Source organism: Klebsiella sp. GN_Kp190, assembly GCF_040061795.1.
Taxonomy (GTDB): Bacteria; Pseudomonadota; Gammaproteobacteria; order Enterobacterales; family Enterobacteriaceae; genus Klebsiella; species Klebsiella michiganensis.
Genome location: NZ_JBEAFN010000069.1, coordinates 1 through 56,474 on the forward strand (window position 1 = coordinate 1; position 56,474 = coordinate 56,474).

General features: G+C 57.1%; 57 protein-coding genes and 1 pseudogene (1 of these 58 running past the window's edge). 28 read left to right on the top strand and 30 right to left on the bottom strand.

What is annotated here, in order from left to right; translation table 11 throughout:
- The 3 genes and pseudogenes from ABLU67_RS25170 to ABLU67_RS25180 all read right to left on the bottom strand — a co-directional run.
- Positions 1–942: pseudogene (locus tag ABLU67_RS25170) on the bottom strand (cell envelope biogenesis protein TolA); the annotation flags it as partial.
- The gene (locus ABLU67_RS25175) at positions 939–1,343 is read right to left on the bottom strand and encodes a hypothetical protein (RefSeq protein WP_014226465.1); all 405 of its coding nucleotides are present in this window, start codon (positions 1,341–1,343) and stop codon (positions 939–941) included. The gene ABLU67_RS25175 and the pseudogene ABLU67_RS25170, both read right to left, overlap by 4 nt.
- A 296-nt stretch (positions 1,344–1,639) precedes the next feature.
- A complete protein-coding gene (locus tag ABLU67_RS25180; RefSeq protein ID WP_004135102.1) occupies positions 1,640–2,551 on the bottom strand; it encodes a LysR family transcriptional regulator in 912 nt (303 codons plus the stop codon).
- A 116-nt stretch (positions 2,552–2,667) separates the two neighbouring features.
- Here ABLU67_RS25180 and speB point away from each other — a divergent pair, with 116 nt between their 5' ends.
- Genes speB through ABLU67_RS25215 form a run of 7 tightly spaced genes read left to right on the top strand, consistent with a single transcriptional unit; the run spans position 2,668 to position 9,591 of the window.
- Entirely contained in the window at positions 2,668–3,618 is a 951-nt protein-coding gene (gene speB, locus ABLU67_RS25185) for an agmatinase (protein ID WP_014226466.1), read from the top strand.
- 10 nt (positions 3,619–3,628) lie between these two features.
- Positions 3,629–4,477, top strand: a complete 849-nt coding sequence (locus ABLU67_RS25190; RefSeq protein WP_046877658.1) for a TIM barrel protein — start codon at positions 3,629–3,631, stop codon at positions 4,475–4,477.
- A 12-nt stretch (positions 4,478–4,489) separates the two neighbouring features.
- Positions 4,490–5,566 carry a 2-oxoglutarate and iron-dependent oxygenase domain-containing protein gene (locus tag ABLU67_RS25195; protein ID WP_014226468.1) on the top strand — a complete coding sequence of 359 codons (1,077 nt, stop codon included), beginning with the start codon at positions 4,490–4,492 and terminating at the stop codon, positions 5,564–5,566.
- A 9-nt stretch (positions 5,567–5,575) separates the two neighbouring features.
- A complete protein-coding gene (locus ABLU67_RS25200; RefSeq protein ID WP_025107316.1) occupies positions 5,576–6,379 on the top strand; it encodes an ABC transporter substrate-binding protein in 804 nt (267 codons plus the stop codon).
- Between the two features lie 24 nt (positions 6,380–6,403).
- Positions 6,404–7,924: an amino acid ABC transporter permease/ATP-binding protein gene (locus ABLU67_RS25205; protein ID WP_025107315.1), complete on the top strand. Its 1,521-nt coding sequence runs from the start codon at positions 6,404–6,406 to the stop codon at positions 7,922–7,924.
- Positions 7,925–8,653 (top strand): class II aldolase/adducin family protein, encoded by a 729-nt coding sequence (locus tag ABLU67_RS25210; protein ID WP_004123879.1) that lies wholly within the window; start codon positions 7,925–7,927, stop codon positions 8,651–8,653.
- A 5-nt stretch (positions 8,654–8,658) separates the two neighbouring features.
- Entirely contained in the window at positions 8,659–9,591 is a 933-nt protein-coding gene (locus ABLU67_RS25215; RefSeq protein ID WP_025107314.1) for a glyoxylate/hydroxypyruvate reductase A, read from the top strand.
- Here ABLU67_RS25215 and ABLU67_RS25220 read toward each other — a convergent pair.
- The 11 genes from ABLU67_RS25220 to ABLU67_RS25270 all read right to left on the bottom strand — a co-directional run bounded on the left by ABLU67_RS25220 (position 9,588) and on the right by ABLU67_RS25270 (position 19,780).
- A complete protein-coding gene (locus ABLU67_RS25220; RefSeq protein WP_348852580.1) occupies positions 9,588–10,646 on the bottom strand; it encodes a cytochrome c-type biogenesis protein CcmH in 1,059 nt (352 codons plus the stop codon). The two genes, ABLU67_RS25215 and ABLU67_RS25220, sit on opposite strands and share 4 nt — an antisense overlap.
- Entirely contained in the window at positions 10,643–11,200 is a 558-nt protein-coding gene (dsbE, locus tag ABLU67_RS25225; protein WP_014226473.1) for a thiol:disulfide interchange protein DsbE, read from the bottom strand. The genes ABLU67_RS25220 and dsbE overlap by 4 nt, the downstream gene beginning before the upstream one ends.
- A complete protein-coding gene (locus tag ABLU67_RS25230) occupies positions 11,197–13,134 on the bottom strand; it encodes a heme lyase CcmF/NrfE family subunit (RefSeq protein WP_348852581.1) in 1,938 nt (645 codons plus the stop codon). The genes dsbE and ABLU67_RS25230 overlap by 4 nt, the downstream gene beginning before the upstream one ends.
- The gene (gene ccmE, locus ABLU67_RS25235; protein ID WP_014839268.1) at positions 13,131–13,610 is read right to left on the bottom strand and encodes a cytochrome c maturation protein CcmE; all 480 of its coding nucleotides are present in this window, start codon (positions 13,608–13,610) and stop codon (positions 13,131–13,133) included. Before ccmE ends, ABLU67_RS25230 begins: the two co-directional genes overlap by 4 nt.
- Complete coding sequence (gene ccmD / locus ABLU67_RS25240; RefSeq protein ID WP_348852582.1) at positions 13,607–13,810, bottom strand: heme exporter protein CcmD; 204 nt, start codon at positions 13,808–13,810, stop codon at positions 13,607–13,609. The genes ccmE and ccmD overlap by 4 nt, the downstream gene beginning before the upstream one ends.
- Positions 13,807–14,544, bottom strand: a complete 738-nt coding sequence (locus ABLU67_RS25245) for a heme ABC transporter permease (protein ID WP_049083626.1) — start codon at positions 14,542–14,544, stop codon at positions 13,807–13,809. The genes ccmD and ABLU67_RS25245 overlap by 4 nt, the downstream gene beginning before the upstream one ends.
- Positions 14,545–14,641: 97 nt before the next feature.
- Entirely contained in the window at positions 14,642–15,298 is a 657-nt protein-coding gene (gene ccmB, locus ABLU67_RS25250; protein ID WP_103433511.1) for a heme exporter protein CcmB, read from the bottom strand.
- On the bottom strand, positions 15,298–15,939 hold the full coding sequence (gene ccmA / locus ABLU67_RS25255; protein ID WP_032694815.1) for a cytochrome c biogenesis heme-transporting ATPase CcmA: 642 nt from the start codon (positions 15,937–15,939) through the stop codon (positions 15,298–15,300). The genes ccmB and ccmA overlap by 1 nt, the downstream gene beginning before the upstream one ends.
- 7 nt (positions 15,940–15,946) lie before the next feature.
- Positions 15,947–17,341, bottom strand: a complete 1,395-nt coding sequence (locus ABLU67_RS25260) for a cytochrome c peroxidase (RefSeq protein WP_064375311.1) — start codon at positions 17,339–17,341, stop codon at positions 15,947–15,949.
- Between the two features lie 405 nt (positions 17,342–17,746).
- Positions 17,747–18,940 carry an MFS transporter gene (locus ABLU67_RS25265; protein ID WP_219538987.1) on the bottom strand — a complete coding sequence of 398 codons (1,194 nt, stop codon included), beginning with the start codon at positions 18,938–18,940 and terminating at the stop codon, positions 17,747–17,749.
- A gap of 63 nt (positions 18,941–19,003) precedes the next feature.
- Positions 19,004–19,780 (bottom strand): SDR family oxidoreductase, encoded by a 777-nt coding sequence (locus ABLU67_RS25270; RefSeq protein WP_025107304.1) that lies wholly within the window; start codon positions 19,778–19,780, stop codon positions 19,004–19,006.
- A gap of 145 nt (positions 19,781–19,925) precedes the next feature.
- On the opposite strand from ABLU67_RS25270, the gene ABLU67_RS25275 reads away from it, so the two are divergent.
- Complete coding sequence (locus ABLU67_RS25275) at positions 19,926–20,846, top strand: LysR substrate-binding domain-containing protein (protein WP_032750936.1); 921 nt, start codon at positions 19,926–19,928, stop codon at positions 20,844–20,846.
- 39 nt (positions 20,847–20,885) lie between these two features.
- Here ABLU67_RS25275 and ABLU67_RS25280 read toward each other — a convergent pair whose 3' ends face one another.
- The 7 genes from ABLU67_RS25280 to ABLU67_RS25310 form a co-directional block, all read right to left on the bottom strand.
- Positions 20,886–21,659, bottom strand: a complete 774-nt coding sequence (locus ABLU67_RS25280) for a transporter substrate-binding domain-containing protein (RefSeq protein WP_004853415.1) — start codon at positions 21,657–21,659, stop codon at positions 20,886–20,888.
- 35 nt (positions 21,660–21,694) lie between these two features.
- Positions 21,695–22,489 carry a CatB-related O-acetyltransferase gene (locus ABLU67_RS25285; protein WP_014226484.1) on the bottom strand — a complete coding sequence of 265 codons (795 nt, stop codon included), beginning with the start codon at positions 22,487–22,489 and terminating at the stop codon, positions 21,695–21,697.
- A gap of 135 nt (positions 22,490–22,624) precedes the next feature.
- A complete protein-coding gene (locus tag ABLU67_RS25290; RefSeq protein WP_049103470.1) occupies positions 22,625–23,689 on the bottom strand; it encodes a fimbrial protein in 1,065 nt (354 codons plus the stop codon).
- Between the two features lie 48 nt (positions 23,690–23,737).
- Positions 23,738–26,272, bottom strand: coding sequence for a fimbria/pilus outer membrane usher protein (locus ABLU67_RS25295; RefSeq protein ID WP_221687743.1), 2,535 nt, complete (start codon positions 26,270–26,272; stop codon positions 23,738–23,740).
- A gap of 28 nt (positions 26,273–26,300) precedes the next feature.
- Entirely contained in the window at positions 26,301–26,960 is a 660-nt protein-coding gene (locus ABLU67_RS25300; RefSeq protein WP_032694785.1) for a molecular chaperone, read from the bottom strand.
- A 163-nt stretch (positions 26,961–27,123) separates the two neighbouring features.
- The gene (locus ABLU67_RS25305) at positions 27,124–27,720 is read right to left on the bottom strand and encodes a fimbrial protein (RefSeq protein ID WP_014226488.1); all 597 of its coding nucleotides are present in this window, start codon (positions 27,718–27,720) and stop codon (positions 27,124–27,126) included.
- A gap of 665 nt (positions 27,721–28,385) precedes the next feature.
- Positions 28,386–29,906, bottom strand: coding sequence for an aldehyde dehydrogenase family protein (locus tag ABLU67_RS25310; protein ID WP_004853428.1), 1,521 nt, complete (start codon positions 29,904–29,906; stop codon positions 28,386–28,388).
- A 249-nt stretch (positions 29,907–30,155) separates the two neighbouring features.
- Between ABLU67_RS25310 and ABLU67_RS25315 the strand changes: the two genes are divergently transcribed.
- The gene (locus ABLU67_RS25315; protein WP_122117977.1) at positions 30,156–31,943 is read left to right on the top strand and encodes a sigma-54-dependent Fis family transcriptional regulator; all 1,788 of its coding nucleotides are present in this window, start codon (positions 30,156–30,158) and stop codon (positions 31,941–31,943) included.
- A gap of 13 nt (positions 31,944–31,956) precedes the next feature.
- On the opposite strand, the gene ABLU67_RS25320 is transcribed toward ABLU67_RS25315, so the two are convergent.
- Positions 31,957–32,553 carry a phosphatase PAP2 family protein gene (locus ABLU67_RS25320; RefSeq protein ID WP_025107295.1) on the bottom strand — a complete coding sequence of 199 codons (597 nt, stop codon included), beginning with the start codon at positions 32,551–32,553 and terminating at the stop codon, positions 31,957–31,959.
- 182 nt (positions 32,554–32,735) lie between these two features.
- Here ABLU67_RS25320 and ABLU67_RS25325 point away from each other — a divergent pair, with 182 nt between their 5' ends.
- From ABLU67_RS25325 to ABLU67_RS25335, 3 genes are all read left to right on the top strand, one after another.
- Positions 32,736–33,035 carry a metalloregulator ArsR/SmtB family transcription factor gene (locus ABLU67_RS25325; protein WP_014226491.1) on the top strand — a complete coding sequence of 100 codons (300 nt, stop codon included), beginning with the start codon at positions 32,736–32,738 and terminating at the stop codon, positions 33,033–33,035.
- A 9-nt stretch (positions 33,036–33,044) separates the two neighbouring features.
- Positions 33,045–33,566: a rhodanese family protein gene (locus ABLU67_RS25330; RefSeq protein WP_014226492.1), complete on the top strand. Its 522-nt coding sequence runs from the start codon at positions 33,045–33,047 to the stop codon at positions 33,564–33,566.
- Positions 33,567–33,657: 91 nt separating this feature from the next.
- Positions 33,658–33,837 carry a hypothetical protein gene (locus tag ABLU67_RS25335; RefSeq protein ID WP_014226493.1) on the top strand — a complete coding sequence of 60 codons (180 nt, stop codon included), beginning with the start codon at positions 33,658–33,660 and terminating at the stop codon, positions 33,835–33,837.
- A 46-nt stretch (positions 33,838–33,883) separates the two neighbouring features.
- On the opposite strand, the gene stpA is transcribed toward ABLU67_RS25335, so the two are convergent.
- The gene (gene stpA / locus ABLU67_RS25340) at positions 33,884–34,285 is read right to left on the bottom strand and encodes a DNA-binding protein StpA (RefSeq protein ID WP_014839288.1); all 402 of its coding nucleotides are present in this window, start codon (positions 34,283–34,285) and stop codon (positions 33,884–33,886) included.
- Positions 34,286–34,990: 705 nt separating this feature from the next.
- On the opposite strand from stpA, the gene alaE reads away from it, so the two are divergent.
- Entirely contained in the window at positions 34,991–35,440 is a 450-nt protein-coding gene (gene alaE / locus ABLU67_RS25345) for an L-alanine exporter AlaE (RefSeq protein ID WP_004853442.1), read from the top strand.
- A 41-nt stretch (positions 35,441–35,481) separates the two neighbouring features.
- On the opposite strand, the gene ABLU67_RS25350 is transcribed toward alaE, so the two are convergent.
- On the bottom strand, positions 35,482–35,832 hold the full coding sequence (locus ABLU67_RS25350; RefSeq protein ID WP_004123942.1) for a DUF2002 family protein: 351 nt from the start codon (positions 35,830–35,832) through the stop codon (positions 35,482–35,484).
- A 149-nt stretch (positions 35,833–35,981) separates the two neighbouring features.
- Between ABLU67_RS25350 and ABLU67_RS25355 the strand changes: the two genes are divergently transcribed.
- Positions 35,982–36,308, top strand: coding sequence for a DUF883 family protein (locus ABLU67_RS25355; protein ID WP_004123945.1), 327 nt, complete (start codon positions 35,982–35,984; stop codon positions 36,306–36,308).
- A 63-nt stretch (positions 36,309–36,371) separates the two neighbouring features.
- Here the strand turns inward: ABLU67_RS25355 and ABLU67_RS25360 are convergent, their stop codons facing one another.
- Positions 36,372–37,730 carry a PLP-dependent aminotransferase family protein gene (locus ABLU67_RS25360; RefSeq protein WP_161506373.1) on the bottom strand — a complete coding sequence of 453 codons (1,359 nt, stop codon included), beginning with the start codon at positions 37,728–37,730 and terminating at the stop codon, positions 36,372–36,374.
- Positions 37,731–37,817: 87 nt separating this feature from the next.
- Between ABLU67_RS25360 and ABLU67_RS25365 the strand changes: the two genes are divergently transcribed.
- The 14 genes from ABLU67_RS25365 to leuA all read left to right on the top strand — a co-directional run bounded on the left by ABLU67_RS25365 (position 37,818) and on the right by leuA (position 52,490).
- Positions 37,818–38,249, top strand: a complete 432-nt coding sequence (locus tag ABLU67_RS25365) for a carboxymuconolactone decarboxylase family protein (RefSeq protein WP_004853446.1) — start codon at positions 37,818–37,820, stop codon at positions 38,247–38,249.
- A gap of 183 nt (positions 38,250–38,432) precedes the next feature.
- A complete protein-coding gene (gene nrdH, locus ABLU67_RS25370; protein ID WP_004853449.1) occupies positions 38,433–38,678 on the top strand; it encodes a glutaredoxin-like protein NrdH in 246 nt (81 codons plus the stop codon).
- On the top strand, positions 38,675–39,085 hold the full coding sequence (gene nrdI, locus ABLU67_RS25375) for a class Ib ribonucleoside-diphosphate reductase assembly flavoprotein NrdI (protein ID WP_014226496.1): 411 nt from the start codon (positions 38,675–38,677) through the stop codon (positions 39,083–39,085). The genes nrdH and nrdI overlap by 4 nt, the downstream gene beginning before the upstream one ends.
- Entirely contained in the window at positions 39,058–41,202 is a 2,145-nt protein-coding gene (gene nrdE / locus ABLU67_RS25380) for a class 1b ribonucleoside-diphosphate reductase subunit alpha (protein ID WP_348852583.1), read from the top strand. Before nrdI ends, nrdE begins: the two co-directional genes overlap by 28 nt.
- Positions 41,203–41,212: 10 nt before the next feature.
- A complete protein-coding gene (nrdF, locus tag ABLU67_RS25385; RefSeq protein WP_221842500.1) occupies positions 41,213–42,175 on the top strand; it encodes a class 1b ribonucleoside-diphosphate reductase subunit beta in 963 nt (320 codons plus the stop codon).
- A 345-nt stretch (positions 42,176–42,520) separates the two neighbouring features.
- Entirely contained in the window at positions 42,521–43,723 is a 1,203-nt protein-coding gene (gene proV, locus ABLU67_RS25390; protein ID WP_014226499.1) for a glycine betaine/L-proline ABC transporter ATP-binding protein ProV, read from the top strand.
- Positions 43,716–44,780: a glycine betaine/L-proline ABC transporter permease ProW gene (gene proW, locus ABLU67_RS25395; RefSeq protein WP_004853456.1), complete on the top strand. Its 1,065-nt coding sequence runs from the start codon at positions 43,716–43,718 to the stop codon at positions 44,778–44,780. Before proV ends, proW begins: the two co-directional genes overlap by 8 nt.
- A gap of 62 nt (positions 44,781–44,842) precedes the next feature.
- Positions 44,843–45,838, top strand: coding sequence for a glycine betaine/L-proline ABC transporter substrate-binding protein ProX (gene proX, locus ABLU67_RS25400; protein ID WP_004853458.1), 996 nt, complete (start codon positions 44,843–44,845; stop codon positions 45,836–45,838).
- A gap of 278 nt (positions 45,839–46,116) precedes the next feature.
- Positions 46,117–46,863, top strand: coding sequence for an AzlC family ABC transporter permease (locus tag ABLU67_RS25405; RefSeq protein WP_048260163.1), 747 nt, complete (start codon positions 46,117–46,119; stop codon positions 46,861–46,863).
- Positions 46,853–47,188, top strand: a complete 336-nt coding sequence (gene ygaH / locus ABLU67_RS25410; RefSeq protein ID WP_009652550.1) for an L-valine transporter subunit YgaH — start codon at positions 46,853–46,855, stop codon at positions 47,186–47,188. Before ABLU67_RS25405 ends, ygaH begins: the two co-directional genes overlap by 11 nt.
- 91 nt (positions 47,189–47,279) lie before the next feature.
- A complete protein-coding gene (gene mprA, locus ABLU67_RS25415) occupies positions 47,280–47,810 on the top strand; it encodes a transcriptional repressor MprA (protein WP_004104785.1) in 531 nt (176 codons plus the stop codon).
- A gap of 132 nt (positions 47,811–47,942) precedes the next feature.
- Positions 47,943–49,115 (top strand): multidrug efflux MFS transporter periplasmic adaptor subunit EmrA, encoded by a 1,173-nt coding sequence (emrA, locus tag ABLU67_RS25420; RefSeq protein ID WP_004853464.1) that lies wholly within the window; start codon positions 47,943–47,945, stop codon positions 49,113–49,115.
- Between the two features lie 15 nt (positions 49,116–49,130).
- Complete coding sequence (gene emrB, locus ABLU67_RS25425) at positions 49,131–50,669, top strand: multidrug efflux MFS transporter permease subunit EmrB (RefSeq protein ID WP_004123984.1); 1,539 nt, start codon at positions 49,131–49,133, stop codon at positions 50,667–50,669.
- Between the two features lie 144 nt (positions 50,670–50,813).
- Positions 50,814–52,490 (top strand): 2-isopropylmalate synthase, encoded by a 1,677-nt coding sequence (gene leuA / locus ABLU67_RS25430; RefSeq protein WP_049098799.1) that lies wholly within the window; start codon positions 50,814–50,816, stop codon positions 52,488–52,490.
- Here the strand turns inward: leuA and ABLU67_RS25435 are convergent.
- The 5 genes from ABLU67_RS25435 to yqaB all read right to left on the bottom strand — a co-directional run.
- A complete protein-coding gene (locus ABLU67_RS25435) occupies positions 52,469–53,236 on the bottom strand; it encodes a helix-turn-helix transcriptional regulator (protein ID WP_014839297.1) in 768 nt (255 codons plus the stop codon). The genes leuA and ABLU67_RS25435 overlap by 22 nt on opposite strands.
- A gap of 54 nt (positions 53,237–53,290) precedes the next feature.
- The gene (luxS, locus tag ABLU67_RS25440) at positions 53,291–53,806 is read right to left on the bottom strand and encodes an S-ribosylhomocysteine lyase (RefSeq protein ID WP_004104795.1); all 516 of its coding nucleotides are present in this window, start codon (positions 53,804–53,806) and stop codon (positions 53,291–53,293) included.
- 165 nt (positions 53,807–53,971) lie between these two features.
- A complete protein-coding gene (gene gshA / locus ABLU67_RS25445; protein WP_348852584.1) occupies positions 53,972–55,528 on the bottom strand; it encodes a glutamate--cysteine ligase in 1,557 nt (518 codons plus the stop codon).
- 66 nt (positions 55,529–55,594) lie between these two features.
- Positions 55,595–56,023 (bottom strand): YqaA family protein, encoded by a 429-nt coding sequence (locus tag ABLU67_RS25450; protein WP_025107289.1) that lies wholly within the window; start codon positions 56,021–56,023, stop codon positions 55,595–55,597.
- Positions 56,020–56,474, bottom strand: partial view of a fructose-1-phosphate/6-phosphogluconate phosphatase gene (yqaB, locus tag ABLU67_RS25455; protein WP_014226508.1) — the 3' portion only. It continues 112 nt past the right edge of the window; 455 of the gene's 567 nt are visible here — the last part of the coding sequence; its start codon lies off the right edge, out of view; its stop codon occupies positions 56,020–56,022. The genes ABLU67_RS25450 and yqaB overlap by 4 nt, the downstream gene beginning before the upstream one ends.

Consider the following 56,474-nt stretch of genomic DNA (forward strand, 5'->3'; position numbering starts at 1 on the left):
CGCCGCTTCGGCGGCAGCGGCCAGCTCGGCGTTCTTTTTGGTCAGCGCATCAAGCGCGGTTTTCTGCTGCTCTTCACTCTCCGCACGCTGCTTGTTCAGCGCGGCAATCTGCGCCGACAGCGCACGGGAGGTCTCATCCTGCTTTTTCTGTGCAGATTCGGCAGCGGCGCGCAGTTCCAGATTCTTTCCCGTCAGCGTATCGATCGTCGATTTCTGCAGGTTCTCACTCTGCTCCTTCTGCGTTTTCAGCGCGGCAATCTGCACCGACAGCGTGCGGGTGGCCTCATCCAGTTTTTTCTGCGCCGCTTCGACAGCGGCGGCCAGCTCGGCGTTCTTTTTGCTCAGCGCATCAAGCGCGGTGGTCTGCCCGCTTTCGTTCTGTGCACGCTGTGCCGTCAATGCGGCGATCTGCGCCGTCAGCGAGCGGGTGGTCTCATCCAGTTTTTTCTGCGCCGCTTCGGCAGCGGCGGCCAGCTCGGCGTTCTTTTTGCTCAGCGCGCTCACGGCGGTAGTTTCGCCGCTCTCTTTCTGTACACGCTGTTCACTCTGAGCCTTCAGCGCGGCGATCTGCGCCGACAGTTCGCGCGTCGTTTCAGCGTGCTTTTTCTCCGCCGCTTTGGCGGCAGCGCTCAGCTCCGCATTCTGTTTCCGCAGAGCGTTAATCGTACTCTCTGTTTTATTCTGATGACTTTTTTTTCTGACGACGTCCTGCTTCTGAGGCGTTTTTTTATCAGGGCTATCGTTATTTTGCTTAGACGAGACCGACTCCCCGCTGGCGGCGCCTGAGGCCGGCGGATTGTTTATTTCGAGTTTCGATATATTATCAAGGAAGTCTCCCGGCTTAGCACGAGCAGGAAACACAACAATAAGGGTAAAAAGAGCAAATACAATCGCAGGACCTCGTAGATTGCATATATTCAGTTTCCCCTTAGCGTCCATCATCTGGCCAGCCCATCCTTGAGTTCAGCTTTTCTTGCCCGGCTTTCAAACTCTTTAATTAATTTCTGCGAAATGCTATTACACTTATCGTTTATCTTGTATTCAAAAAGCGGTGTAATCGTTGATTTTACGCTGGCGGAGGTTTGGTCTGAAACAGAAGCATAAAACTTAGCGTCATTGATTAAACCATATAGCTCGTTTGAGTCCTGCTGAAACTTTTTATCGAGCTTAACTAAAGCGTCGGCATCCTGGATACACTGCTGTAAAGCAGGAACCTGCGCGGGCTGTTCATTTTGAATGACATCTTTTTTTATGAGTGCGCTCTGCGGTTTTTTACCATTAGTACACCCCTGTAATAAACCTACAGAAATGCACACCAATGCCAATAAGCTATTTCTTATCATCTTCCCATCCATTAGAAAAAAAATACGTCAAAAATATATTTGTCGATTGCAGCAGAAAAAATTTTAACAAACAACGTCAGGCGTTGGATTTAACATTAATTCAGAAAAAACACACAAAAAGGTCATTTTTTAACCAGGTCGGGAATGGGAATTATCCAGGTGCAGGACGATATTTTTATCTAAGCTTTTTCTTAGCCACATATGATTAATGGCACATTACCTTTTATATGCCTGATATTGAGCGGTCTTTTTACAATTCTAATCAGGCATAAGCTGTTACTCATTCAATACGAATCTCATTCGCTCCACTTCGGTCTGGCCACCGTATTCTTCTTGAGTAGATTGCGAAACTCCTTCAGGTAGGGTTCGTTGCTGCGCCCGCGCTTACATATCGCCGAGAAGGGAGATTGAAAGCCAAACTCATTGGGCAGCAGTACGCGCAGGCGATTCTCCTTAATCCACGGCCAGGCGTAGTGCTCGGGAAGGTAGCCGATGTATTTCCCGGAGAGGATGAGCAGCAGCTGCGCATCGACGGTTTCAACGGTCGCGCTGCCCTTGCTGAACCCGCGCCGCCGCAGATCGCTGGTATTCCAGTAGCTGCGCGTCACCAGCGGACACTGGCTGATCAGCTCTTTATCGAGCTGTCGACTGAAGAACATGGGATGCAGGTCGCTGCAGTAGAGCCAGTGCTGCTCGCGATAGAGCGGTTCGCTGATGATGTTATGCACCCGCGAGTTGTAGCTGCCGATGGCGAGATCGATATGGTTATTCAATACGCCGTTAAGCTGTTCCGCCGGGGTACGGATAATCAGCTTGATATGCACATTAGGAAACTTATCGCTAAAGCTGCGCAGCACGACCGGCAGCGACAGCGCGGTCTCCGTCTCGATGGAATCAAGCGTTGAGATACAAATCGTGCCGCTATGCTCGCCTTTCAGCAGCGCCGACTGGCGCTCCAGTTCATTCAGTTCGCTCAGCACGCGGATCGCCTGCTGTAAAAAATGCTGCCCTTTTTCGGTCAACGCAAAGCCGCCGCGCCCGCGCTGACACAGGCTAAAGCCAAGCTGGCCTTCCAGCTGCGACATCGCATTGCTGATCGCGGAAACGGAAATCCCCAGCTCCTGCTGGGCCCGGCCATAGCTCTCAAGACGGGCCACCGCCTCAAAAACCTGGAGCTGTCGAATGTTAAGCGTCGCGTCGTTAAGCATAGCGTCTTAGTTCACTAATAAATGAACTAAGTATTTGCGGCAGACGATTTAAAGTCCAGCACATCTTTCGCACTATCCCTGCTGTTGAGTTTTGTTTGTCAGATTCAGGAGCTGAAATGGATAACGTCTTTCATCAACCGCAGGGTGGCAACGAGATGCCGCGTTTTGGTGGCCGCGCCACGATGATGCGCCTGCCATTTATCGAAGATTTACAGGGACTTGATGCAGCGTTTGTCGGCATCCCGCTGGATATCGGAACCTCACAGCGTTCCGGAACGCGCTACGGACCGCGCTATATTCGTACCGAATCGGTAATGATTCGCCCGTACAACATGGCCACCGGCGCCGCGCCTTTTGATTCACTGTCGGTGGCAGATATCGGTGATGTACCGATCAATACCTACAACCTGCTCAAATCGGTGCAGATTATCGAGGATTACTACACCGGTTTAAATAGTTTTCCGCTTATCCCCCTGACGCTGGGGGGCGATCACACCATTACCCTGCCGATCCTGCGCGCGCTGACCAAAAAGCACGGTCCGGTTGGGCTGATTCACGTCGATGCCCACACCGATACCAACGATGAGATGTTCGGCGAAAAGATTGCCCACGGCACCACCTTCCGCCGCGCCGTCGAAGAGGGGCTGCTGGATCTTAAACGCGTCGTCCAGATTGGCCAGCGCGCGCAGGGTTACGCCGCCGGTGACTTCCAGTGGGGCGTCGATCGCGGTTTTCGTCTGGTTCAGGCCGAGCAGTGCTGGCACAAATCTTTGACCCCGCTGATGGCCGAAGTGCGCCAGCAAATGGGGGCTGGCCCGGTTTATCTCAGCTTCGATATTGATAGCCTCGACCCGATCTGGGCCCCCGGCACCGGAACTCCGGAAGTGGGCGGACTGACGTCGATTCAGGCGCTGGAAATCGTGCGCGGCTGCCGCGGTCTGAACCTGATTGGCTGCGACCTGGTCGAGGTCTCGCCCCCCTATGACGTCAGCGGCAACACGTCCCAGCTGGCCGCCAACCTGCTGTATGAAATGCTCTGCGTTCTCCCGGGCGTGAAATATCCATAGAGGAAAAACCATGCAGCTTAACGTCTTTCGCACGCTGTGGGGCGTCACCACCCCGTGGCAGCAAACGGTCAGCGAACTCCGGAGCGTCGGCTGCTGCGGTATTGAAGCGCGGGTTCCGCTGACGCCAGAAGAGCAGCGGACGCTGGCCCAACGCATCGAAGCGTCCGCGCTTGAGTATATCGCCATTGTGTTCAGCGGCGGCGGCGTTATTCCGGCCCAGGCCGAGACGCCCGCGCAGCATCTGGAGCGCTTAAAAGAACGTTTTGCGGCGGCAAAAGCGCTTAATCCGCGCTTCGTCAATCTGCTGGCCGGTAACGACCGCTGGCCGCTGGCGCAGCAGGTGGATTTTCTCGGCAGAGCGCATGAGCTCGCCGCCGAATATGAACTGTTCTGCAGCTTTGAAACCCATCGCGCCACGTCGCTGTATAGCCCGTGGCTGACGCTGGAGATAATTCAACAGCTGCCGCAGCTGCGCTTTACCGCCGATATCAGCCACTGGATCGTGGTAAGCGAACGCCTGCTGGATGACCCCTGCGATGACTTCAGCGCCTTTATCGAACGGGTCCACCATATTCAGGCCCGCGCCGGGTACGACCAGGGGCCGCAGGTGCCGCACCCCGCCGCGCCGGAATATCGGGCGGCCCTGCGGTTTCAGCAGCGCTTCTGGGAACAGATCTGGCAATCGCAGCGCCGGCGCGGCTACCAGCACACCACGCTTACGCCGGAATTTGGCCCCGATGGCTACCTGCATCACCTGCCGTTTACCAACGTTCCGGTCGCCGACCTGTGGTCGCTGAACGCCTGGATGGCCCAGCGTGAACAGCAGCATTTTGTTGAATTCACCTCGCAAACTGAATAAGGAACGGAATAAATGACCGCTGCAAAAAGTTCGTTTACTGAATTACCGACCATCGATATCAGCGACCTGGCCTGCGACGATCTCGTCCGACGCCAGGCGGTGGCCGACGCCATCGGCCAGGCGGCCCGCGAAGTCGGCTTTTTCTACGTTACCGGCCACGGCATCGCGCCCGAACTGATTGCCGGGATCCGCGCGGCGGCCAAAGAGATTTTCGCCCTGCCGATGGAGCGCAAGATGGCGTACTACATCGGACAGTCGAAAAGCCATAAGGGCTACGTTCCCGAAGGGGAAGAGATTTACGGCTCCGGCAAGCCGGATCACAAAGAGGCGTTTGATATCGGCTTTCAGGCCGCCGACGACCACCCGTTCGTCGTGGCGAAAACGCCGCTGATTGGCGCCAACGAGTGGCCGGACGTCCCGGAATTTCAATCCCGCGTGCTGGCCTACTATGACGCGGTTTTCGCCCTTGGGCATCGCCTGTTTGACGCCTTCGCTCTCGCCCTTGGCCTGCCGGAGGGCTATTTCAGGTCGATGGTTACCTGCCCGCCGTCAAAGCTGCGTCTGATCCACTACCCCTTTGACGCCAGCGCCGAAGATGTTCCCGGTATTGGTGCACACACCGACTATGAATGCTTCACCCTGCTGCTCGCCGACCAGCCGGGTCTTGAAGTGCTGAATGAAGATAGCGACTGGATCGACGCCCCGCCGCTGAAGAACGCGGCCGGAGAAGAGGCTTTCGTGATTAATATCGGCGACATGCTGGAAGTCCTGAGCGCTGGCACATTTGTTGCAACCGCACACCGCGTACGCAAGGTGCCGCAGGAACGCTACTCCTTCCCGCTGTTTTTCGCCTGCGACTACCACACGCTGATTCGCCCGCTGCCGGGCTTCCTTGAGGCAGGCGAAGCCAGCGAATATCAAGAACTGAGCATTGGTGAGCATATGTGGAGCCAGGCGTTACAGACCTATCGCTACCTGCGCGAGAAAGTCACCCGAGGCGAGCTCCAGCTCCCCGAACGCGCCCGCGGCACTAACACCTTTGGCCATCTGAAAAAACAAGCACAGCAAAAAACCGTAAATAACCCGTGAGGATAAATGATGAACAAAACGCTAAAAAAAATCTCGCGCCGTGTGGCTTTATCCATCGCCGTCACCGCTTGTTTTTCCCCGCTGGCTCAGGCCGCTGAGCTGCTGACCGAGGGCGTCTTTAAAGTCGGGATGGAGGTGACCTATCCGCCTTTTGAATCCTATGACAGCAATAACAATATTGTCGGCATCGACCCGGAGTTCGCGGCGCTGATCGCCGAACAGCTGAAGGCCAAACCGCAGCTTATCGACACAAAATTCACCAGCCTGATCTTAGGTATCGGTAAAAAATACGATGCGGTGATCTCCGGGATGTACGTGACGCCCGAGCGCCAGAAGCAGGCGGACGCCATCCCTTACGCCCTCTCCGGCGCGTCCATTATTGCGCTGAAAAGCAGCGCCATTCAGCCAAAAACGGAAGACGAACTGTGCGGCGTGAAGGTAGGTCTGCAGGCGGGTACCGCCTGGGTTTCCAGCCTGAAAACGCACTCCGACGAGTACTGCCTGAAAAACGGCAAACCGGCCATTAGTATCCAGGAATTCCCGACCGCGCCGGAAGCCTCCCAGGCCCTGCTGTCGAAAAATATCAACGCCCAGTTAGAAATCGCCCCGGCGGCGCAAATTATCGTCGAGAAAAGCCGCGGCCGCCTGGCCATTAGCTCGAACCGTCTGGTCTATCCGCTGCCGCTGGGAATTTACGTCGCCAAAGGCAACACCGAGCTGGCCGAGGCCATTAAATCAACGTTAGCCACCCTTAAAGCCAACGGCAAATATGACGCCATCATCAAGAAATACAACTTAGAAAGCATCAATTAATACAATAATTAAACGGGAGTCGGTATGGAGTTCGATTGGGGATACTTTTTTTCATTATTTAGCGTTGGGGCATTCTGGCAGGCGTGTGTCACCGTGGTTGTCGTCAGTTCATTGTCCTGGTTTATTGGCCTGATATTAGGTTTTCTTTTAGCCTGCGCGAAGCTCTCCGGCCCGCGCTGGCTGAAGGTTCCCGTCGAACTCTATATTTGGTTTTTCCGCAGCGTACCGCTGATGGTCCTGCTGGTCTTTGTCTATAACCTGCCGCAGCTGTTTCCGGCCACCCAACCGCTGCTCGGCGTTCCGTTTATTGCCGGGCTGGTCTCGATGACGGTGACCGAAGCGGCCTACATGGCGGAAATCCATCGCGGCGGCCTGCTTTCGGTCGCCAGGGGGCAAAGCGAAGCCGGGCATGCCTTAAGCTTTAGCTTTATCGGGATTCAGCGCTTAATTATTATCCCGCAGGCGTTTCGTATTTCCCTGCCCACGCTGATTAACGAATACATCACCATCATCAAGCTCAGCTCGATTCTGTCGGTTATTTCGCTGCCGGAGCTGCTGCTGACCGGCCAGCGCCTGTACGCGCAGAATTTTCTCGTCATGGAGACGCTGCTGGCGGTCGCCATTTACTACGTTATGGTCGTCACGGTGTTTAGCTGGCTGTTCCGGGCGCTGGAAAACCTGCTGGATATTCAGCGTAAGCGCCCGCAAACGCTCAACGAGCGTGAATGCGAAACCCTGCGCCTGAACCTGAAGCCGCCGGTACAGACGCAAAAAGCGCAGGCCGCCAGCGGCAACCCGCCGGCGCTGGATCTGCACGCCATCGAAAAATCCTGGGGCCAGCACCACGTACTGAAAGGCATCGACCTGAAAGTGGAAAACGGCGAGGTAATCAGTATCATCGGCCCGTCCGGCTCCGGCAAAACCACCCTGATCCGCACCATTAACGCCCTTGAAAGCATCGACGGCGGCGAGATCATTCTTTACGGCGAGGATTACCTGAAGGGCGCCTCCATTGTTGATAAACAGCAAATGCGCGCGGGCGTACGCCGCATCGGCATGGTGTTCCAGGGCTTCAACCTGTTTCCCCACCGCACGGTGCTGGATAACGTGATGCTCGCCCCGCTCTATCACAAGCTGCTCGACCGCGCCGCCGCCAGAGAGCAGGCGCTGTGGCTGCTGGATCGCGTCGGTCTGCTGGCGCACGCCGAAAAGTACCCGTATCAACTCTCCGGCGGCCAGCAGCAGCGCGTGGCCATCGCCCGCGCCCTGGCGCTGAAACCGGACATCATGCTGTTTGATGAACCCACGTCGGCGCTGGACCCTGAACTGGTTGGCGAAGTGCTGAAGGTCATTCAGTCCCTCGCCCGCGAAGGCATGACGATGATTATCGTGACCCACGAGATGGACTTCGCCTTATCAATTTCTGACCGGGTGGTGATGATGGAAAACGGCGTCGTGCAGAGCGATATGCCGCCGCAGCGCATTCGCAGCGATGCCGCCGATCCGTCCCTCACCCGCATTCGTGAATTTATGGGAGTGCAATAAATGGCAACTGAACGGGAACTACGCCAGCAGCTGGCCGCCGCCTATCGTCTGGCGGCGCTCTTCGGCTGGGAAGACACGCTGTATACCCACTTCTCCGTGCGCCTGCCCGGTGACGGCGAGCCGCGGTTTTTGATTAACCCCTTTGGCATGATGTTTGACGAAGTCACCGCCAGCAACTTAATTGTGGTCGATATGCAGGGTAAGGTCGTCGAGGGCAGCGCCCCGGCAAACTCGGCGGGATTTACCATTCATAGCGCGGTCCATATGGCCCGGGAAGACGCCCACTGCGTGATCCACACCCACACGCTGCCGGGGATGGCCGTTGCCGCCTGCGCAGACGGGCTGCTGCAGCTTAACCAAATCAGCACCGAATTTTATCAACGCGTCGGCTACCATCCTTATGAAGGCGTCGCATTCGATCTCGATGAACGCGTGCGGATCCAGCGCTCGCTCGGCGAGAACATCGCTATGATCCTGCAAAGCCACGGGCTGCTGTCGGTCGGGCGCACCGTCGCCGATGCGTTTTACATCATGTACTACCTGAACCGCGCCTGCGAGATCCAGATGGCCGCCGCGCAGCTGGCGCCGCTCGGCCCCATCCATACGATACCTGAACCGCTGAGCCGGCACGCCTGTGAGCAGCTGATGGGGGTTGAACATGAACGCCAGCTGGTGTGGCAGGCGTGGCTGCGGCGCCTGGACCGTCTTGATACTTCTTATAAGAGCTAATGCCTATGACTCAGTTCACCATCGTCGTGGATTGTAACGATCCTCAGTACACCCGGGAGATTTGCGCCGCGTTCGCGCTATTCCCGGAAGTGAAAGCGGTTCTGCCCGAGGACCCCGCCGCCCGCGAGGCGCAATACGCCTGCTGCTGGTTTCCCGACCCGCAGCTGCTGGCGCGCTCGCCTCAGCTGAAGCTGATCCAGGCCGCGTCTGCCGGCGTAGACCATTTGCCCGCCAGCGTTTTCGCCAGCGACGTTCCGCTCTGCCGGGTGGTGGATGAAGATTTTCGTCACGGTATGTTTGAATACGCGCTGTGGGGCGTACTGTGGTTTCAGCGTCGCTTTGACCGGGCGCTGGCCCACCAGCGCGAGCGCGTCTGGAAGATGTATCCGCAGCGAGCGGCGGCCGATTATCACGTTGGCGTCATGGGCCTCGGCGAAATTGGCGGCTATATCGCCTCGCAGCTGGCCGCGCTGGGGTATCGGGTTTCCGGCTGGGCGCGTAGCGAAAAATCCCTTGCCGGCGTGCGCTGCTACCACGGAGAGGCGCAGGCTGGCGAATTCCTTGGCCAGCTGGATGCGCTGATCAACGTCCTGCCGTTAACCGGGCAGACGCGAGGTATCCTCGCCCATCCTTTACTGCAGCAGCTGCCCGACGGCGCGTCGCTGATTAACTGCGGCCGCGGCGAGCATATGGTGAATCAGGACGTGCTCGAGGCGCTGGATAGCGGCAAGCTGTCCGGCGCGGTGCTGGACGTCTTCCCCGTCGAGCCCCTGCCCCAGGAGGACCCGCTGTGGCAACACCCGCAGGTGGCGATCACGCCGCATATGGCCTCCATCGCGCAGACGGAGGTGATTGCCCGCCAGCTGCTGGACAACATCCGGCGGCAGCAGCAGGCGCTGCCGCTGAAAAACCTGGTGAACAAACGGAGTGGTTATTAACCTTGCGCGTCAACGGCGGGATGTCCGTGGGTTAACCGTTGCTCCGTCTGGTTGATATGATGCTCAATGACCGCCCGGTGCGTATCGTCCGGCGGTAATCGTTTTAGCAGCAACCGCCACGCCGTCAGCGCCTCGCTGAAATGCGCCTGCTCTGATGCACTGAGCGCATACAGATTAAGCAGGCGGTCGTTAACGCGCTGGCCCTCCATCAGTTGGCGCACCAGCGCACCGCCCCGCGGGTCAGATACCCGCAGCAGCGCCTCCGCATAGCCAAATGCCGCACTATCGTTATCCGGAGCCAGCGCGTAAGCGCGAGCATAGGCTTGAGTCGCCATAGCGGCGTTGTCCAGGACCCTGCCGAGACGCCCGAGCATAAGCCAATCCTCAATAGAAGCGTCCGGATTTTGCCACAGCGTCGTGCGTAGCCCAAGGGCCAGACGCCGCAGTTCGTCTTCATCAAGCGGCTGCGCCTTTGGATCCTGCACCCGCGCCAACAGAGCCGGCGTCTGAGCCACCGCCTGCTGCCAGCGTTGCACCTGCTGATAGTGGCCGGTCTGGCCATAGCTGACCGCGCCTACCGCCAGCGCAAGCGCCGCGCCAGGTATAAAAATCCACGGCCCGGCGGATTTATCCTCCGGCGCCCGGCCGTCAGAAAACGTCTCCTGCCCTGGCCTGACGCGGCGGCGGGAGCGGGCCACTATAGCCCAACCGCCCATGGCGATCGCTGCGGCCGGCACGACCCACAGCAGCATCGTCAGCGGGGTTAATGGCGGATCGTAGGTAACGAAGTTGCCGTAGCGCGCCACCATGTAGTCCACAATATCGCTGTCGCTTTTTCCTTCCTGCATAAGCGTAAAAACTTTCTGCCGCAGGTCGGCCGCGATCGCGGAACTGGAATCCGCAATGCTATTGTTCTGGCATTTCGGGCACCGAAGCTGCTCCGTGAGCAGGCGAAACCGCTGTTCCTGCTCCTCGTCCTTAAACGGCATGACATCAATAGCGGCCAGCGCGTTTGCGCAAAGCAGCAGCATCAGCGCGCTCAGTAATAATCTCATGGCGCAGCCTCCCGGCTAAACTTCTCCCACAGCGGCCTGAATTCGCGCTCCCACACCCGATCGTTAAGATCCCCCGCGTGGCGGTAGCGAATGATCCCCTGTCCATCGATCAAAAACGTCTCCGGCGCGCCGTAGACTCCGAGATCCAGCCCGAGCATCCCGTCGCCGTCAAACAGGCTCAGCGCGTAGGGATTGCCCAGCGTGTTCAGCCAGCCAATTGCTTTCTGCCGATCGTCTTTGTAGTTCAGACCCACCACGCGGATCCCCCGCGCGGAAAGCTGATTCAAATACTGATGCTCTGCGCGACAGGTCGGGCACCAGGTCGCCCAGACGTTAAGCAGCAGCGGTTTGCCCTGCGCCAGCGCATCCGACTGAAAATACTGCCCGGGATCTTCCAGCGCCTCAAGACGGAAAATCGGTACCGGTTTTCCGATCAGCGCCGACTCCAGGCTATTGGGATCGTCCCCTTCCACATTACGCGCCAGCTGCCACAGCAGCAGCATCGCGATAGCCATAAAAATGACCAGCGGCATCAACAACGTACAGCGCTTCATCTGGCCTCCGCGCCAGGATATCCGCGGCGCGGGCGATAGCGCGGATCGCACAGGCACAACAGCCCGCCCAGCGCCATCAGCACTCCCCCGGCCCAAATCCAGCGTACGAACGGTTTATAATAAAGGCGTACGGCCCAGGCGCCGTTGCCCAGCTCTTCGCCCAGCGCGGCATAGAGATCGCGGGTAAATCCGCCGTCAACCGCCGCTTCGGTCATCATGGCGCTGCTGCTGTGGTAAAAGCGCTTTTCCGCATTCAGTATCGCCTGCGGTTCGCCGCGTCGCATGACGCCAATCACCGCGACGGCGGAGCGATAGTTTGGGCCGATCGCCTCTTTGACCTCACGGAAAGAAAAACGATATTCATGGACATCGACGCTGTCGCCCACCCGCATGCGCACGTCGCGCTCCACGCTGTAATTTTGACTAAAGGCGATACCCACGATGGTGACCGCCAGCCCGAGGTGGCCTGCGACCATTCCCCAGTAGCTGAGGGTCATCCTGGCGCCGCGTGAAACCCGCAAAGCGATCTCTACTCCCGCCAGCACAAAGACCCAACAGGCCATCGCCAGCCCGACCACCGTCATGGCGACAATCTTATCGCCCAACCACCACGGCAACAGAAGCGACAGCGCCAGCGTGCTTACGCAGGCGATAACCAGCAGCCCCCTGAGCTTACGCGGGCGATCGCGCCCCCAGCGCACCAGCGGGCCGATGCCCATCAGGAGCGCAAACGGCGCCATCAGCCAGCTAAACATCGTATTAAAGAACGGCTCGCCAATCGAAATACTGCCGAGGCCCAGCTGTTTATGCACCAGCGGCAGCAGCGTACCCAGCAGCACCGTGAGCATAGCGGCCATCAGCAGAACGTTGTTGCCGAGCAGCAGCGACTCGCGCGACCAGAGCGCATTATTTACCCGAGAGCGGACTTTATAGCCACGCATGGCGAACAGCAGTAAAGAGCCGCCAATGACCAGCACCATAAAGGCAAGAATAAACGTGCCGCGCGCCGGGTCGGAGGTAAAAGCGTGAACCGAGACCAGCACGCCGGAACGCACCAGAAAGGTCCCCAGCAGACAGAGCGAAAATGCGCAGATAGCGAGCAGAAGCGTCCACGCCTTGAAGCTGGCGCGCTGTTCAGTGACCGCCAGCGAATGCAGCAGCGCGGTGCCGGCCAGCCATGGCATCAGCGACGCGTTTTCCACCGGATCCCAGAACCACCAGCCTCCCCATCCGAGCTCGTAGTAAGCCCACGCGGAGCCCAGCACAATACCGAGCGTCAGGAAGGCCCACGCCGCCAGCGTCCACGGGCGAGAGAAGCGCGCAAAGGTGCTATCCAGCCGCCCGCTCAACAGCGCGGCTATCGCCAGGGCAAAACTCACCGAGAAGCCCACATAGCCCATATACAGCAGCGGCGGATGGAAAATGAGCCCGGGGTCCTGCAACAGCGGGTTCAGGTCGCGCCCTTCAATGGCAAATTCCGGCAGCGTACGGGCAAACGGGTTGGAGGTGAACAGAATAAACAGCAGAAAGCCAACGCTGATCGTTCCCATCACCGCCAGCACCCGGGCGACAATATCAAGCGGCATTCGCCTGCTGCGCAGCGCTACCGCCACTGTCCAGCCGCTCATCAGCAGCACCCATAGCAGCAGCGAACCTTCATGTGCGCCCCAGGCTGCGGCCACGCGGTACCGGACCGGCAGCTGAGTATTGGCGTTACTGGCCACGTAGCTCAACGTAAAATCGTTGGTAATGAAGGCGTTAATCAGCACCATAAAGGCGCCCATAATGAGGATGAACAGCAGAACGGCAAATACCCGGGAAGAGGCCATCATTCGCCTGTCCCCCCGCGCCGCGCCCCACAGCGGATAGACGGAAAGCAGTAGCGCGACGCCAAGCGCCAGGCACAGCAGCCCGTTGCCGACTTCAGGCATCATAAGGATGTGTCCCTGTAGGCGCTATCCGGGCGACGATGGTTGCTCTCCATCGCTTTTTCCACGTCTGGCGGAGTGTAGTTCTCATCGTGTTTGGCGAGCACTTCTTTCGCCTGTATCCGGTTGTGCGCATCAAGCTCGCCCTGAACCACCACGCCCTGCCCTTCGCGGAACAGGTCCGGCAGAATGCCTTCGTAGCTGACGTCCACCGAACCTTCGGCGTCATAGATGCTAAAACTCACCTGCAGCGAATTCGCATCCCGCTTCACGCTGCCGGGCGCGACCATCCCGCCGACGCGCAGACGCTGACCCCGCTCGGGCCGCTGCTGCGTTTCGCGCTTGCCGTAGAGGATTTCGCCAGGCGTATAGAACAGGTCGATACTGGAACGCAGCGCATAGAGCACCAGCGCGGTGGTCAGCGTTAGCCCAGCGAGCACCGCGAGGGCGACCCACAGCCGGTTTTTGCGGCGAATATTCATGTCGCCTCCCGCGCCGCGCGCCTGCGGGCTTCACGGGCGCGCTGCCGGGCGATATCGCTCAGAATGACACGATGCAGGATCGCGCTGTGCGCGACCAGCGCCGCCAGCGGAAGAACGGTCAACGCCACCGCCAGCCAGACGTAAAAGGCATAGCCGCCCATGGCCAGGAAATCACTCCAGCTTGTAAATGCGCTGCTCATCGACGACCTCTTTTTAAAATCAGTTCACTGACCCACGGGCGACGTTTTTCCATGAGCAAAATCAGATTCCGCATGCGCATTAGCGCCAGCGTGATAAACAGCAGCAGGTAGCCGATAATCGCCAGCCGCAGCGGCGCGCGCATCGCCGGGGCGATGCTTTGCTGCATATTCGTTGAGCCCTGATGCAGGGTGTTCCACCACTCAACCGAGTAGTGAACGATAGGTAAATTCACCACGCCAATCAGCACCAGAATAGCCGCCGCGCGCCCGGCCAGACGGCGATCGTCAAAAGCGTGCCACAGCGCTATCGCGCCGACGTAGAGAAACAGCAGCACCAGCTCAGAGGTCAATCTGGCATCCCAAACCCACCAGGTTCCCCACATTGGCTTACCCCACGCGGAACCGGTCACCAGCGCCACAAAAGTAAACACCGCCCCCACGGGCGCCATCGCCGCCAGCGCCAGATTGGCCATTTTCATCTGCCAGACCACGCCGATGAACGCCGCGGCCGCCATCAGGGCATAAATGCCCATAGACCACATTGCCGCCGGAACATGCAGATAGATAATGCGATAGCTCTCGCCCTGCTGATAGTCCGCGGGCGCAAAGCCAAATCCCCAGACCCAGCCTGCGATCAGTACCAGCGCGCTGGCGCCGCCCAGCCACGGAGCGACCCTGCCGCAGAGCTGATAAAACCGCGGCGGATTCGTCAGTTGAATCCCTGTTTTCCTCATATTTCAGTCACCAGAAATAAAGATAAATCCATTGATAAGCCCGGGCCTGGATCCCCGGCGCCGCAAACCTGATAAGCGTCATCCATCAAAAACCGCGCTAGTGCAGACTGACGCGTAGCGCCGCCGCCGTCGCAAAGGGGCTTAACGTTGCGCTGCCCGCCAGCAGCGCGCCCAGTATCGCCATATACCCCGCCACGGGCAGATGCATGGAGGCCGCATCCATCGCGGCGGTAGCAAAAATAAGTAAGGGAATAGTCAGCGGCAGAACCAGAATGCTTAACAGCGCGCCGCCGCGCTTAAGTCCGACGGTGAGCCCCACGCCCGGCGCGCCGAGGAACCCCAGCGTCGGCGTCCCTAATAGCAGGGTCAGCGCCATAATTTTCCAGCCATAGACGTCCATGCCCAGCAGCAGAGCCACCAGCGGCGACAGGATCAGCAGGGGCACACCGGTGACCACCCAGTGAGCCATCACTTTAGCCACGACCACCGCCGGCAGCGGTAAAGGCAGCAGCATCAGCTGTTCAAGGCTGCCGTCCTGTAAGTCGTCGCGAAACAAGCGCTCGAGCGCCAGCAGCGAGGAGAGCAGCGCAGCGACCCAAATAATGCCGGGCGTCAGCCGCGCCAGCAGCTGCGGCTCCGGACCAACGGCAAGCGGAAACAGCGTAATGACAATCAGAAAAAACCACAGCGGATTGGCGATTTCCGCGCGATGGCGAAACGCGACCCGCACTTCAAGGCAAAAAATCCGCCACATCACGGTTCCGCCCTCTCGCCGCGCAGCGCAATGCGTCGAATCCTGTCGGATGCCGCGCTAATTGATTGATGGGCAGTGAAAATGACGATGCCGCCTTGCTCCGTGTGCTGCGCCATGCGCTGAATCAGGCGTTCGACGCCCTCCGTATCGACGGCGGTAAAAGGTTCGTCGAGGATCCACAGGCGGGCGCGGGTCAGCCAGAGGCGCGACAGCGCCACGCGCTGCTGCTGACCGGCGGAGAGCTGGTTAACAGGAATATCGTCGAAGCCGGCAAGCCCGGCCTGCTTAAGGGCCTCCCGGCACTGGGCGATATCATCGTGTTGATGGAGAAAGCGCAGGTTTTCCATGGCGGTCAGCCTGGCTTTGATTCCCGGCTTATGGCCAATCCACAGCAGGTTTTGCTGGTAGCTATCGCGCACGCGATGCAGAGGGCGCCCTTGCCAGTAGATTTCTCCGGCATCAGCGCGGGCCAGCCCGGTAAGCAGGCGCAGGAGAGTGGTTTTCCCCGCACCGTTGCCTCCGGCTATCTGCACCCAATCGCCCGCCGAAACGCTGAATGAAAAATCTTTCATCAGCGTCCGACCATCGCGTTCGCAGTGCAGTTTAATGGCCCTGAGCCAGCTCCGGGAACTTTCGCTCATCATCCCGTTATTGCCCCGGCTGATACGGCGTATAAACACCGGTCAGGCTATGCAGAAAAGCGACAATATCATCGATATCTTTTTGCGCTAAATCCGTACCGACCTGATAGCGCAGCATCAGTTTTACTGCACCATCAAGCGTCGGAACATCACCGCGATGAAAATAGGGCGCGGTGAGCGCCACGTTGCGCAGACCCGGCACTTTTTGGCGTAATTTATCCCGTACCTCTTTCGTCACATTCATTCGGCCAATATCAGCAGCCGTGATTTCACCAAAATTAAAATCACGCTTCAGCCCCAGCGGTTCAAAAGAGCGGCCGCCGAGAATAATACCGCCGTGACAGGTAGCACATTTATTATCTTTAAATAGCTGATAGCCATGTTTTTGTTGCGCGGTCAGCGCGTCTTCATCACCGCGCAGCCAATTATCAAATGGCGCGTCGGGGGTAATTAATGTTTTTTCAAATTCAGCGATAGCGTCAGTGATGCGCTCACCGCTAAAACCTTGCGGATAAACGGCTAAAAAATCCTTTTTCAATACGGGATCTTTATCCAGTTTATTAATAATGTCTCCCCAGGATTTTGATGCCATCTCAATGGGGTTTAACGGCGGGCCACCGGCCTGTTCTTGCAGCGTTGATGCCCGTCCGTCCCAGAATTGCTCAATATTAAAGACGGAGTTAAATACCGTTGGCGCGTTAATTGGCCCAACAGCGCCCCCCACGCCGATAGACGTTTTTCTGCCATCGACCCCGCCCGCGTTTAACGCATGGCAGTGTGCGCAAGAAATGGTGCTATCCCCGGACATTCGCGCGTCGTGATAAAGACGAAAACCCAGCGCAGCTTTCCGCTCATCAACGGGCAGCTTTTTAGGGATCGGCTGGAGAGGTTCATTGCGATGCTGCGCGGCGGTATCAGCGCTGGCATAGTAGCGCTCGCGCTGGTGCTTAATCCAGTTGAGTATCTCAATACGTTCGCTGTCGCTAACGCCGCCGGCCCAGTGCAGCGCGACGTATCGCGTAGGCGGCATCGTTTGATGCTGCATAACCCACTCAATCTTGTTTAATCCACTTTGTGAAACGGGTTTATCGTCAATCAGTGACGTACGCACGGATTGAAGGTTAAAGGATTTGTATCCCAGCTGTACGTCATAATCCATCAGCTGTTTGGCAACGGGAAAAGCGGCGTAAAAGGGCAACTCCGCCGAGGGCGTGTGGCAATAGTCGCAACCTTTTTCATTAAAAAAAGAGAGGACTTTATTATTCTCGGCAACCGCCGAGAGCCGGACGTCGTTTTTTTTAATACGCTGACTGTCGTAATACCAGATATAGCCTGACAACCCTAAATAACATAACACGCCTGCGGTAATGACCGAGGCTGTAATGGTCGCAATTTTCTTCATAAGATCATTCCTTTGAGGCATTGCAGCTGAGATAATGACGTTTTATATTTATAGTTTCACGTAACATCATAGCGGTGACGGCGCCGTGGATATTGATTAGCGTCAAAGCCGATGACAGGCAGGGCCTATAGATATAATAACCACACCCTATCATCACTATATTATTCTGCGCTGCGCGCGGCGGCTAAAAACCTCACTCCCTTGCTCAATCCTCCATGTATTCATTCTTATTATATAAACGGGTAAAACATTAATAAGAGGATTCACATTAGCGTGTTTCCATTAAGCAGTAAAAAAGAGAGATGAATTTTATCTCACCCTACCAATTCATATTTTAAATTTGCTCTCGCGGCAGAAATAAAAAGCGGAAAAATAATTCCGCCTGCGTTTGAAAAGCTAAGAGGATTAACCCCTTAGCGTTGGGCGTCGGCCTGCCAACAATGCGATCAGCGCAACCGCAACCGGCACCAGCGAACCCCACAGCACGGCATTCCAGCCGAAGAGGTTCATCAACGCGCCCGAGGAAAATGAGCCAATCATCATGACGCCGAAGACAATAAAATCATTCAGCGATTGCACCTGAGTTTTCTCTTCCGGCCGGTGGAAATCCATGATCTGCGCCGACGCGCCGGTAAAGCCGAAGTTCCAGCCGATACCCAGCAGGATCAGCGACAGCCAGTAGTGCATCACGTCGATACCGGCGAGGCCAACCATCACCGACAGCAGCAGCAGAACTAAACCGGCCGCGTTAATACGCCGGGCGCCGAAGCGATTAATCAGCTTGCCGGTAAAAAATCCGGGACCGTACATGGCGATCACGTGCCACTGAATGCCCAGATTCGACGCCTGCTGGGAGATCCCGTGCATATGCATGGAAAGCGGCGCCGCGGTCATCAGGAAGTTCATCACCATATAGGATATAGCGCCGCTAAAAACCGTCCGGGAAAACCCCGGCTGGCGCACGATTTCGCCCAGCGGGCGCCCGCCCGATTTGGCCTGCGCCGCCGGCTCGGGGGTTTTTACCCCCAGCAAGACCAGCGCGGATACCGCCGCCACCAGCCCCTGAGCGATAAAGGTCATCGCAAAGGTGTGCGGCGGCCACAAATTCATGGTCGCGGTCACCAGCATCGGGCCGATGATCCCCGCCGCCACGCCGCCGCCCATGACCAGCGAGAGCGCCCGCGCGCGCCGCTCGCCGCTGACGCCGTCGGTAGCGGCAAAGCGGAAGGACACCGCCACCGCCGCATAGGCGCCGCCGAAAAAGGCCGCGAGACAGAACAGCCCGAACGAAGCGATCGCGACCGCCAGCGCCGCCAGCGCTCCCGTCAACAAGCCGGCGCCGGTACCGACCATAAAGACCGTTTTGCGCCCGCGTCTTCTGGCCAGCGCGCCAAACGGCAAAATACAGGCCGCCATCCCCAGCACAAAAATGGTGATGGGCAGCGTGGCCAGCGTCGGCGAGGGCGCGATGGCGTTGCCCACAATCGCCCCGGTGGCGTAAAACACCACCGAGTTTGCCCCTGCGAGCGCCTGCGCCGTCGCCAGGCGAACAATATTTTGGTTTTGCTGTCCGACGGGCAGCGTTATCTCAGCGCTCATGACTCTCTTTATCCTGAATTCGTTTGCGTTATGCCAATACCCTGACTGACATAATGAACGTAATCAGGCATGACGACCAGCCATCACGCCGCCATCAATATCCCAAACCGCGCCGGTCACCCAGCGGGTGCTATCGCTGAGCAGAAACGCCACGGTTTGCGCGATATCATCAGGCGTGCCGACGCGGCCAATGGGATGGAAGCCGTCAAAGCTGTTCATCACATCCTTCACATCCTCTTTAGGGATAAACCCTTCATATATCGGCGTATGCACCACCGCCGGCGATACCGCATTGACCCGAATCCCGCTGCCGCCCAGCTCAATCGCCAGATTTTTGGTCAGCGCATGCAGACCCGCTTTCGCCATGGAGTAGGCTGACGACGGCGTTGCGCCGATGGCCTGCTGCGCCCACATCGAGCCGATATTCACAATCGAACCTTTGATGCCATTAGCCAGCATATTGCGCACCACCTCGCGGGTGATAAAAAACGTCGCGCGGTTGAGATGCATATACCGATCGTAGTCAGCCATTTCATGTTCGATAAACGGCTTCGGGAAGAAAACGCCGGCGGCGTTGACCAGCAGGCTGATATCCTGATGTTCCGCGTTAATAGCGGCCATAACCTGCTGCATACCGCTTTCGCTCGTCAGGTCAGCGACGATAACATCCACCTTCCCCGCTGCCGCCAGCGCCTGACGCGCCTGTTCGGCTTTCTGCCGACGATTGCCCACCAGCACCACGCTGCCGCCATTCTCCACCACCCGTTTGGCCGTCGCCAGCCCCATACCGCTGGTCCCGCCAACCACTAACAGTTTTTTCCCCATAAACGCCGTATTCATCATTCACCTCTTCACGCTTGATTTGTGTGGCCTAAGCATGCCTTTCCTGCAGCGCGCTGACGAATGAGAAGAAATAGCCCAACGACAAAGAAAATCTATCTTGATGGCCTATACTGAGACGCAAATTCACTGAGGGATATTCACCATGCGATCGCTTAACCGACTGAAATGGCTTCACGCATTTGAAGCCACCGCCCGCCACGGCAGCTTTACCGGCGCGGCGCGCGAGCTGGGCGTGACGCCCGCCGCCGTCGGGCAGCTGGTCAGGGCGTTGGAGGATTGGGTCGGCCATCCGCTGCTGCACCGTACCCGTAGCGGTAAAGAGCGTCTCACCCTGGTGAGCGAGGCGCAGGCGGCGCTGCAGGATATTACTCAGGGGCTGGATAAGCTGGAGAGCGGACTGAATAAGCTTCGCGGCCGCCGGGCGCGTTCCGTGGTGGTGATTACCGCCTCGCAGGTGCTGATGATGAACTGGCTGATGGAGCGCTTAAACCGCTTCTCTGAAGTCCATGATAATATCGACCTGCGTCTCAACGTTACGGAAAAGCTGATGGACGTGGCCCACGGCGAAGCGGATTTGGCGGTACGCTGCGGTCGCGGCGACTGGCCCGGGGTCAATAAAACCTGGCTGATGGATGAAGAAGCGGTGCTGGTGTGCAGCCCGCTAATCGTCCCGGCAGACAAAACCGCCTGCGGCGAGTGGCTGGCGGCGCAAAAGCTGATTCATGATGATACGCCCTATCCCGGCGCCAGCTTTCCATCATGGGCGGAAGTGCTGGAGGCCGCTCAGGCGCCAACGGCGCGCGATAGCGGGTTGCACATTAACTCAACGTCGGCGGTCATCCTGGCCGCGCTCAGCGGGCGCGGCGTCGCTATTGTTCGCCGGGCGCTGGTACAACAGCTCCTCGCCACCGGCCAGCTCGTTCAGCTACACCCGGCCCGCCGCTGGCCGCTCACCTGGTCCTACTATATTGTGACGCCCCAGCATGCGGTCATGCGCCCGGAAGTGAAGGTGTTTTATGACTGGCTGCTTCACGATGTGCTGGCGGAAAACCCGATACGCTGAATATCTTCCGCCACACCTGCATAGAAAACCTTTATTGCTTTATGGTTTTAGCTGGTCATGAATGCGCCACTTCTGTTTCAGCACGTTTTTGTCCTGGCTGGCCAGCCACTGGTTAACCTTGTCCAGCAGCTGCGGGTTATCTTTATTCATCATATAGACTTTGAAGCTGGCGGTGCCCGGGAACGGCTGCTCATTGGCCACGCAAAACACGCCCGGTTCATTGCTCTGGTAATAGACGCCCTCAATCAGGTCGGTCACCATCATATCCGCCGTTTTCTGCCGCAGCGCTTCAAGGTTATCGATATTGTTTTTCACCCGAATAATCTGCGCCTGCTTGATATGTTCATCGACAAAGCTTTGGTTGGTGCCGCCCGGATTCACCACCACCTTCACGTTTGGCTGGTCGATTTTTTCCAGGCTACCGAGCGCCGGCGCCGCCGCGCAGTTAGCCAGCGCAATCTTGCCGTTCGGCACCACCGGCTGGCTTAACGCGAAATCTTTCGCCCGCGCTGCGGTTTCCGTCACCCCGCCCATGGCGATATCAAACTTATCGGCCTTCAGGTCGGCGGAGAGCGTGGGCCAGCTGGTCGTCACAAAGCTCACCTTTAGCCCAAGCCGCTTGCCGAGATCTTTCGCCATATCAACATCGTAGCCCACCAGCTCCCCGGCTTTATTATGAAACGCCAGCGGCGCGTAATCCCCCGGGACGCCGACTTTCAGTTCGCCGCTTTGTTGAATGCTGTTCATGTCGCGCGCCTGGGCGCCAAAGGCGACGGCAGCGATGACGAAAACAAGACCTGACTTCAACTTCATCGTTATATCCTTGTTCAAATGTGAACCGTTTATGATTACACCGCGCTGCGCAGCGGATGCTGTTTATTGTTTATAAAATCTTTAATCATGGAGACCGTCAATACCGGCGGCGAGAAAGGCGGCATCGTTCCTTCGGCCACCCGCCCGGCGAGCTGCTCGCAAAAGCGCTCAACCTGATTAACCGGATACCCGGCAATATCCTGGGCGGAGTAACGCCACCATCGTAGCGCCATCAGCTGCTCAATAATCGCCTCGCTGAAGCGCATGCGGATGATCTTCGCGGGATTACCGCCGACGATGGCGTACGGTGCGACGTCTTTGACCACCAGCGCGTTGGCGGCAATGACAGCCCCATCGCCAATAGTAATCCCCTGCGCCAGGGTGACATTCTGGCCAATCCACACATCGTTGCCGATGGTTATCGGCCGGGGGGTTTTTGCAAAAGGATAAAACTGGTTGGTCCTGCCGCTATCGGCAGCCAGCGTCGCCATCACGCCGGAATGATGGGCATAAAACACCGGGCTGGCGCTGGCCCACTCCAGGGGATGTCGGTCGCCGAGCACCTGTAACCGATCGGCAATCGACGTGTAGCGCCCCACGTTAATCAGCGCCGGCAGCAGGGTTCGCGTATAGCTAAAGGCGCCCAGCGAGGCCAGCCGTTCGCCGCAGCGCCCCCAGTAGGTGGTATAGGCCTCGGTGGCTAAGTTTTCCGGTATCTCAATCGACAGGTCGTCACGGTAAAAGGCGTGGCTACAGGCCAGCGTCTGCCCGCCGACAAAAATCCGCTGCGCCTGCAATAGTGGCTTAAGCTCCCCAAAGGCGATTTTCATTATCGATTTTCCCGCACAAAAGTATTCCCGGACAGCCGCTTAATCTCTCGATCATTGATAGCGTACCGATCCGCTCGCCGTGCGAAAAATCGTTATGACTTCTCTTTTTTGTGAGCGACAGCGCGAAAGCGACGGTCAGTTATACTCCAGCGCAAACGTCACCATGCTATTGGCGGTACCGGCGGTTACCGCGTCATCCGTCTGTACGTACTGGGCGTTAAAGTTGATATTTTCCGCCGCCCCCGCGCTGCTGGCGGTAATCCGCTTGAGTACAGGTAAGTTACTGGCCTCATTGATTTTGACGCCGGTTCCGGCGGCGGGCGCTGGGGCACTGTTATTGCCGTAGGTGAGCCTGACGCCCACACCGCTCGCGGAGGCGTTTGCTTTACTTAGCGCCAGAGTATCCGTTCCCCCGGATGGCGAGGTGACGCCAAAAAAGCCGATACGGATATCGGTTGGCGTGGAGCAGAAGACCGGTATGGAGAAGCGCTTCGCGACGCCGCCGGTGGTGTTTTTGCCCTTAAACTCCGCTTTATTTACCGTGCCGAGGCTAACGTGAATATTCGCGGTTGAAACCTGACAGCTGCCGCTGCTGCCGATATCGACATTCAGCGCCGCCATATCGAGCGTGACCGGCGAGCTGGCGACAAAACCGCTGCGGCTGTCGGCCTGCTGCTGGATAGTGAGTTCGCCAATCTGCGGCTGCGCCGGAACGTTTGCGTGGTTGCCGCTGACCAGGGCGACATTACCGGTCTTATAAAACGTCACAAAGACTTTCACCACAATCTGCTGCTGGTTCAGCAGATTAGCCATCTCATTGCTGTCGCAAACCGTCACGGATTCCCCATTACCGGCCGCATGGCTGCCATCAATAAAGCGAACGGCGCCGCCGCTGCACTGGAAGCCCAGCGAGTATCCTATGCCGTCCAGCGCTGAGGGGAACACGTGCTGACCGCCGATTGACAGCGGCGTTGAGGCCGTTTTTAGCTGCCGATAAACCAGACGCTTTGCCGCCGCTTTCGGCACCTGAAGATCGCAGGAGAAATGAATCCCGCTGCCGTTATCCGCCATCATGCCGGTCATCTGGGTATTCAACGGCAGCGTGGGCAGGTACTTGATATTCTGGACGTTCACGGTCATCTGGCCGATATCTCCTCTGCAGGTTTCCGCCCAGCCGCTGTGGCTATAAATCCCCGCCATCAGCAGGAATAAAAACGATACTATGCGCAAAATCACCTCTGTGCAGACCTACTGGCAGAGGCCAGAGACGGTTTTAACCGGACTCTGCCCCTGCTGTACGGTATCGGTAAGATGGAAATGCAGCGCGCATCTCCGTGAGAGATTGTCGGCGTTCCAGGCGGTATCGAGCGTCCCTTCTTGCGGAATACCGCTCAGATAGACCTGCCCGCCATCCGCCACCATGCCGCCCGGCGCCGCGCCCCGATCGTCTTCTGCTTTACGCAAGCGAACGCTGGCGCCGAACGGCAGCGGACCGTGGCTATCGCGAAGGGTAAACAGCACGCGGCTGCCGATGTGGGTCTGATAGTTTGCCTGCACCACCGCCCCGCCGCCGGGGATCACCGTCTGTCCTTCAAGTTCAACATCGGCATCGTCGGCCAGCGATTCGGTATCGAGCGTAATGGTGTTTTTGCGATACGCCGTCAGCGAGGGCACCACCGCATAGCCCCGCCAGTCGGTATGCACGTTGCTGCCGTTCTGAATCGCCACGTCGGCGGCACCCGGCGCGCGTACGATGGCAAAGCTTTCGCCGACGGTCTGACCCAGCGTCACGCCATGAGGATGGGCGACGATGGACCCCGATGCGCCCCAGGTCAGCTGATGGCTTGCGCTATCGCGGCGATAGCCGAGCTGCGCGGTTCCATAGCCGCCGTGGTAATCGAGCGATGCGCTGCTGTTGCTGCCCTGGCCGCCGTTAACGTAGCCCTGCTGAAGGGAGTAGTAGAGATTGGGATTGCGCGGAAGCGAACCGTACAGCGACGCCTGCTGCGAGGTGCGTCCGTTATTGTCGGAGGTGGTGCTGTAGCTAACCGCGCTCTCGGACAGCGGGCCGCCAAGCGGAATGCTCAGGTTCAAGGACCACGAGCGATCGTCTTTTTGGCGATCGGATGACTGGGTGTAGTAATAACCCACGCCCCACGAAACGCCTCGCCAGGCGCTGTAAAAACCGAGATGGATCGTTTCATCGCGGCTCTGGCGGTGCCAGTACTCCTGCGACCAGGCGGAAATCGCCAGGCTGCTCATACCGCCAAACGCCTGAGAAAGGGAGACCTCTTCGCGGCTGCGCTTGTTATCCAGCAGGCCATTGCGGCTCTCAAGCGCGCTGGCTTCGCTGAAGTCGTAATAACCACCTGAGGAGTAGCGATAGCTGGCGAGGCTAAATGAGGTGCCGGTGCCGGCAAAATCCTTCTGGTACTGCACCCGTACCGAATGGCCGGCCGAGCGCTTTCCCGACGGCGTCGTGGTGTTCGCCCATGTCGCATCGCCTCCAAGCGATCCGAGCTCGCCAAAACCGCGCCCGACGCCGAGCGCCCACGACTGGTAATCCTGCGCCAGCTGGCTACCGCCGTAGAGCGTGAATTCAGCCGGTAGCCCATAAAAGAGCGTACCCTGCAAAAACGTCGGCGAGCGCGCCTGGCTCTGCTCCGAATGGTAGCGTCCGGCGCTCAGGCTGAATTTCACGCGTCCTTCCCGCAGCATAAACGGGACGGCTGAAAAGGGCTGGGTAAAGGTCCGCACCGAACCATCGCTCTCTTTTACCTGCACCTCGAGATCGCCGCTTTGCGCCGTTGGATAGAGGTCGTTTATCGCAAACGCTCCCGGCGAGACGAACGTTTCATAGATAACGTAGCCATGCTGGGAGATGGTGACTTTGGCGTTGCTGTGCGCCATTCCGCGGATCGTCGGGGCGAAGCCGCGCTGGCTATCCGGCAGCATTTCATCATCGGACATCAGCTGAACGCCGCGAAACTGCACGCTGTCGAAAACGTCGCCGGTCGTAAAGGTATCGCCCATCCGCAGCAGGCTTTTGAGTGACTTCAGGTCGCGCTGTAGCCAGGTACTCTGAGAATTCCAGCGCCGGGTCCGGTCATACTCCATCGACGAGACGTTACGCAGGCGCCAGGCGCCAAGGTTAACCCCGCTGCGTAGATTCAGGTAGCTGGAGCGGCTGCTGTCATCCGTCTGCCGGGTTTGCGACCCGGTCAGGTTATAGTTAACAAACGCCGCCGGGATACCGTCATCCCAGCGTGCCGGATCCACGTATCCGCGGCTTTGGGCGTTCATGGCCGCCTGGGGAATACTTAAGTTCAGACGCTGAGTGGCGAAATCAAAACGGCTGCTGGCATCGGGGATGTAGCGCTCGATGCGAGTAAACGTTTCTCCCTCATGCAGGGTATTAAACGCCGGGAAAGCGCTGACGTTGACGCCATATTCCGCCAGCTGCGCCGGGGTTAACTGCGGCCGCAGTTCGCCGTTGCTGTCGACAAATGTCACCTCACCTTGGGCTATCTCCTGGTTATTCACCCAAATGCTGACCGGGTATGTCCCGGGCTGCTGGCCGCCAGCTTTAGCAAAATAGTGTAAATCAGCGGTCTTTTGCTGCGGATTAGTAAATTCTAATGCCGCCGGATCAAAGTAGTCCTCCGCCCGCGCGATACCGCTTTGGTACAGCAGAAAAAGCGCCGTCGGCAATAATAAAATCCCGCCGGTTGGCGCCGCGATCGCCGAATAAACGGAAGTCATATCCGAAGTGTTATTTTTCACAATATCCTGACCAGGCGAAGCAAATTAATTACTGTTGCGCGTAATCCGTAATACCACCGAAGTCATTAATGGCGCGCCATTTAACTACCCCGGAATGAGTAATCGGCCACGCTTTATGATCAAAGGGGCCAATCATGCCGGGTTGCGGAATATCTGTACCGCCAACCGAAATAACAAAAAAGGAGACAAAATAGGGCGTCGGGTTTTGGGCAACCAGCCTGGAACCTTCAATGTTAAACGTCAGCTTGCGCCATGCATCGTCAGGCTCGCCCGCCAGACCATTCGGGCGATAGAAGATCTTAAACTTTGATTTAATATTGACCTGAAGCTTGTTCACTTCATCTTGTTTCGTTGGTGCAATACTTTTCACATTGAGCCAAAAAACGGATTCGCGATCGGTGGGCAGCGTTCCACCAATATAGTTAATACGCAATACGTTCTGCTGTTCAGGATCGAGACGGAAAAGCGGCGGCGTCACAATAAAGGGCACCCGGCTTTTATTGTTTTCCGCATAGTTTTCTACCCACGATTGCACCAGATAAGGTGAATGAGTATCAGCGTTGGTGACCGATATTGCGGCTTCACGTTTCCCTTCCTGATAAACAACACGGGTTCCTCCCATGACAATACCGGCCTGTGCCGCAGTTGATAGCAATAAAAAGGCTATCGCGGCGATCGTTCGTTTCATAATGACTACCGTCCGGGAATAATAAAAGCGGGTATCACTGCCTGAAGCTGATAAATAATCTGCATTAATTATGCCGACCCTATTTCAGCCGGGCGGCGGCGGCTGGCGGCTTACCCGGCGTGGGAAGCCATGAATAACCGCAGCTTTACCCGCTTCCAGGGTATTAGTTGTAAACCATATTGAAGTTGGCCGTACCGTTGGCAGAACCGGCGGAAACCGCGCTGGTTGAGACATAGTCAGCAAAGAATTCCAGATCGGCGGTACCCGTTGCCGCGCCGCTCGCGCCAGCGGTAACGCTGTGGCCGCGTGAGACGGCGCCGAGATCAACCGGCGTCGACTTATCATCTTCATACAGCTTTATCGCTACCCCACTTGCGGTACCGTTAATCGCCAGCAGATCGCTATTGTTGGTATCGCGGGTACCGTCAAACAGCACCGAGACGGTGGTAACGGTAGAAGGACAATCTTTCACTTTGATATGGAAGGCGGTTTTGGTCGTTTCAGAACCTGCGCCGGTAAAATAGCTGCTCGCCCATTTCCCCAGATCGACGCTCTGATTTGCGCTGGTGCTATCAACATTACAGGAGGAATCGGTAATCGATCCGGTAAATTCTACCTGCCCACCCGTCCCCTGCGTGCCCGCATTAGAACCGGGATTAACGGTCATTGCCGATCTGGCGGGTTGTGAAGGCGAGGATAATGCGCTAGCGGACACCAGAGCACCGACAAACATTGCCATAATACGAAATTGCGTTTTCATTATTCATCTCATCTCTAACTTATATTTTCGACAGATTGCGCGCGAGGGCTTAAGCCCCGGGCAAATCTGCGTGCAGATCCTCCATGTTAATAATATTCGCGTTCCGTCCGCAGGACATCAGGCAGCAAAAATAAGCTGCTTAATTGGCTATTTTGATAAAAAGAAGTTCTTCGGCGAAATTCCACAAACCCTTTATTAAGGTAACAAATAAATACTATCCCTACCGATTACAAATCGCAATATTTTGTTATGTTAATGAAATGCTGTTTTATTTTACATATAAAGATAATATTAAAAACATTATGCGCATTGTTAATTAATGCAACCAAAAATCACGATGCAATAACATCAAAAAGCAACATCAGGCGGCGTAATTTAACAACCCCCCCTAATTTTACCGCGGTTTTTCGGCAATAATTCTGTGAGCGGACTGGGTTTTTATAGAATATTAGGATAAATCTTAGATTGGCTTTTATCTTATTTTCGTTATCGAATAAACAATAATCACGCGAGTCATTATAAGCAGGAGATATTGATGACAAGTGTATTTCATCTGAAAGCCGGGGAGGAAAGATGAATAACAATACTTTCTTTGTGGAATAATAAACCCGCAATCGATGCTGAAGATTGCGGGTTATCCTAAAATAAATAGCTGACAGAGACGATCAGAACAGGCCCAGCGGCGCGGTACCGTAGCTCACCAGCAGGTTCTTCGTCTGCTGATAGGCATTGAGCGCCATCTTATGGGTTTCGCGCCCTACGCCGGACTGTTTGTAGCCGCCGAACGCGGCGTGCGCAGGGTAGATGTGATAGCAGTTGGTCCACACCCGACCGGCCTTAATGCCGCGCCCCATGCGATAAGCCAGGTTGGTATCCCGCGTCCACACCCCGGCCCCAAGGCCAAACTGGGTTTGGTTTGCAATAGCCAGCGCCTCGGCTTCATCTTTAAAGGTGGTGACGCCGATAACCGGGCCAAAGATCTCCTCCTGGAAGCTGCGCATATCGTTGCGGCCCTGAATCAGCGTCGGCTGAATATAGAAACCGTTATCCAGTTCTGCAGAGATGCTGGCGCGTTCGCCACCGGTCAGGATCTTTCCGCCTTCATCGCGAGCGATCTTAATATAGGAAAGGATCTTATCGAACTGCTGACGCGACGCCTGTGCGCCGATCATCGTATCGGTATCAAAGGGGTCGCCGCGGCGAATTTGCGCCACCTTCTCCATGACCCGCGCCATAAAGGGCTCGTAAATAGACTCCTGAATCAGCGCGCGGGACGGGCAGGTGCAGACCTCACCCTGATTAAAGAAGCCCAGAACCAGGCCTTCAACCGCCTTCTCGATATACTCTTCTTCGCCTTCCATCACGTCGGCAAAGTAGATGTTCGGCGATTTACCGCCCAGCTCAACGGTACAGGGGATAATGTTTTCCGCCGCGCAGGCCATGATATGGCGGCCTACCGGCGTTGAGCCGGTAAAGGCGATTTTGGCGATGCGTTTACTGGTTGCCAGCGCTTCGCCCGCCTCTTTGCCAAATCCCTGAACCACGTTAAGGACGCCCGCCGGGAACAGATCGCCAATAATCTCCAGCAGCAATGTAATGCTGAGCGGCGTCTGCTCTGCCGGTTTCAGCACCACGCAGTTGCCCGCAGCCAGCGCCGGAGCGAGCTTCCAGGCGGCCATCAGCAGCGGGAAGTTCCACGGAATAATTTGTCCGACCACGCCGAGAGGCTCATGGAAGTGATAAGCCACCGTCGTTTCATCAATCTCCGCCGTGCTTCCCTCCTGCGCGCGCAGGCAGCCGGCGAAATAGCGGAAGTGATCGACCGCCAGCGGCAGGTCGGCGTTGAGGGTTTCGCGGATCGGCTTACCGTTATCCCAGCTCTCCGCTACCGCCAGATATTCCAGGTTGGCCTCAATACGGTCGGCAACCTGCAGCAGCAGATTAGCGCGGTGCTGAGCCGACGTTTTGCCCCAGGCGTCGGCGGCCCGGTGCGCCGCATCAAGGGCGAAGTCGATATCTTTGGCATCAGAACGCGGAAACTGCCCGATGTTGCTACCGTCGACCGGGGAGGTATTCATAAAGAATTCTCCACCGATGGGTTCAACAAATTTACCGTCAATAAAGTTACCGTAGGCTGACTTCAGTGAAACCAAAGCGCCCGGTGTGCCAGGATGAGCATAACGCATCGCGAATCTCCTTCATGTAGGGTTGAGGGCAGCGGCATATTAGTTTTGTACGGCGGCTCGCTGCGTCTCTCGTCTATTGCAGGGGTTATGCCATTTTTTATATTTTAAAAAAGAAATTAATTTTCAATGAATTAGATAGGTTACGTCACTTTCTGTCGCACAGAATCTCTCTTATGTGTCGCAAATCGCAACACCACGAAAACCATATAGCTACAATATTGCAACACAAATTAAACGACGAGGTGTCCCGTGCCAGGAAATCCGTTTGCCCTGACGCCAGAGATCGAAGCGAACCCGCTGCTCAGCGACTCCTGGTGCCGTAGCCAGCGCTATGGCCTCGACCCCGCCACGGATGACTTCCCTCGCCTGCACGCCAGCGAACTGGCCGACAGGCTCGCCAGACACAGCCGCCTGCAAACGCTGGCCCAGCCGGTCGTTAATGAGCTATCCCGCAAAGTCAACGCTCTGCAATCCGTCGTGGTTCTCTCTGACGCCAGCGGTCTGGTTTTGCAAACCTTTGGCGATACGCACGCCATGCAGAAAGCGCAGCGCTTCGCTTTAGCGCCGGGCAACCTGTGGAGCGAAAGCGGACGCGGAACCAACGCCATTGGCACCGCGCTGGCGATTGACGACAGCTGCGAAATCGATGGCCGCCAGCATTTTCTGACCAGTAACCAGGGTCTTTATTGCGCCGCCGTGCCGCTGCAAAGTCCCGATGGCAAAATAGCCGGGGTGCTGGATATCTCCGGCCCGGCCCGGTACCCGCACGCCCGCACGCTGGCGTGGGTAAAAGGCGCCGCGAAGCAGATAGAATATCTGTGGGTTAAACAGAGTCTGCATCCGCAACAGTGGCTGATGAGCCTGCATCCTCAGCTGGAAAAGCTCGACGGCGTCGACGAATGTCTGCTGGTCTTTACCGACAATGTGCTGATGGCGGCTAACCGGCTGGCGATGCGCGAGTTCTCACTTAACGCAGATCGGTTCGGCCACCTCACGTTCCAGCAGCTTTTTCCGCAGCTGCGGCAAACCGCCGTCAGCGTACCGCTGCCGCTCGTCGCCGGAGATCGAAACTACTATTACCGTCTACGCGCTCCCGTGACCGCTGGCGTGGCGGTGACCGCACGCCCCACCCTCGAGCTGCCTTTCTCCAGCCAGCGCGAAGGCGAAAAGCTGCTGCGCCTGCTTAACGCCGGGATTGGGTTGTGTATCGAAGGCGAAACCGGCTGCGGCAAAGAGTACGTCAGCCGTACCCTGCACCGGCACAGCCGCTGGAGCGGCGGCAAATTCGTCGCCATCAACTGCGCCGCGCTGCCGGAATCACTGATTGAATCCGAGCTGTTTGGCTACCAGCCCGGGGCGTTTACCGGCGCAAACAAAAACGGCTACATCGGCAAAATTCGCGAAGCCGACGGCGGCGTACTGTTTCTTGATGAGATTGGCGATATGCCGTTAACGCTTCAGACCCGGCTGCTGAGGATCTTACAGGAGAAAGAGGTCACGCCGCTTGGCGCCAGCCAGAGCTCGCCGGTTAATTTCGCGGTGATTTGCGCCACCCACCGCAATCTGGCGCAGCGCGTCGCGGAAGGGACCTTCCGCGAAGACCTGCTCTACCGCCTGCGTGAGTTTGCTTTAACGCTGCCGCCCCTGCGCGAATGGCCTGAACTGTCCGGGTTTATCCAACGATTGTGGCGCGAGCTGGGCGGAGAAAAGCGTCGCATCGCGCTGGCCCCGGAAGTTGTGCAACATCTGACGTCTCATCCCTGGCCGGGCAACGTCCGCCAGCTGCAAAGTGTGTTGAGGGTACTGCTGGCCCTCGCCGAAGAGGGTGAAACGCTGGGGATAGATGATTTGCCCCTGGAGTATCGAAGCCCGCCCGTCGCCCGCCCGCTGCGCGGGCTTCAGCAGCACGATGCGCAGCTGATTGCCGACACGCTGGCAAGCTATAACGGCAACATCAGTAAGGCCGCGCAGGCGTTAGGCGTCGCCCGCAGTACGCTGTATCGCCGTGCGGCCCGTCGCGGAAGCCATAGCGCATAGCCTTCTGATTCGCTCAGGGCGTGAAGCGCGGCGGTAGCCAGGCGAACAGGCGTCTGCTTATCGCTTCACACAGGGAGGTTAAGCGGTGCCCAATGCCCGACCAGATAAGCTTCGCGACGCAGACGCCGCAGGCTGAAACCAACGCCGCCCCCACCATGTCCAGCGGAAAGTGAACCCCAAGAAAGATCCGCGACCAGGCCACAGGCAGCGCCGCCAGCAGCAGAAAGAGCCCCGCGGCGCGTGAACGCAGCGAGAGCAGTGCAAACGCGGCGCTAAACATCACCGTGCCGTGGTCGCTCGGGAAAGAGTTATCCGCCGGATGATTTATCCAGGTATGGCCGAGCGGGATCATAAACGGCCGCGGATGAAACAGCAGCATTCCGCAGATCGATCCCAATCCCAGCGCGATCAGAATACTCAAGGTACAAAACAGCGCCTGCCGATGACCCTGCCGCCCGCCGGAAAACCACAGCCAGAGCAGAATGGCCGGAACCACAAAGATGATCCCGCTAGCTGAAAAACGCGCCAATGCCAGGATCGCCTCCGGCGTGCCGGGCGATGCGTTCAGCGCTAAAAAGGCGCTTTGATTAAGGGTTTCCAGTGCGTTCATGGCGGTAGCTCGCGACAGTCATATTTCCGTCATTATCGCCACCCTGGCTTAAGTTACGCTTAACCCGGCGCTCAAGAATCGTCCTGGTTTTGGCCACGCTGCTTAGCCACAGCGGCAGCCATTGCTGGCGTAATACGCTTTTTTATTTTAGACTTTACTAAATTTAGAAAAGACTAAAATAAATGAATACACCCGAACAGCTACAGGCCAGCGCCGGCGAAGCCGCCGCGCTGCTGAAAGCCATGAGCCATCCCAGCAGGCTATTGATTCTGTGCATGCTATGCGATGCGCCGGGCACCAGCGCCGGCGAACTGGCGCGGATAACCGGGCTGAGCCCCTCCGCAACTTCCCAGCATCTGGCGCGGATGCGTGATGAAGGCCTGATCGGCTGCGAACGTCAGGCGCAGCGCATTCACTACTTCATTACCCGGCCAGCGGTTCAGCAAATCGTCGCCGCGCTGAAGTCAATCTATTGTCCTTAAGGAGCCTTTATGCCTATTGCTACTCTTTCGCCTGCCGAAGCCCAGGCGCTCGTCGCCCGGGGCGGCCGGCTGATCGATATCCGCGATGCCGATGAATACGCCCGCGAGCATATTCCCGGAGCGGAGCTCGTGCCGCTGGCGACGCTGACGAATGGCGCAGCGCTGCACGCCAGTCCCGAAGAGACGATTATTTTTCACTGTCAGGCGGGATCGCGCACCCAAAATAACGCGGCCCGTCTGGCGCAGGCCGCCGCACCGGCGCAGGTAAAGCTGCTGGCTGGCGGAATTCAGGCGTGGAAAGCGGCCGGTCTGCCGGTGAAAGAGGATAAATCACAGCCGCTGCCGCTTATGCGTCAGGTACAGATCGTCGCCGGCGCCCTGATTTTGCTTGGCGTCGCTTTAGGTTATGCTTTCAGCAGCGGCTTTTTTCTGCTTAGCGCCTTCGTCGGCGCCGGCTTAACCTTTGCCGGTATTACCGGGTTTTGCGGTATGGCGCGTCTTTTGGCTTTGATGCCCTGGAACCGTCGCTAGCCTCTACCTCTTTTGAGAGACTGTTGGTAACGCTTTTGCTGAGCTATGGTTATGTCAGCGAAAAGATTCATCAGCACACAGGAGAAGCAGTATGTTTTCAGTCGGTGACCTGGTACAACCGCGCGCGGGTGGGCCAAAACTTAAAGTCGTTGAAGTCCAGGACGATCGCATTATTGCCGTTCAGGCAAGCAACGAGCAGGGTGAGAAATATACGCTGAAGGCCGCCGATGTGACGGCTTATAAAGAAGACGGCGATTTTGGCGTGTGCTGATTAAGCCGGCTAACGATAACGGTGGGTCTCCCCACCGTTTTCAATATTAGATCAGGAAGCTATCGAGGGATTTTCCCTCAGCCACCGCTTTAGCCAGCGGCTTCGGCATACGTCCCTGACCGGTCCAGGTTTTCTCGGCGCCGGTATGGTCGGTAAAACGATATTTAGCCGGACGCGGCTGGCGCTTTTTGCTCCCTTTCGGGGAAGCGCTGTTGTAGCCCGCTAATTGTTCAGGGGTAATGCCGTCAGCCATCATTAATTCCAGCCAGGTATTTATTTTTTCCTGATGTTCTGCGCGCAGCGCCTGAGCCGCCTGCTCCTCAGCGCGTTTTTCTTCAGTGACGGTCCTTAGCTTTGCCAGCATATCTTCAAGCACGTCAATGGAGAATTCACGGGACATGGCGCGAAGTGAACGGATATTATTCAATTTCTCTAATAGTAATGACATATAATTCAAAAAATTCCCAAATAGCAAATGAAACAAAGATTACGGCGCTAGTTTAATTGATATGATAATGTATTTCCAGCCTTTCACTAATTCCTGATATAGCACCAGAAATGTTTAGCAATTAATAAGGCAAACAAATCGATAAAAGCGAAATTATCAACACTGAATAAATTCTTTTGCAAATAATACTATTCACCAGGCAACGTCTTTATCTTATTACCTGTTTGCTCAGCAGGTTATCCGTATATTTACGGTTGCGCCTCGCAGGGCGCTACGGGCGCTTATAGAATAGTCATGCAAAAAATCCGAATGCCCACCCAGCAGACAAATCAGCATATAATGCTACCATTCCTCTTTTATACGTGTAAAAAACGCCAAAAGTGACACAACTCACACCGCTACGCGATTCTGTCGCGAAATCCCCCCTCACAACCCGGATTGGCTCTCATCCATATGACGTATTTATTTTACAACCAATTGAAAAACAATAAAAAAATCAACAAAGAGAACAAAAGTAGCGTAACGAACAAAAAATAGCCTGACGCAGAGTATTTTATCGACCAAAAGCCTTTAAATAAAAATTTATAGCTAGTTGCCTCTTTTAATGCAGAGATATAATCTACGCACATCAAAACAGGCACCCAAAAACGCTGAATAACCGCGAATCTTTTGGCATTATCGACTTCATTTTCGAGGAGCATACCAATGTTCTCTGCGCAGTCCCGCTTGCGTCATGCGGTAGCAGACACCTTCGCGATGGTGGTGTACTGCACCGTTGTGAACATGATGATCGAAATTTTTCTCTCCGGAATGACCTTCCAGCAGTCGTTATCTTCGAGACTGGTGGCGATTCCGGTGAACATTATTATTGCCGTGCCTTACGGTTTTTATCGCGATTTCGCGATGCGCCAGGCGCGCCGCATTAGCGCGTCCGGCTGGATGAAGAATATTGCGGATGTGGTGGCCTATGTGACGTTCCAGTCGCCGGTATACGTCGCGATTTTGCTGGTTGTCGGCGCCGACTGGCATCAGATCGCCGCGGCGGTAAGTTCCAACATCGTGGTATCGATGATGATGGGCGCAGCTTACGGCTATTTCCTCGACTACTGCCGCCGCCTGTTTCGCGTCAGCCCCTATCAGCAGGCCAAAGCCTGAGTTGATACAAAAAAGCGACTGGTTCAGCCAGCCGCTTTTTGTCAGCTATACTGCGTTTCGCCAAACAGGCCACTCAGAAAACGCTCAAGCGCCATGCGCGAACTGAACCCGTGTGGAATACCATAATGCTGCTGAGCATCGCCCGCTAAATAGAGCGGGAACTGCTCGTAGTGATCGCAGGTTTTGATATCCGACGCGGGCTCCGCAAGCGTTGTGCTGCGCTCTTTTAAAGCCGGATGAATAATTAACGCGGTACGCCCCATACGAGCTTCACGGTTCACATAAACATAATTATCGCCACGGCGATAGCCGTACGCTTTTTGCGTCACAACATCCATGGTGAAGCCGGCTTTTTCAAGAACACGCGCCACCTCATCGGGTCTTAAATACATACTCATTCCTCATTATCTTTTACCGCACGTTAACCTTACCTTATTCATTAAAGGCAACGCTTTCGGAATATTCCATAAAGGGCTATTTACAGCATAATTCAAAATCTTGTCCTACACTTATAGACTCAATGGAATAAAGGGAGAAACCAATGGCCAACCGAGCAAACCGCAACAACGTAGAAGAGAGCGCTGAAGATATCCATAATGATGTCAGCCAATTAGCGGATACGCTGGAAGAGGTGCTGAAATCATGGGGCAGCGACGCCAAGGACGAAGCGGAGGCCGCGCGTAAAAAAGCGCAGGCGCTGCTGAAAGAGACCCGCGCGCGGCTTAACGGCAATAACCGCGTTCAGCAGGCGGCGTGCGATGCCATGGGCTGCGCTGACAGCTACGTGCGCGATAAACCGTGGCAAAGCGTTGGCGCCGCAGCTGCCGTTGGGGTATTTATTGGCGTATTGCTGAATTTACGTCGATAATAAAACAGCCAGACCCATGAAGATAACAAATACGCGTCTACCCCTGCACTGCAGGGGTTTTTGTTATCTCTGCGGGTAAAGCGCGACATAAAGCTTACGCACAGCCTGATTCGCCATTTCTGCCGACGTCAGGTTGGTGAAGCTCATTATCAGCCCCCCTTCTCCCCGAGTCTCCATCCGCCAGTCGCTCAGCGCCTGTACGGCCAGACCAGCCCGTCTGGCGCGCTGCGCCAGAGGCCGATCGTCTCCGGCGACCCTGACCACCATCTGGATCCCGCCCGCCTGAGGCACGACGGTGAATCCCTGCGCCCGCAGCGCCGACTCAAGCCACAGTCGGCGCTGGGCATAGCTGGCGCGCATTTTCTTCAGATGCCGCCAGAAGTGGCCTTCGCGAATAAAATCCGCCAGCGTCTGCTGCCACAGCGTCGGCACGCTACAGCACATCAGCGCGGCCTGTTCACGAAACGGCGCCACCAGCGGCTCAGGCACCACCAGCCAGGCCGCGCGTAATGCCGGGAACAAAGACTTGCTGAACGCCCCGGCATAGATGACCCGCTGCGGGGCGTCGAGGCTTTTCAGCGGCGGCAGCGGCTTACCGTGATAGCGGAATTCGCTATCGTAATCATCTTCGATAATCCACGCGTTATTCTGCGCCGCCCATAGCAGGAGCTGTCTGCGCCTGGCCAGCGATAGCGCCACGCCGAGCGGGCTTTGATGAGCCGGGGTCAGCAGCGCGAAATGGGCACTCGGGTAATGCCGCTGCGCCCAGGGAATATCCATCCCGTCGTCGTCGACCGGAACGGGATTGATCGCCACCCCCTCGTCGTTCACTACCGGCCGGATCAGCGGAAACCCCGGATCTTCCATCCACATTTGCTGGCCAGGCCGCGCCAGCGTGCGCAAAATAAGGCGCATCGAGGCCGCGTAGCAACCGGTGATCAAGACCTGCTCAGGCCGACACTCAATGCTGCGCGACAGACGCAAATAATCGACGATCGCCCGGCGAAGCGTCGGTTCACCGCTGGGATCGCCTGGCGCGAGGTCAAAACGCGTTTGTGTACGCAGACGCCGACCCATCACGCGCGCCCAAAGGCCGCGTGGAAACAGATCCAGCGCGGGCAGCCCCAGCTGAAACGGCAGCGGCGCCGCGGGTTCATCGCCCTCGACGGGCTGAACGGGCGCGTTTTGCTGCGGCAGCAGCCGATCGCTGACAAAGGTCCCCGCCTGTCCGCGCCGCTCCAGCCATCCCTGCGCCACCAGATCTCCCCAGGCGTTCTCAATCGTCGCCCGCGACACGCCAAGCTCCTGAGCATAGACCCGACTTGCAGGCAGCCTGCTGCCCGGAGCCAGCTCGCCGCGCTCAATCGCCTGCTTAAGCTGTCGGGCAATGCGCTGGTAGTGCGGAATTTTTTTACCGTCCATCATGGTCTGCTTTTTTCATCGCAATATGGCTATCTTATGCAGTCCATTATAGTGCTATTTTCCTCGCGTCTTAATGAGGAGAGTAAAATGAACACACTACGTCAGCCGTACAATGAACTGAGCCCGGAAGTCTATAACGCCCTGGTTCAGGCCAAAATTGCGCTGGAAAAAAGCGAGCTGGATGGCGCGCTGATCGAGCTGGTGTATTTGCGGGTATCGCAAATCAACGGCTGCGCCTTCTGCCTGGAGATGCACAGCAAAGCCCTGCGTAAATCCGGCGTCGCGCAAAACAAGCTGGACGCGCTGGCAGGCTGGCGGGTGAGCGCCCATTTCAGCGATGCGGAACGCGCGGCGCTGGCGTGGGCGGAATCGGTGACCCATATCGCCGAAAGTCATGCGGAAGACGCCGTTTATCAGCCGCTGCTGGACCATTTCAGCGCCCGCCAGATCAGCGATCTGACCTTCGCCATCAGCCTGATGAACGCCTTTAATCGTCTGGCGGTGAGTATGCGCCTGTAATTTCACGGCAAGAAATCCCGCCCCCCGCCGGATCCTCCCGCGGGGGCTAACCTTTACAAAAACCATATATATTGAGTTGTTGAACTTTTAAATAACTACATCTAGTATTTCCTTCAACGATAACCCATAGCACGCGACGTCAATTTTTACGTCGTACTGTTATCTTAAATGGAAATACGAATCATGCGCATTACTATTTACACTAAAAACGACTGCGTGCAATGCCATGCCACTAAACGGGCCATGGAAACCCGCGGGTTTGAATTCGACATGATCAACATCGACCATCACCCTGAAGCCGTCGATATGCTGCGCGAGCAGGGTTTCCGTCAGCTGCCGGTGGTGATTGCCGGAGAGACCCGCTGGTCCGGCTTCCGTCCCGATATGATCAATCGCCTGCGCCCGACAGCGTCAGCGGCCAGCGTATGAGCCTGATCGTCTACTTCTCCAGCAGTTCCGAAAATACGCACCGGTTCGTCCAGCGTCTGGAGCTGCCCGCCGTGCGTATACCGCTTAACGAACGCGAGCGCATCCAGGTAGACGAACCCTACATTCTTATCGTCCCCAGCTATGGCGGCGGCGGCACGGCGGGCGCGGTCCCCCGGCAGGCGATCCGTTTCCTCAACGATCCGCATAACCGCCAGCTCATTCGCGGCGTCATCGCCGCGGGCAATCGTAATTTTGGCGAGGCCTACGGCCGGGCAGGCGACGTCATCAAGCAGAAATGCGGCGTACCGTATCTCTATCGCTTTGAGCTGATGGGCACCCCGCAAGATGTCGACAACGTGCGTAAAGGAGTAAGCGAATTTTGGCAACGACAACCGCAGAACGTATAACCACCGAGGCGCCGGATTTCCACGCCCTCAACGCGATGCTGAATCTCTACGACAGCAACGGCCGCATCCCGTTTGACAAAGACCATCAGGCGGTAGCGGCGTTTATGGCCAACCACGTTGAGCCGAATACCGTGCCCTTTACCAGCCAGGACGACAGGCTGACGTGGCTGGTCGCAGAAGGCTATTACGACGCCAGGGTGCTGGCCCGCTACGATCGCTCGTTTATTCATGCGCTGTTCGCGTACGCTCAGGACTACGGTTTTCGCTTCCAGACGTTTCTCGGCGCATGGAAGTTCTATACCAGCTACGCGCTGAAAACCTTCGATGGTAAGCGCTACCTTGAAGGCTTTGGCGACCGCACCTGCATGGTAGCCCTGGCCCTGGCGCAGGGTAACGAGGCGCTGGCCCGGCAGCTAACCGATGAGATCCTCTCCGGACGCTTTCAGCCCGCCACGCCGACGTTCCTCAACGCGGGTAAACAGCAGCGCGGCGAGCTGGTCTCCTGCTTTCTGCTGCGCATCGAAGACAATATGGAATCCATTGGCCGGGCGGTGAACTCGGCGCTGCAGCTATCCAAGCGCGGCGGCGGCGTGGCGTTTCTGCTCTCCAATCTTCGCGAAGCCGGGGCGCCCATCAAGCGCATCGAGAATCAGTCCTCCGGCGTGGTGCCGGTGATGAAAATGCTGGAAGACGCCTTCTCTTACGCCAACCAGCTCGGCGCGCGCCAGGGGGCCGGCGCGGTCTATCTGCACGCCCATCATCCCGATATCCTGCGTTTCCTTGATACCAAACGCGAGAACGCCGATGAAAAAATCCGCATTAAAACGCTCTCGCTCGGGGTGGTGATTCCGGATATCACCTTTCAGCTAGCGAAAGAAGATGCGCAGATGGCGCTATTCTCGCCCTACGACGTCGAGCGCCTGTACGGTAAACCGTTCGGCGATATCGCGGTAAGCGAAATGTATGCACAACTGGTGGCCGACGCGCGGGTCAGCAAGCGCTGGATCCGCGCCCGCGATCTGTTCCAGCGGCTGGCGGAAATTCAGTTTGAATCCGGCTATCCGTACATCATGTTTGAAGACACGGTTAATCGCGCGAACCCGATTGCCGGGCGCATCAATATGAGCAACCTGTGCTCGGAGATCCTGCAGGTTAACGCGCCTTCTACCTTTGACGAAAACCTGGATTACGCCAGCATCGGCCAGGATATCTCCTGCAACCTCGGCTCGCTGAATATCGCCCATACTATGGACTCTCCTGATTTCGCCCGCACGGTTGAGGTCGCGGTGCGCGGTCTGACCGCGGTGTCCGAAATGAGCGATATCCGTTCGGTACCGTCGGTCGCGGCGGGCAATGCCGCCTCGCACGCCATCGGCCTTGGGCAGATGAATCTGCACGGCTATCTGGCGCGCGAAGGTATTGCCTACGGCAGCGAAGCGGGGCTGGATTTCACCAATTTCTATTTCTATACCATCACCTGGCACGCGCTGCGTACCTCGATGCTGATAGCGCGGGAAAAAGGCACGCGTTTTGCCGGATTCGAGCAGTCGCGGTACGCCAGCGGTGATTATTTCCGCCCCTACCTGGAAGGCGACTGGCAGCCGAAAACGGCGAAAGTCCGCGCGCTGTTTGCCCGTGCCGGTATTGTCCTGCCCGACCGCGATATGTGGCGGCAGCTGCGCGATGACGTGATGCGCTACGGCATTTATAACCGCAACCTGCAGGCGGTGCCGCCGACGGGCTCTATTTCGTACATCAACCACGCGACCTCCAGCATCCATCCGATCGTGTCGAAGATAGAGATCCGCAAGGAGGGGAAAACCGGACGCGTTTACTATCCGGCGCCGTTTATGACCAACGACAACCTGGCGCTGTATCAGGACGCTTACGAAATCGGCCCGCAGAAGATCATCGACACCTACGCCGAGGCGACGCGCCATGTCGATCAGGGGCTGTCGCTGACCCTATTCTTCCCCGATACCGCCACCACGCGCGATATCAATAAAGCGCAAATCTACGCGTGGAAGAAAGGCATCAAAACGCTCTATTACATCCGTCTGCGCCAGCTGGCGCTGGAAGGTACCGAAATCGAAGGCTGCGTGTCCTGCGCGCTGTAAGGAGAACAGGATGACCCATTTATCGCGCATCAGCGCCATCAACTGGAACAAAATTGAAGATGATAAGGATCTGGAGGTCTGGAATCGGCTGACCAGCAACTTCTGGCTGCCGGAGAAGGTGCCGCTGTCTAACGATATCCCCGCCTGGCAAACGCTCACCCCGGCGGAACAGCAGCTAACGATTCGCGTCTTCACCGGCCTGACGCTGCTCGATACCATCCAGAATACCGTTGGCGCCCCGGCGCTGATGGCCAACGCCCTCACCCCGCATGAGGAAGCGGTGCTGTCGAACGTCAGCTTTATGGAGGCGGTGCACGCCCGCTCCTACAGCTCCATTTTCTCGACGCTCTGCCAGACCAAAGACGTCGATGCCGCCTATGCCTGGAGCGAACAAAACGCGCCGCTGCAGCGCAAAGCGCAGCTGATGCTGGAGTACTATCAGGCAGATGAACCGCTGAAGAAAAAAATCGCCAGCGTCTTTCTCGAATCGTTCCTCTTCTACTCCGGCTTCTGGCTGCCGATGTACTTCTCCAGCCGGGGGAAGATGACCAACACCGCCGATCTGATTCGCCTGATCATCCGCGATGAAGCGGTACACGGTTATTACATTGGCTACAAATTCCAGAAAGGGCTGGAAATAGTCAGCGCCGAGAAGCGCGAGGAGATGAAAAACTTCGCCCTCGACCTGTTGATGGATCTGTATGATAACGAACTGGCCTACACCCGCGAACTGTACGCCGATAGCGGCTGGATTGAGGAGGTCAACGCCTTTCTCTGCTACAACGCCAATAAGGCGCTGATGAACCTCGGCTACGAGGCGCTGTTCCCGGCGGAAATGGCCGCCGTCAATCCGGCGATCCTCGCCGCGCTTTCGCCGAATGCCGACGAAAACCACGACTTCTTTTCCGGTTCAGGTTCATCGTATGTGATGGGAAAAGCGGAAGAAACCGTCGACGGCGATTGGGACTTTTAGCCTTACTTTCACCAGGAATATATCAGCATATTTCCTGGTGATTTATTTCACATTATTTGTTTTCGCCTCACTCAATATCTTTCGGTCATCACCGTGTCATATTCAACAGCATGCCCTCGATTTTCGCCTGAATTAACGCAACATAACTAAAAAATATCGACCATAAGTCATTCGCGCTCAGCCCTTATATCACGGGGGATGCACCGGAATTCTCCCTTGCGCATTTCCCTGGCAACGCCACATAAAGGGTTGTCACAGATTCTCAGTATGTTAGGGTGTAAAAAAGCAATTATCATCACCGGGTACCGTATCGATATTAATAAATAACAGGAAACACTCTATTGCATGGCAATTAAATTAGAAATCAAGAATCTCTATAAGATATTTGGCGAGCACCCGCAGCGGGCTTTCAAATATATCGATAAAGGACTATCGAAAGAACAAATACTGGAAAAGACGGGGTTATCGCTTGGCGTAAAGAACGCCAGTCTGACCATTGAAGAAGGCGAGATATTCGTCATCATGGGGCTCTCCGGATCGGGGAAATCTACCATGGTTCGCCTTCTCAATCGCCTGATTGAACCCACCCGTGGCCAGGTCCTGATCGACGGCGTCGATATCGCTAAAATCTCTGACGCCGAGCTCCGCGAGGTGCGCAGAAAAAAAATTGCGATGGTTTTTCAATCCTTTGCGCTTATGCCGCATATGACCGTGCTCGACAACGCCGCTTTCGGCATGGAGCTGGCCGGCGTGCCGACTCAGGAACGCCAGGAGAAAGCGCTGGAGGCGCTGCGCCAGGTCGGCCTGGAAAACTACGCTCATGCCTACCCGGACGAACTCTCCGGCGGCATGCGCCAGCGCGTTGGTCTCGCCCGCGCGCTGGCGATTAATCCCGATATTCTGTTAATGGATGAAGCCTTCTCCGCGCTCGACCCGTTAATTCGTACCGAGATGCAGGATGAGCTCACTAAATTACAGGCCAGACATCAGCGTACCGTGGTCTTTATTTCCCACGATCTTGATGAAGCCATGCGTATTGGCGATCGGATTGCCATTATGCAAAATGGTGAAGTGGTTCAGGTCGGCACGCCGGATGAAATACTCAATAATCCGGCCAATGATTATGTCCGAACCTTCTTCCGCGGCGTCGATATTAGCCAGGTGTTCAGCGCCAAAGATATTGCCCGCCGTAGCCCGGTGGGGCTGATTCGCAAAACGCCCGGCTTTGGCCCGCGTTCCGCGCTGAAATTGCTGCAGGATGAAGACCGCGAATATGGCTACGTCATTGAACGCGGGAATAAGTTTGTTGGCATTGTCTCCATTGATTCCCTGAAAGCCGCGCTAAGCGAAGGTCAGGGAATTGATGCGGCGTTAATCGACTCACCGCAGGCGGTGGATGCGCAAACGCCGCTCAGCGAGCTGCTCTCTCACGTCGGCCATGCACCGTGCGCGGTGCCGGTTGTCGACGAGGGGCACCAGTACATCGGCATCATTTCCAAACGGATGCTGCTGCAGGCTTTAGATCGCGAGGGGGCAAACAATGGCTGATCAATCTAACCCGTGGGACACCGCACCGGCGGCGGATAGCGCAGCGCAATCCGCCGATGCCTGGGGCACCTCTACGCCGGCGCCGACCGATGGCGGAGGTGCCGACTGGCTGAGCAGCGCGCCCGCGCCGCAGCCGGAACACTTCAATATTATGGACCCGTTCCATAAAACGCTGATCCCACTCGACAGCTGGGTCACGCACGGTATCGACTGGGTCGTGATGCATTTTCGTCCGGTATTCCAGGGAATACGCGTACCGGTGGATTACATCCTGAGCGCCTTCCAGCAGCTGCTGCTGGGTATGCCGGCGCCGGTGGCGATTATTATTTTCTCGCTGATTGCCTGGCAGATTTCCAGCGTCGGCATGGGCGCGGCGACGCTGATTTCGCTGATCGCTATCGGCGCTATCGGCGCCTGGTCGCAGGCGATGGTGACCCTGGCGCTGGTGCTGACCGCGCTGCTGTTTTGTATGCTGATCGGCCTGCCGCTTGGGATATGGCTGGCGCGGAGCCCGCGGGCGGCGAAAATTATCCGTCCGCTGCTCGACGCGATGCAGACCACGCCGGCGTTTGTCTATCTGGTGCCCATTGTGATGCTGTTCGGTATCGGCAACGTTCCGGGCGTAGTGGTCACCATTATCTTCGCCCTGCCGCCGATTGTTCGTCTGACCATTCTGGGGATTAACCAGGTGCCGGCGGATCTGATTGAAGCGTCGCGCTCCTTCGGCGCCAGCCCGCGTCAGCTGTTGTTTAAGGTTCAGCTACCGCTGGCCATGCCGACGATTATGGCCGGGGTCAACCAGACGCTGATGCTGGCCCTGTCGATGGTGGTCATCGCCTCAATGATTGCCGTTGGCGGTCTCGGCCAGATGGTACTGCGCGGCATCGGTCGCCTTGATATGGGCCTGGCCACCGTTGGCGGCGTCGGGATTGTTATCCTCGCCATTATTCTTGACCGTCTGACTCAGGCCGTAGGACGGGACTCACGCAGCCGCGGCAACCGCCGCTGGTATGCAACCGGCCCACTGGGGCTGATAACTCGCCCTTTCTGTAAATAAGAGCCCATCCCCCCGACAGCCGGGGGGATAGACTTCCCTTCTGATAAGTAAAAGGAACAACGATGCGACATACAGCGATCCTTGCCACAGCGTTAACCGCCCTCATTTCCACCACCGCCTTCGCGGCGGATCTGCCTGGCAAAGGCATTACCGTTAAGCCGATTCAGAGCACCATTTCGGAAGAGACCTTCCAGACCCTGCTGGTCAGCCGCGCGCTGGAGAAACTCGGTTATACCGTCGATAAGCCGAGCGAAGTGGATTACAACGTTGGCTATACTTCGCTCGCCTCCGGCGACGCCACTTTTACCGCCGTCAACTGGCAGCCCCTGCACGACGATATGTACGCTGCCGCCGGCGGGGATAAAAAGTTCTACCGCGAAGGCGTGTTTGTGAACGGCGCGGCGCAGGGCTATCTGATTGATAAGAAAACGGCCGAGCAGTACCACATTAAATCTATCGATCAGTTAAAAGACCCGAAAATCGCCAAACTGTTTGACACCAACGGCGACGGTAAAGCCGACCTGACCGGCTGCACCCCGGGCTGGGGCTGTGAAGCGGTGATCAACCATCAGCTTGATGCCTATGGCCTGAATAATACCGTCACCCACAATCAGGGTAACTATGCCGCCATGATGGCCGACACCATTGCCCGTTATAAAGAGGGCAAGCCGGTCATCTACTACACCTGGACACCTTACTGGGTCAGCGATGTGCTGAAGCCGGGTAAAGACGTCGTCTGGCTGCAGGTGCCATTCTCCTCCCTGCCGGGTGTGCAAAAAAACATCGACACGAAGCTCTCTAATGGCGCCAACTACGGCTTCCCGGTCAGCACCATGCATATCGTCGCCAATAAGGCCTGGGCCGAGAAAAACCCGGCGGCGGCGAAGCTGTTTAGCATCATGAAGCTGCCGATTGCCGACATCAACGCCGAGAATGCCATGATGCACGAGGGACATGGTTCAGAAGCAGATATCCAGAGCCACGTCGACGGCTGGATCAAAGCCCACCAGCAGCAGTTTGACGGCTGGGTGAACGAAGCGCTGGCCGCGCAGAAATAGTCTCCCACTTTATAGCCAATTCCCGGAGGCGATGCTACGCATCTGCCCGGGCTACAAAAGCCGTAGCCCGGGCAAGGCGCTTTGCGCCGCCCCCGGGGAAGACTGCATCCTGCACAACACGACATCTCCTGTTTTAAATGATGGATTGATATGCAAATAAACTGCATAACTTTAGCCATCAACGTTTTCGTTACTGTTAAGCCGCACCGCTCTCTGCTAAGGTAAATCCACCTGTTTAATCATGTGATTTTCACGTGAGTTATTAATAAGCAATTCCTATGGAAAATCCTGACGCATTGACGCACTCTCCTCCCGCTGACGCGGCCACGCTGGCTGAAGGCCTGAAAGACAGCCTGCCGATCGTCATCAGCTATATTCCCGTGGCCTTCGCCTTCGGCCTCAACGCCACTAAGCTCGGCTTCACTCCGCTGGAAAGCCTGTTTTTCTCCTGCATTATTTACGCGGGCGCCAGCCAGTTCGTGATCACCGCGATGCTGGCGGCGGGAAGCTCGCTGTGGGTCGCCGCGCTCACCGTCATGGCGATGGACGTTCGCCACGTTCTCTACGGCCCTTCCCTGCGCAGCCGCATCCAGCGCGCGATGAGCAAGAAAAAAACCGCGGTATGGGCATTCGGCCTGACCGATGAGGTCTTTGCCGCCGCCACCGCTAAACTGGTACGCGACAATCGACGCTGGAGCGAAAACTGGATGATCGGTATCGCTTTGATGTCCTGGGCGTCATGGGTCTTCGGTACGCTGATCGGCGCTTATTCGGGCAGCGGCCTGCTGACCGACTTTCCGGCGGTGGAAGCGGCGCTGGGCTTTATGCTTCCCGCGCTGTTTATGAGCTTTTTGCTGGCTTCTTTCCAGCGCAAGCAGTCGCTTAGCGTAACCGCCGCGCTGGCAGGGGCGCTGGGGGGGATCATCCTGTTTTCCATTCCCGCCGCCATCCTTGCCGGGATCGTCTGCGGCTGTCTGACCGCGCTGGTGCAGGCCAGCATTGAGGGGATGCCCGATGAACAGTGATGTTTTAATTATCGGCGTCGTGGTCGGCTGCGTAAATTATCTGTTCCGCTATCTGCCGCTGCGCCTGCGCGCCGGGAACGCGCGTCCGACGCGTCGCGGGCCGGTCAGCGTGCTGCTGGACACCATCGGCATCGCCTCTATTTGCGCGCTGCTGGTGGTCTCCAGCGTACCGGAAATTCTCCACGATGCCCGCCGCCTGCTGCCCACGCTGGCTGGCTTCGCCGTGCTGGGCCTGGCTTTCTGGAAAACGCGCAGCATTATTTTGCCTACACTATTAAGCGCCCTAACCTACGGTGTTGTCTGGAAAATCGGCACATGGCTATAAGCTTAAAGTATCAATTTCTGTCAATAATTCATTTGATTTATTTGTCACAATAGTTATTATATCGACTGTAATTAATGAGGTCATAACCAAAATGGATAGTTCGTTTACTCCCATTGAGCAAATGCTCAAGTTCCGCGCCAGCCGTCACGAAGACTTTCCTTTTCAGGAGATTCTGCTCACCCGTCTTTGCATGCATATGCAGGGAAAATTGCTGGAAAACCGCAACAAGATGCTGAAAGCGCAAGGGATTAACGAGACATTGTTTATGGCGCTGATCACGCTCGAGTCTCAGGAAAACCACAGCATTCAGCCTTCCGAGCTGAGCTGCGCGCTGGGCTCTTCGCGTACCAACGCCACGCGCATTGCCGACGAGCTGGAAAAACGCGGCTGGATTGAGCGCCGCGAAAGCGATAACGATCGTCGCTGCCTGCATTTACAGCTTACCGAAAAGGGGCATCAGTTCCTGCGCGAAGTGTTACCCCCGCAGCACAACTGCCTGCATCAACTCTGGTCTTCTTTAAGCACCAGCGAAAAAGATCAGCTCGAGCACATCACCCGTAAGCTGCTTGGTCGCCTTGACCAAATGGAAGAGGATGGCGTGCTTGCGGAGTCTCTGCGCTAAGCGCGGAACCAACCGCTCAACAATTTTTCTGGATTGACAAGGAAAACGGACAGGCCAGCAGATCTTCTGCTGGCCTTTCTGATAAACAGGTCGGCTCAGCCGATGTGAAATAATAAGATCGTGGAGAATAACATGAGCGCAAATGCGGAGAGCCAAACCCCGCAGCAACCGGGCAGCAAAAAAGGGAAACGTAAAGGCGCCCTCTTGCTGCTGACCTTGCTCTTTATTATTGTTGCCGTGGCATACGGGATTTATTGGTTTTTGGTACTGCGTCACTTCGAAGAGACCGACGACGCGTACGTGGCAGGGAATCAGGTACAAATTATGGCGCAGGTGTCCGGCAGCGTGACGAAAGTCTGGGCCGACAACACCGACTACGTGCAAAAAGGCGATCCGCTGGTCACCCTCGACCAGACCGATGCCCAGCAGGCGTTTGAAAAAGCGCAAACCCAGCTGGCCGCCAGCGTACGTCAAACGCGCCAGCAGATGATCAACAGCAAGCAGCTGCAGGCCAGCATCGACGTGAAAAAAACCGCGCTTTCCCAGGCGCAGACCGACCTTAACCGTCGTATTCCGCTGGGGGCCGCCAACCTGATTGGCCGCGAAGAGCTGCAGCACGCGCGCGACACGGTTGCCAGCGCGCAGGCCGAACTGGACGTGGCGATTCAGCAATATAACGCCAATCAGGCGATCGTTCTGGGCACGAAGCTGGAACAGCAGCCTGCGGTACTGCAAGCGGCCACCGAAGTGCGTAACGCCTGGCTGGCCCTGCAGCGGACGAAAATCGTCAGCCCGATTAGCGGCTACGTTTCTCGTCGCTCCGTACAGCCCGGCGCGCAAATCAGCAGCACCACCCCGCTGATGGCCGTCGTACCGGCGACCAACCTGTGGATTGACGCCAACTTTAAAGAAACCCAGCTGGCGCACATGCGTATCGGTCAACCGGCCACCGTGATCAGCGATATTTACGGTGACGATGTGAAATACACCGGTAAAGTGGTCGGCCTCGATATGGGCACCGGTAGCGCCTTCTCGCTGCTGCCCGCGCAGAACGCCACCGGCAACTGGATCAAAGTGGTTCAGCGCCTGCCGGTACGTATCGAGCTGGATGAAAAACAGCTGGCAGAGCACCCGCTGCGCATCGGCCTTTCGACCCTGGTTGAGGTGAACACCACCGACCGCGGCGGCGAGATGCTGGCAAGCCAGGTGCGCAGCTCTCCGGTTTACGAAAGTAATGCCCGCGAAATCGGCCTTGAGCCGGTCAATAAGCTGATAAACGACATCATCCAGGCCAACGCCGGATAATTCGGGGTGAGCGTAATGCAACAGCAAAAACCGCTGGAAGGCGCGCAGCTGGTCATTATGACCATTGCGCTGTCGCTCGCGACCTTTATGCAGGTGCTGGACTCCACCATCGCCAACGTGGCCATCCCCACCATCGCCGGTAACCTTGGCTCATCGTTGAGCCAGGGGACCTGGGTTATCACCTCGTTTGGGGTGGCGAACGCTATCTCCATTCCGATTACCGGCTGGCTGGCAAAACGCGTAGGTGAAGTGAAGCTGTTCCTCTGGTCGACGGTGGCGTTCGCCATCGCCTCCTGGGCCTGCGGCATGTCAAACAGCCTGACGATGCTGATTTTCTTCCGCGTGATTCAGGGGATCGTCGCCGGTCCGCTGATCCCGCTGTCGCAAAGTCTGCTGCTCAGCAACTATCCGCCCGCCAAGCGCTCTATCGCCCTGGCGCTGTGGTCAATGACGGTGATCGTCGCGCCGATTTGCGGCCCCATCCTCGGCGGCTATATCAGCGACAACTACCACTGGGGCTGGATCTTCTTTATCAACGTGCCGATTGGCATCGCCGTGGTGGTCATGACGCTACAGACCCTGCGCAACCGCGAAACCCGCACCGAGCAGCGGCGGATTGACGGCGTTGGCCTGGCGCTGCTTATTATTGGTATCGGTAGCCTGCAGGTGATGCTCGACCGGGGTAAAGAGCTGGACTGGTTCGCCTCAAACGAGATCATCATCCTGACCATTGTCGCGGTGGTGGCGATAAGCTTCCTGATCGTCTGGGAGCTAACCGACGACAACCCGATAGTCGACCTGTCGCTCTTTAAGTCGCGAAACTTCACCATCGGCTGCCTGTGTATCAGCCTCGCCTATATGCTCTACTTCGGCGCTATCGTGCTGTTGCCGCAGCTACTGCAGGAGGTATACGGCTATACCGCCACCTGGGCCGGTCTGGCCTCGGCGCCGGTCGGGGTGATCCCGGTTATCCTGTCGCCGATTATCGGCCGCTTCGCGCATAAGCTGGATATGCGTCGGCTGGTCACCTTCAGCTTTATTATGTACGCGGTCTGTTTCTACTGGCGCGCGTGGACCTTCGAACCGGGTATGGACTTCGGCGCCTCGGCGTGGCCGCAGTTTATCCAGGGCTTCGCGGTGGCCTGCTTCTTTATGCCGCTGACAACCATTACGCTGTCCGGCCTGCCGCCGGAACGGCTGGCGGCGGCATCGAGCCTGTCGAACTTCACGCGTACCCTGGCGGGCTCCATCGGCACCTCGATTACCACCACCATGTGGACGAACCGCGAGGCGCTGCACCATGCTCAGCTTACCGAATCGGTGACGCCGTATAATCCCAACGCCCAGCAGATGTACGATCAGCTGCAGGGATTAGGGATGACGCAACAGCAGGCGTCCGGCTGGATAGCGCAGCAGATAACCAACCAGGGGCTGATTATCTCCGCCAACGAAATTTTCTGGTTCTCGGCGGCGATATTTATCCTACTGCTCGGGTTGGTGTGGTTTGCCAGGCCGCCGTTTAGCGCCGGGGGCGGCGGCGGCGGCGCGCACTAAGGTTTGACCTGAAGGGATCTGCGGATCCCTTTTTTATTGCCCAACACGCAGGTTGTCCGGTTTACGCTAGTTGATGTCCAGTTCGCTGGAGATGCCTTTTCGCCTTGTCATGCACGATGAAGATCCGCTAAGAAGGAGAAAATCATGCTGACTCAACCCGGTGAAAAATACCGTTCCTATCCGCCGATTGCCCTGCCCGACCGCCGCTGGCCGGAGCAAAAAATAGCCCGCGCCCCCCGCTGGCTCTCCACTGACCTGCGCGACGGCAACCAGGCGCTGGCCGAGCCGATGGACAGCGCGCGCAAGCTGCAGTTCTGGGACTTGCTGCTGGAGTGCGGATTTAAAGAGATCGAGGTGGCATTTCCCTCGGCTTCGCAAACCGATTTCAACTTTGTGCGTCAACTGATTGAAGAACGGCGTATCCCGCAGGATGTGACGATTCAGGTGCTGACCCAGGCGCGGGAAGATTTAATCCTCAGGACCTTCGAATCGCTGCGCGATGCCCACCGCGCCACCGTTCACCTCTATAACGCCACCGCTCCGCTGTTCCGCGAGCTGGTTTTTGGAATGAACAAAGCGCAGGTGGTCGAGCTGGCGACCCGCGCCACCCGGCTTATCCGCCAGCAGTGCGAACAGCAGCCGCAGACCCGCTGGCAATACGAGTATTCCCCGGAAACCTTCTGCTTCACCGAGCCGGAATTCGCGCTGGAGATTTGCGAAGCGGTGGCGGAAATCTGGCAGCCCTGCGCCGAACGGCCGATGATTATCAATCTGCCCGCGACGGTAGAAGTGAGCACGCCTAACGTTTATGCCGATCAAATTGAGTATTTTTGTCGTCACTTCTCGCGCCGCGCCGATGTGTGCATCAGCGTCCATCCGCATAACGACCGGGGAACCGGCGTCGCCAGCGCGGAGCTGGCGGTGATGGCCGGCGCCGACCGCGTCGAAGGCTGCCTGTTCGGCAACGGCGAACGCACCGGTAACGTCTGTCTGGTGACGCTGGCGATGAATCTCTACAGCCAGGGCGTCGATCCCCGGCTCAGCTTCTCCGAGATGAACCGGGTGGTCGAAATTGTCGAAAGCTGCAACCAGATCCCGGTTCATCCGCGCCACCCGTGGGCGGGAAGCCTCGCCTATACCGCCTTTTCCGGCTCGCATCAGGATGCGATCAAAAAAGGGTTCGATGCCCGCCGGCCCGGCGATCGCTGGGAAATGCCCTATCTGCCCATCGACCCGCAGGATATCGGCTGTAGCTACGAGGCGGTGATCCGCGTCAACAGCCAGTCCGGTAAAAGCGGCAGCGCGTGGCTGATTGAGCAGAATCATGGCCTGAAGCTGCCGCGCGCGCTGCAGCAGGATTTTAGCCTGCACGTTCAGCACGAAACCGATACGCATGGTAAAGAGATGACCCAGAACGCGCTGTGGCAGCTGTTTCGCGCCCGCTACGGACTTCTGCCCCAGCCGCCGCTTGCGCTGCTGGATTACCAAAGCGATAGCCAGCAGGACGGCCAGCTTTCTCTGCAGGCGACCCTGCGCATCGCCGGTGAAACGCGACGACTGCAGAGCCGCGGCAACGGCCTGCTGTCCGCCGCCGCCAGCGGGCTGAGCGGCCTGTTAAACCAACACATCGTGATTAAAGATTATCATGAACACACCCTCGGCGAACGTAGCGACAGCCGTTCAGTGGCCTATATTCGCTGCGTCTTCCCGAATGGCGACAGCCGCTGGGGGGTAGGAATTGATAGCGACGTGGCGCGCGCCTCGCTGCAGGCGTTGTGCAATGCGATGAGCGCAGGCCATTACGCCGGCGAGCGGAAGTAGTCGCTGGGGGCAACGCCTATCACCCGGCGAAACATGGCGCTAAAAGCGCTATGGCTGCCGTAGCCGAGATCCAGCGCCACCCGCAGTACCGAATGCCCCTGTGCCAGGCGAACCAGCGCTTCCATCAGCTTCGCCCGGCGCACCCACTCGCTCCAGGTGAGCGAGGTCTGCTGCTGAAAATGACGATTCAGCGTGCGCTCGCTCATGCTGCTCTCCTTCGCCGCCTCGGCGCTGCTCCAGGGTTCGCCGGGCGCTTCTCTTACCTTCTGGCATAAACGGCGCAGCGCTTCGCTTTGCGGCTCCGGCAGGCCAAACGGCAGCACTGCCATGCCGCGAATTTCATCGAGGATCAGTTCGTAAATGCGTTCATCGCGGCTGCCCGGCGCGTAGGATTCCGCCAGCGTCAGCGACGCGACGATCAGTTCACGCAGCAGCGGAGTCACCTGGACTATCTGGCAGGATGAGGGGAGATCGGCCCGGGCAAGGGGATCGATAAACAGGGTTCGCGCGGCCGCGACGCCGGTCACCCGTAGGGTATGCGGCGTACCGGCGGGCAGCCAGACGCCACGCCCCGGCGGCACAACCCAATAACCCTGCGCGGTTTCCACCCGCACCACGCCGCTGAGGATATGCAGCAGCTGGGCGCAATCGTGCTGATGCCAGGGTTCGCTATCGCCATGGGCGTAATCATGGGCAAAAGGCACCAGCGAACGGTGTTGAAAATTGAAGGTTAAAGTCGTCGACATCGCGGCGTCAGGGAGTAGCGGCCCGACGCGGTTCGCCGGGCCGTGGCAGAAGCACTAGATGTGCAGTTCTTGCAGTTTTTCTTTCGGCAGCGCCAGCTCATCGTTGCTGTTGACGCGGACATCGCGCTCAATAATATGGCGAGCGATTTCCTGAGCTTCCTCCAGCGAGTGCATGGTGTAGGTTCCGCACTGATAAACGTTCAGCTCCGGGATCTGATTCTGATCTTTCACCTTCAGCACGTCGGCCATCGCCGCTTTCCAGGCATCCGCGACGCGCTGCTCGTCCGGCGTACCGATCAGGCTCATATAGAACCCGGTGCGGCAGCCCATCGGAGAGATGTCGATAATTTCCACACCATTGCCGTTCAGGTGATCGCGCATGAAGCCGGCAAACAGGTGCTCAAGGGTGTGAATGCCTCTTTCCGGCATCACTTCCTGGTTTGGCACGCAGAATCGCAGATCGAAAACGGTGATTTCATCGCCGTGAGGCGTGTTCATTTTCTTCGCGACACGCACCGCAGGCGCTTCCATTCGGGTATGGTCGACTGTGAAACTATCTAACAACGGCATTCTTCACCTCCGATAGTGATTTTTTTTAAAATAAAATGAACTCTTTTTGAGGCCGCGAGTCTGAGTATACGAAAGACGCGCATTTATTATCATCATCATCCCTGAATCAGAGATGAAAGTTTGGCCACAGTGATGTGGCCGTTTTCTTTTTTACGGCTCGTAAAACTACGCGTGCCTCGCCAGTAGCGCTTCAAACGGCTCGCTATCCGCCGCCTCCACCTTCTTCTGACGCTGTACCGATGCTTCACGCTCGGCGACAAAATCCGCTTCGCTTAAAATTTCCAGCGGCTCTTCGCGCAGCATCGTCCGATACCGATCGGCCAGCTCTCTGCCGGTACCGCCAATCCCCTCTTCAAGCATAGAACGCAGAATGCGCGCCGAGAAGGTTAATTCCGGGTTATCGAAGCAGGCGACCAGCTCATCGCAGACCTGCTGATAGGCCTGGCATCCGTGGATGCTATCCAGCGTTTGCGCCACGCGGCGTAAATCGCGGAACAGATCTTTGCCGACCTGAGCCAGCGGGAACTGAGCGGTTTCGCAGCCAATACCCAGCGTCAGGCCCGGCTTACGGCCTTCCAGAATCACCCGATTCCAGTTGGTGCGCGTGCACAGCAGCTCGTCGCTGCTCATCTCCGGCGCATCGGCCAGCACGCACCAGACCATAAACAGATCGAGGAAACGCACCTGCTGCTCATCAACGCCAATCGGTGAGAACGGATTGATATCCAGGGAGCGAACTTCAATGTACTCAATACCGCCGCGCAGCAGCGCGTCGGAAGGCGTTTCGCCGCTGCGGGTCACGCGTTTCGGGCGAATCGGCGCGTACAGCTCGTTTTCGATCTGCAGCACGTTGCTGTTGATTTGCAGACGCTTACCGTCTTTCTCCAGCCCGATATTTTCATACTCTTCGGAAGGCGTTTTAATCGCCCGCTTCAATCCTGCCACATACTCGTAGAGATCGTTAAACGTAATTCCGAGATTGCTTTGCGATTTATTGGTATAGCCCAGATCGCTCAGACGCAACGAGGTCGCATACGGCAGGTAGTACATGCCGTTGCCGGCTTTCTCAAACGGCAGCGCCGTCGGTTTGCCCTGCAGGAACGATGAGCAGATCGCCGGAGAGGCGCCGAACAGGTATGGAATCACCCAACCAAAACGGTAATAGTTGCGAATGGAGCGGAAATAGCCCGCGGAAATCGCCTCTTTACCGCTTTCAGCATCCTCAACGCCGCACTTAGCCTGCCAGAAAGCCATCGGCAGCGAGAAGTTATAGTGCACGCCGGAGATGGTTTGCATCAGCGCGCCGTAGCGATTTTTCAGCCCTTCGCGATACAGCGTTTTCAGGCGGCCGATATTAGAGGTACCGTACTGCGCCAGTTCAATATCCTGGCCGGGCGCGATATAGCAAGGCATGCTCAGCGGCCACATCCGCTCGTCGCCAATATGGCGTGCGGTATAGCGATGAACATCGCGCATGAGGGTGAGCATATGCTGGATATCGCCATCAACCGGCGTAATAAATTCCAGCAAAGCTTCGGCAAAATCGGTGGTAATCCATTTATGAGTCAGCGCTGAACCCAGTGCCTGCGGATGACCGGTAGCGGCCAGCGTGCCGTCAGCGTTGACGCGCAGCGTTTCGCGTTCAAGACCACGTTGAATACCCTGCAGCGCCTGCGGATTTTTTTCCAGCCAGGCCAGCGCCTGTGATACGTCCGGGATCAATTTGACCTCCCGCCTGTCGAAATCGTTTGAATTAGCATAATTGTAATGGTTGAACTGTCAGTCCAATTAGTGCCACCACGTCATGCCCTGAAGCGTTATCGCCGCAATGACGATATAGCGTAATGCTTTGCCAAGGCATAAAAAAAAGAGCACTGGTCCCCAGGAAATGCGCATCCATCCCGCCAGTAAACACAGCAAATCGCCTATAACAGGCGCCCAGCTTAATAATAGCGTGACCGCGCCGTAACGTCTCAGCCAGCCGGTCGCCTTCTCCTGCCAGCGCGATGTCTTGCGCAGCGGAAACAGGCGCCCCAGAATAACGTTAGTTACCCCTCCAAGGCTATTACCGATTATTGCTATTAAAACCAGTAACCACGGCTGACTCACTCCCGCCAGAAGCATGGCGATCAACACCACTTCCGAGTTACCGGGAAGCAGCGTGGCGCTTAAAAAGCTGCTGGCAAACAGCGATATCAGCGACAGCGCGTCGCTCACAACAATCGCACGTCCACGGCATCCATTCCGGCGCGCTTCGCCGCCTGCAGACCGAAGTCCGCATCTTCAAAGACCACGCATTTTTCCGCCGCAACACCCATTCGCTCTGCGCAAAGTAAGAAAGTATCAGGAGCGGGTTTATGGTTGGCGACATGATCGGCGGCAACCACCGCCGAGAAGTAGTGACGCAGGCCCAGATGGGCCAGCAGCGCTTCAGCAACGGCGCTCTCGCTGCCGGTACCGACTGACATCGGACGACGACCGTGCCACTCTTTAACCACTTCAATCAGCGGCAGAGGACGGACGCTATCAAGCAGCATCGCTTTCACCGCGTCCGTCTTTTCCCGCGCCAGAAGGTGAGGATCTAAATCAGCCTGGTTTAATTCGATAATGGCCTGAGCAATCCGCCAGGTTGGAGAGCCGTTAAGCGCGACCATAGCCTGCATATCAA

Bases quoted from the DNA above. Each gene is read 5' to 3' on its own strand.
- nrdF (WP_221842500.1), top strand. From the start codon at position 41,213: ATGACCCATTTATCGCGCATCAGCGCCATCAACTGGAACAAAATTGAA.
- ABLU67_RS25215 (WP_025107314.1), top strand. From the start codon at position 8,659: ATGACTCAGTTCACCATCGTCGTGGATTGTAACGATCCTCAGTACACC.
- ABLU67_RS25195 (WP_014226468.1), top strand. From the start codon at position 4,490: ATGACCGCTGCAAAAAGTTCGTTTACTGAATTACCGACCATCGATATC.
- ABLU67_RS25305 (WP_014226488.1), bottom strand. From the start codon at position 27,720: ATGAAAACGCAATTTCGTATTATGGCAATGTTTGTCGGTGCTCTGGTG.
- speB (WP_014226466.1), top strand. From the start codon at position 2,668: ATGGATAACGTCTTTCATCAACCGCAGGGTGGCAACGAGATGCCGCGT.
- stpA (WP_014839288.1), bottom strand. From the start codon at position 34,285: ATGTCATTACTATTAGAGAAATTGAATAATATCCGTTCACTTCGCGCC.
- ABLU67_RS25365 (WP_004853446.1), top strand. From the start codon at position 37,818: ATGAACACACTACGTCAGCCGTACAATGAACTGAGCCCGGAAGTCTAT.
- ABLU67_RS25355 (WP_004123945.1), top strand. From the start codon at position 35,982: ATGGCCAACCGAGCAAACCGCAACAACGTAGAAGAGAGCGCTGAAGAT.
- mprA (WP_004104785.1), top strand. From the start codon at position 47,280: ATGGATAGTTCGTTTACTCCCATTGAGCAAATGCTCAAGTTCCGCGCC.
- ABLU67_RS25290 (WP_049103470.1), bottom strand. From the start codon at position 23,689: ATGGCGGGGATTTATAGCCACAGCGGCTGGGCGGAAACCTGCAGAGGA.
- ygaH (WP_009652550.1), top strand. From the start codon at position 46,853: ATGAACAGTGATGTTTTAATTATCGGCGTCGTGGTCGGCTGCGTAAAT.
- ccmE (WP_014839268.1), bottom strand. From the start codon at position 13,610: ATGAATATTCGCCGCAAAAACCGGCTGTGGGTCGCCCTCGCGGTGCTC.
- proX (WP_004853458.1), top strand. From the start codon at position 44,843: ATGCGACATACAGCGATCCTTGCCACAGCGTTAACCGCCCTCATTTCC.
- nrdH (WP_004853449.1), top strand. From the start codon at position 38,433: ATGCGCATTACTATTTACACTAAAAACGACTGCGTGCAATGCCATGCC.
- ABLU67_RS25275 (WP_032750936.1), top strand. From the start codon at position 19,926: ATGCGATCGCTTAACCGACTGAAATGGCTTCACGCATTTGAAGCCACC.
- ABLU67_RS25260 (WP_064375311.1), bottom strand. From the start codon at position 17,341: ATGAAGAAAATTGCGACCATTACAGCCTCGGTCATTACCGCAGGCGTG.
- ABLU67_RS25320 (WP_025107295.1), bottom strand. From the start codon at position 32,553: ATGAACGCACTGGAAACCCTTAATCAAAGCGCCTTTTTAGCGCTGAAC.
- ABLU67_RS25405 (WP_048260163.1), top strand. From the start codon at position 46,117: ATGGAAAATCCTGACGCATTGACGCACTCTCCTCCCGCTGACGCGGCC.
- leuA (WP_049098799.1), top strand. From the start codon at position 50,814: ATGCTGACTCAACCCGGTGAAAAATACCGTTCCTATCCGCCGATTGCC.
- ABLU67_RS25330 (WP_014226492.1), top strand. From the start codon at position 33,045: ATGCCTATTGCTACTCTTTCGCCTGCCGAAGCCCAGGCGCTCGTCGCC.
- ABLU67_RS25350 (WP_004123942.1), bottom strand. From the start codon at position 35,832: ATGTATTTAAGACCCGATGAGGTGGCGCGTGTTCTTGAAAAAGCCGGC.
- emrA (WP_004853464.1), top strand. From the start codon at position 47,943: ATGAGCGCAAATGCGGAGAGCCAAACCCCGCAGCAACCGGGCAGCAAA.
- proW (WP_004853456.1), top strand. From the start codon at position 43,716: ATGGCTGATCAATCTAACCCGTGGGACACCGCACCGGCGGCGGATAGC.
- nrdI (WP_014226496.1), top strand. From the start codon at position 38,675: ATGAGCCTGATCGTCTACTTCTCCAGCAGTTCCGAAAATACGCACCGG.
- ABLU67_RS25325 (WP_014226491.1), top strand. From the start codon at position 32,736: ATGAATACACCCGAACAGCTACAGGCCAGCGCCGGCGAAGCCGCCGCG.
- ABLU67_RS25220 (WP_348852580.1), bottom strand. From the start codon at position 10,646: ATGAGATTATTACTGAGCGCGCTGATGCTGCTGCTTTGCGCAAACGCG.
- ABLU67_RS25435 (WP_014839297.1), bottom strand. From the start codon at position 53,236: ATGTCGACGACTTTAACCTTCAATTTTCAACACCGTTCGCTGGTGCCT.
- ABLU67_RS25310 (WP_004853428.1), bottom strand. From the start codon at position 29,906: ATGCGTTATGCTCATCCTGGCACACCGGGCGCTTTGGTTTCACTGAAG.
- ABLU67_RS25300 (WP_032694785.1), bottom strand. From the start codon at position 26,960: ATGAAACGAACGATCGCCGCGATAGCCTTTTTATTGCTATCAACTGCG.
- ABLU67_RS25180 (WP_004135102.1), bottom strand. From the start codon at position 2,551: ATGCTTAACGACGCGACGCTTAACATTCGACAGCTCCAGGTTTTTGAG.
- dsbE (WP_014226473.1), bottom strand. From the start codon at position 11,200: ATGAAGCGCTGTACGTTGTTGATGCCGCTGGTCATTTTTATGGCTATC.
- ABLU67_RS25205 (WP_025107315.1), top strand. From the start codon at position 6,404: ATGGAGTTCGATTGGGGATACTTTTTTTCATTATTTAGCGTTGGGGCA.
- ABLU67_RS25360 (WP_161506373.1), bottom strand. From the start codon at position 37,730: ATGGACGGTAAAAAAATTCCGCACTACCAGCGCATTGCCCGACAGCTT.
- ABLU67_RS25190 (WP_046877658.1), top strand. From the start codon at position 3,629: ATGCAGCTTAACGTCTTTCGCACGCTGTGGGGCGTCACCACCCCGTGG.
- ABLU67_RS25230 (WP_348852581.1), bottom strand. From the start codon at position 13,134: ATGATGCCTGAAGTCGGCAACGGGCTGCTGTGCCTGGCGCTTGGCGTC.
- alaE (WP_004853442.1), top strand. From the start codon at position 34,991: ATGTTCTCTGCGCAGTCCCGCTTGCGTCATGCGGTAGCAGACACCTTC.
- ABLU67_RS25270 (WP_025107304.1), bottom strand. From the start codon at position 19,780: ATGAATACGGCGTTTATGGGGAAAAAACTGTTAGTGGTTGGCGGGACC.
- ABLU67_RS25285 (WP_014226484.1), bottom strand. From the start codon at position 22,489: ATGAAAATCGCCTTTGGGGAGCTTAAGCCACTATTGCAGGCGCAGCGG.
- ABLU67_RS25245 (WP_049083626.1), bottom strand. From the start codon at position 14,544: ATGAGGAAAACAGGGATTCAACTGACGAATCCGCCGCGGTTTTATCAG.
- ABLU67_RS25200 (WP_025107316.1), top strand. From the start codon at position 5,576: ATGAACAAAACGCTAAAAAAAATCTCGCGCCGTGTGGCTTTATCCATC.
- luxS (WP_004104795.1), bottom strand. From the start codon at position 53,806: ATGCCGTTGTTAGATAGTTTCACAGTCGACCATACCCGAATGGAAGCG.
- ccmB (WP_103433511.1), bottom strand. From the start codon at position 15,298: ATGTGGCGGATTTTTTGCCTTGAAGTGCGGGTCGCGTTTCGCCATCGC.
- emrB (WP_004123984.1), top strand. From the start codon at position 49,131: ATGCAACAGCAAAAACCGCTGGAAGGCGCGCAGCTGGTCATTATGACC.
- ABLU67_RS25280 (WP_004853415.1), bottom strand. From the start codon at position 21,659: ATGAAGTTGAAGTCAGGTCTTGTTTTCGTCATCGCTGCCGTCGCCTTT.
- ABLU67_RS25335 (WP_014226493.1), top strand. From the start codon at position 33,658: ATGTTTTCAGTCGGTGACCTGGTACAACCGCGCGCGGGTGGGCCAAAA.
- ccmD (WP_348852582.1), bottom strand. From the start codon at position 13,810: ATGAGCAGCGCATTTACAAGCTGGAGTGATTTCCTGGCCATGGGCGGC.
- ABLU67_RS25265 (WP_219538987.1), bottom strand. From the start codon at position 18,940: ATGAGCGCTGAGATAACGCTGCCCGTCGGACAGCAAAACCAAAATATT.
- ccmA (WP_032694815.1), bottom strand. From the start codon at position 15,939: ATGAGCGAAAGTTCCCGGAGCTGGCTCAGGGCCATTAAACTGCACTGC.
- ABLU67_RS25210 (WP_004123879.1), top strand. From the start codon at position 7,925: ATGGCAACTGAACGGGAACTACGCCAGCAGCTGGCCGCCGCCTATCGT.
- proV (WP_014226499.1), top strand. From the start codon at position 42,521: ATGGCAATTAAATTAGAAATCAAGAATCTCTATAAGATATTTGGCGAG.
- ABLU67_RS25175 (WP_014226465.1), bottom strand. From the start codon at position 1,343: ATGATAAGAAATAGCTTATTGGCATTGGTGTGCATTTCTGTAGGTTTA.